The organism is Euryhalocaulis caribicus, assembly GCF_000412185.1.
In the GTDB taxonomy this organism is placed as follows: Bacteria; Pseudomonadota; Alphaproteobacteria; order Caulobacterales; family Maricaulaceae; genus Euryhalocaulis; species Euryhalocaulis caribicus.
Map to the genome: position 1 here is coordinate 165,803 of NZ_ASJA01000001.1, position 56,445 is coordinate 222,247.

General features: G+C 65.9%; 51 protein-coding genes and 1 other RNA gene (2 of these 52 only partly in view). 30 read left to right on the forward strand and 22 right to left on the reverse strand.

Annotated elements, in window-relative coordinates; all coding sequences use genetic code 11:
- Nucleotides 1-3,416 carry the 5' portion of a hydantoinase B/oxoprolinase family protein gene (locus L338_RS00840; RefSeq protein ID WP_022696459.1) on the reverse strand. It extends 178 nt beyond the left edge of the window, so the window shows 3,416 of its 3,594 coding nt (coding positions 1-3,416); it begins with the start codon at nt 3,414-3,416; the stop codon falls past the left edge of the window.
- 48 nt (nt 3,417-3,464) lie between these two features.
- Here L338_RS00840 and L338_RS18065 point away from each other — a divergent pair, with 48 nt between their 5' ends.
- From L338_RS18065 to ftsA, 19 genes are all read left to right on the forward strand, one after another.
- Nucleotides 3,465-4,160 carry a J domain-containing protein gene (locus L338_RS18065; RefSeq protein WP_022696460.1) on the forward strand — a complete coding sequence of 232 codons (696 nt, stop codon included), beginning with the start codon at nt 3,465-3,467 and terminating at the stop codon, nt 4,158-4,160.
- A 62-nt stretch (nt 4,161-4,222) separates the two neighbouring features.
- A complete protein-coding gene (locus tag L338_RS00850) occupies nt 4,223-4,519 on the forward strand; it encodes a hypothetical protein (RefSeq protein WP_022696461.1) in 297 nt (98 codons plus the stop codon).
- Between the two features lie 13 nt (nt 4,520-4,532).
- Nucleotides 4,533-5,267, forward strand: coding sequence for an N-acetylmuramoyl-L-alanine amidase (locus L338_RS00855; protein ID WP_022696462.1), 735 nt, complete (start codon nt 4,533-4,535; stop codon nt 5,265-5,267).
- 34 nt (nt 5,268-5,301) lie between these two features.
- Nucleotides 5,302-5,664, forward strand: an RNA gene (gene rnpB, locus L338_RS16200) — RNase P RNA component class A.
- Nucleotides 5,665-5,851: 187 nt separating this feature from the next.
- Nucleotides 5,852-6,322 carry a division/cell wall cluster transcriptional repressor MraZ gene (locus tag L338_RS00860; protein ID WP_022696463.1) on the forward strand — a complete coding sequence of 157 codons (471 nt, stop codon included), beginning with the start codon at nt 5,852-5,854 and terminating at the stop codon, nt 6,320-6,322.
- Nucleotides 6,319-7,320, forward strand: coding sequence for a 16S rRNA (cytosine(1402)-N(4))-methyltransferase RsmH (gene rsmH / locus L338_RS00865; protein ID WP_022696464.1), 1,002 nt, complete (start codon nt 6,319-6,321; stop codon nt 7,318-7,320). Before L338_RS00860 ends, rsmH begins: the two co-directional genes overlap by 4 nt.
- Nucleotides 7,317-7,676 carry a cell division protein FtsL gene (ftsL, locus tag L338_RS16115; protein WP_022696465.1) on the forward strand — a complete coding sequence of 120 codons (360 nt, stop codon included), beginning with the start codon at nt 7,317-7,319 and terminating at the stop codon, nt 7,674-7,676. Before rsmH ends, ftsL begins: the two co-directional genes overlap by 4 nt.
- The gene (locus tag L338_RS00875; protein WP_022696466.1) at nt 7,673-9,421 is read left to right on the forward strand and encodes a peptidoglycan D,D-transpeptidase FtsI family protein; all 1,749 of its coding nucleotides are present in this window, start codon (nt 7,673-7,675) and stop codon (nt 9,419-9,421) included. The genes ftsL and L338_RS00875 overlap by 4 nt, the downstream gene beginning before the upstream one ends.
- Before the next feature lie 7 nt (nt 9,422-9,428).
- A complete protein-coding gene (locus tag L338_RS00880) occupies nt 9,429-10,883 on the forward strand; it encodes a UDP-N-acetylmuramoyl-L-alanyl-D-glutamate--2,6-diaminopimelate ligase (protein ID WP_022696467.1) in 1,455 nt (484 codons plus the stop codon).
- The gene (locus L338_RS00885) at nt 10,876-12,246 is read left to right on the forward strand and encodes a UDP-N-acetylmuramoyl-tripeptide--D-alanyl-D-alanine ligase (RefSeq protein ID WP_027068151.1); all 1,371 of its coding nucleotides are present in this window, start codon (nt 10,876-10,878) and stop codon (nt 12,244-12,246) included. Before L338_RS00880 ends, L338_RS00885 begins: the two co-directional genes overlap by 8 nt.
- On the forward strand, nt 12,246-13,349 hold the full coding sequence (mraY, locus tag L338_RS00890; RefSeq protein WP_022696469.1) for a phospho-N-acetylmuramoyl-pentapeptide-transferase: 1,104 nt from the start codon (nt 12,246-12,248) through the stop codon (nt 13,347-13,349). The genes L338_RS00885 and mraY overlap by 1 nt, the downstream gene beginning before the upstream one ends.
- Nucleotide 13,350: 1 nt before the next feature.
- Nucleotides 13,351-14,775 (forward strand): UDP-N-acetylmuramoyl-L-alanine--D-glutamate ligase, encoded by a 1,425-nt coding sequence (gene murD / locus L338_RS00895; RefSeq protein ID WP_022696470.1) that lies wholly within the window; start codon nt 13,351-13,353, stop codon nt 14,773-14,775.
- The gene (gene ftsW / locus L338_RS00900; protein ID WP_022696471.1) at nt 14,772-15,902 is read left to right on the forward strand and encodes a putative lipid II flippase FtsW; all 1,131 of its coding nucleotides are present in this window, start codon (nt 14,772-14,774) and stop codon (nt 15,900-15,902) included. The genes murD and ftsW overlap by 4 nt, the downstream gene beginning before the upstream one ends.
- On the forward strand, nt 15,899-17,011 hold the full coding sequence (gene murG / locus L338_RS00905) for an undecaprenyldiphospho-muramoylpentapeptide beta-N-acetylglucosaminyltransferase (RefSeq protein WP_022696472.1): 1,113 nt from the start codon (nt 15,899-15,901) through the stop codon (nt 17,009-17,011). The genes ftsW and murG overlap by 4 nt, the downstream gene beginning before the upstream one ends.
- A complete protein-coding gene (murC, locus tag L338_RS00910) occupies nt 17,008-18,426 on the forward strand; it encodes a UDP-N-acetylmuramate--L-alanine ligase (RefSeq protein ID WP_022696473.1) in 1,419 nt (472 codons plus the stop codon). The genes murG and murC overlap by 4 nt, the downstream gene beginning before the upstream one ends.
- Nucleotides 18,423-19,340 carry a UDP-N-acetylmuramate dehydrogenase gene (gene murB, locus L338_RS00915; RefSeq protein ID WP_022696474.1) on the forward strand — a complete coding sequence of 306 codons (918 nt, stop codon included), beginning with the start codon at nt 18,423-18,425 and terminating at the stop codon, nt 19,338-19,340. Before murC ends, murB begins: the two co-directional genes overlap by 4 nt.
- Nucleotides 19,337-20,248: a D-alanine--D-alanine ligase gene (locus L338_RS00920; protein WP_022696475.1), complete on the forward strand. Its 912-nt coding sequence runs from the start codon at nt 19,337-19,339 to the stop codon at nt 20,246-20,248. The genes murB and L338_RS00920 overlap by 4 nt, the downstream gene beginning before the upstream one ends.
- Nucleotides 20,236-21,129 (forward strand): cell division protein FtsQ/DivIB, encoded by an 894-nt coding sequence (locus tag L338_RS00925; protein ID WP_081639411.1) that lies wholly within the window; start codon nt 20,236-20,238, stop codon nt 21,127-21,129. Before L338_RS00920 ends, L338_RS00925 begins: the two co-directional genes overlap by 13 nt.
- Entirely contained in the window at nt 21,126-22,442 is a 1,317-nt protein-coding gene (gene ftsA / locus L338_RS00930; RefSeq protein ID WP_081639412.1) for a cell division protein FtsA, read from the forward strand. Before L338_RS00925 ends, ftsA begins: the two co-directional genes overlap by 4 nt.
- Here ftsA and murI read toward each other — a convergent pair.
- On the reverse strand, nt 22,439-23,236 hold the full coding sequence (gene murI / locus L338_RS00935) for a glutamate racemase (protein ID WP_022696478.1): 798 nt from the start codon (nt 23,234-23,236) through the stop codon (nt 22,439-22,441). The genes ftsA and murI overlap by 4 nt on opposite strands.
- 131 nt (nt 23,237-23,367) lie before the next feature.
- Here murI and ftsZ point away from each other — a divergent pair, with 131 nt between their 5' ends.
- The 7 genes from ftsZ to L338_RS00970 all read left to right on the forward strand — a co-directional run bounded on the left by ftsZ (nt 23,368) and on the right by L338_RS00970 (nt 32,219).
- Nucleotides 23,368-24,933 (forward strand): cell division protein FtsZ, encoded by a 1,566-nt coding sequence (ftsZ, locus tag L338_RS00940; RefSeq protein ID WP_022696479.1) that lies wholly within the window; start codon nt 23,368-23,370, stop codon nt 24,931-24,933.
- 171 nt (nt 24,934-25,104) lie between these two features.
- Nucleotides 25,105-26,025 (forward strand): UDP-3-O-acyl-N-acetylglucosamine deacetylase, encoded by a 921-nt coding sequence (gene lpxC, locus L338_RS00945; protein WP_241762219.1) that lies wholly within the window; start codon nt 25,105-25,107, stop codon nt 26,023-26,025.
- 112 nt (nt 26,026-26,137) lie between these two features.
- On the forward strand, nt 26,138-26,968 hold the full coding sequence (locus L338_RS00950; protein WP_022696482.1) for an outer membrane protein assembly factor BamD: 831 nt from the start codon (nt 26,138-26,140) through the stop codon (nt 26,966-26,968).
- Nucleotides 26,969-27,011: 43 nt separating this feature from the next.
- On the forward strand, nt 27,012-28,703 hold the full coding sequence (recN, locus tag L338_RS00955; protein ID WP_022696483.1) for a DNA repair protein RecN: 1,692 nt from the start codon (nt 27,012-27,014) through the stop codon (nt 28,701-28,703).
- Nucleotides 28,704-28,705: 2 nt separating this feature from the next.
- On the forward strand, nt 28,706-31,021 hold the full coding sequence (gene ligA, locus L338_RS00960) for an NAD-dependent DNA ligase LigA (RefSeq protein WP_422110941.1): 2,316 nt from the start codon (nt 28,706-28,708) through the stop codon (nt 31,019-31,021).
- Nucleotides 31,018-31,638: an FMN-binding negative transcriptional regulator gene (locus L338_RS00965; RefSeq protein ID WP_022696485.1), complete on the forward strand. Its 621-nt coding sequence runs from the start codon at nt 31,018-31,020 to the stop codon at nt 31,636-31,638. Before ligA ends, L338_RS00965 begins: the two co-directional genes overlap by 4 nt.
- A gap of 56 nt (nt 31,639-31,694) precedes the next feature.
- Nucleotides 31,695-32,219, forward strand: coding sequence for a class I SAM-dependent methyltransferase (locus tag L338_RS00970; RefSeq protein ID WP_206740761.1), 525 nt, complete (start codon nt 31,695-31,697; stop codon nt 32,217-32,219).
- Between the two features lie 113 nt (nt 32,220-32,332).
- On the opposite strand, the gene L338_RS00975 is transcribed toward L338_RS00970, so the two are convergent.
- Together L338_RS00975 and L338_RS00980 are read right to left on the reverse strand one after the other, a co-directional pair.
- Nucleotides 32,333-32,854 (reverse strand): hypothetical protein, encoded by a 522-nt coding sequence (locus tag L338_RS00975; RefSeq protein WP_152485774.1) that lies wholly within the window; start codon nt 32,852-32,854, stop codon nt 32,333-32,335.
- Nucleotides 32,824-34,638 (reverse strand): aminopeptidase P family protein, encoded by a 1,815-nt coding sequence (locus tag L338_RS00980; RefSeq protein WP_022696488.1) that lies wholly within the window; start codon nt 34,636-34,638, stop codon nt 32,824-32,826. The genes L338_RS00975 and L338_RS00980 overlap by 31 nt, the downstream gene beginning before the upstream one ends.
- Before the next feature lie 183 nt (nt 34,639-34,821).
- Between L338_RS00980 and L338_RS18070 the strand changes: the two genes are divergently transcribed.
- Nucleotides 34,822-34,947 (forward strand): hypothetical protein, encoded by a 126-nt coding sequence (locus tag L338_RS18070; protein WP_277813407.1) that lies wholly within the window; start codon nt 34,822-34,824, stop codon nt 34,945-34,947.
- Between the two features lie 73 nt (nt 34,948-35,020).
- Here the strand turns inward: L338_RS18070 and L338_RS00985 are convergent, their stop codons facing one another.
- The 6 genes from L338_RS00985 to L338_RS01010 are packed head-to-tail and all read right to left on the reverse strand — an operon-like array spanning nt 35,021 to nt 41,252.
- Nucleotides 35,021-35,905: a 50S ribosomal protein L11 methyltransferase gene (locus tag L338_RS00985; protein WP_022696490.1), complete on the reverse strand. Its 885-nt coding sequence runs from the start codon at nt 35,903-35,905 to the stop codon at nt 35,021-35,023.
- A complete protein-coding gene (locus L338_RS00990) occupies nt 35,902-36,297 on the reverse strand; it encodes a hypothetical protein (RefSeq protein ID WP_161624585.1) in 396 nt (131 codons plus the stop codon). Before L338_RS00990 ends, L338_RS00985 begins: the two co-directional genes overlap by 4 nt.
- Nucleotides 36,298-36,302: 5 nt before the next feature.
- Nucleotides 36,303-36,893 carry a glutathione S-transferase family protein gene (locus tag L338_RS00995; RefSeq protein WP_022696492.1) on the reverse strand — a complete coding sequence of 197 codons (591 nt, stop codon included), beginning with the start codon at nt 36,891-36,893 and terminating at the stop codon, nt 36,303-36,305.
- Between the two features lie 57 nt (nt 36,894-36,950).
- On the reverse strand, nt 36,951-38,033 hold the full coding sequence (locus L338_RS01000; protein ID WP_022696493.1) for a hypothetical protein: 1,083 nt from the start codon (nt 38,031-38,033) through the stop codon (nt 36,951-36,953).
- Nucleotides 38,033-38,992: an alpha/beta hydrolase gene (locus L338_RS01005; protein WP_022696494.1), complete on the reverse strand. Its 960-nt coding sequence runs from the start codon at nt 38,990-38,992 to the stop codon at nt 38,033-38,035. The genes L338_RS01000 and L338_RS01005 overlap by 1 nt, the downstream gene beginning before the upstream one ends.
- A 31-nt stretch (nt 38,993-39,023) precedes the next feature.
- Complete coding sequence (locus L338_RS01010; RefSeq protein ID WP_081639425.1) at nt 39,024-41,252, reverse strand: ATP-dependent helicase; 2,229 nt, start codon at nt 41,250-41,252, stop codon at nt 39,024-39,026.
- Between the two features lie 435 nt (nt 41,253-41,687).
- Between L338_RS01010 and L338_RS01015 the strand changes: the two genes are divergently transcribed.
- Nucleotides 41,688-43,889, forward strand: a complete 2,202-nt coding sequence (locus L338_RS01015; RefSeq protein WP_022696496.1) for an acyl-CoA dehydrogenase — start codon at nt 41,688-41,690, stop codon at nt 43,887-43,889.
- Nucleotides 43,890-43,895: 6 nt separating this feature from the next.
- Here the strand turns inward: L338_RS01015 and L338_RS01020 are convergent, their stop codons facing one another.
- The 5 genes from L338_RS01020 to L338_RS01040 all read right to left on the reverse strand — a co-directional run bounded on the left by L338_RS01020 (nt 43,896) and on the right by L338_RS01040 (nt 49,535).
- The gene (locus L338_RS01020; protein WP_022696497.1) at nt 43,896-44,420 is read right to left on the reverse strand and encodes a hypothetical protein; all 525 of its coding nucleotides are present in this window, start codon (nt 44,418-44,420) and stop codon (nt 43,896-43,898) included.
- 39 nt (nt 44,421-44,459) lie between these two features.
- Entirely contained in the window at nt 44,460-46,184 is a 1,725-nt protein-coding gene (locus L338_RS01025) for a chloride channel protein (RefSeq protein ID WP_051122664.1), read from the reverse strand.
- A gap of 34 nt (nt 46,185-46,218) precedes the next feature.
- Nucleotides 46,219-48,165 carry a transglycosylase domain-containing protein gene (locus L338_RS01030; protein WP_022696498.1) on the reverse strand — a complete coding sequence of 649 codons (1,947 nt, stop codon included), beginning with the start codon at nt 48,163-48,165 and terminating at the stop codon, nt 46,219-46,221.
- Between the two features lie 340 nt (nt 48,166-48,505).
- Nucleotides 48,506-49,300: a PAN domain-containing protein gene (locus L338_RS01035; RefSeq protein WP_022696499.1), complete on the reverse strand. Its 795-nt coding sequence runs from the start codon at nt 49,298-49,300 to the stop codon at nt 48,506-48,508.
- Nucleotides 49,287-49,535 (reverse strand): FliM/FliN family flagellar motor switch protein, encoded by a 249-nt coding sequence (locus tag L338_RS01040; protein ID WP_022696500.1) that lies wholly within the window; start codon nt 49,533-49,535, stop codon nt 49,287-49,289. The genes L338_RS01035 and L338_RS01040 overlap by 14 nt, the downstream gene beginning before the upstream one ends.
- Nucleotides 49,536-49,614: 79 nt before the next feature.
- Between L338_RS01040 and lipB the strand changes: the two genes are divergently transcribed.
- Complete coding sequence (gene lipB, locus L338_RS01045; protein WP_022696501.1) at nt 49,615-50,301, forward strand: lipoyl(octanoyl) transferase LipB; 687 nt, start codon at nt 49,615-49,617, stop codon at nt 50,299-50,301.
- A gap of 61 nt (nt 50,302-50,362) precedes the next feature.
- On the opposite strand, the gene L338_RS01050 is transcribed toward lipB, so the two are convergent.
- From L338_RS01050 to L338_RS01065, 4 genes are all read right to left on the reverse strand, one after another.
- On the reverse strand, nt 50,363-50,890 hold the full coding sequence (locus L338_RS01050) for a DUF805 domain-containing protein (RefSeq protein ID WP_022696502.1): 528 nt from the start codon (nt 50,888-50,890) through the stop codon (nt 50,363-50,365).
- A 134-nt stretch (nt 50,891-51,024) separates the two neighbouring features.
- A complete protein-coding gene (locus L338_RS01055) occupies nt 51,025-51,453 on the reverse strand; it encodes a hypothetical protein (RefSeq protein WP_022696503.1) in 429 nt (142 codons plus the stop codon).
- 2 nt (nt 51,454-51,455) lie between these two features.
- Nucleotides 51,456-51,872, reverse strand: a complete 417-nt coding sequence (locus L338_RS16120; RefSeq protein ID WP_022696504.1) for an OmpA family protein — start codon at nt 51,870-51,872, stop codon at nt 51,456-51,458.
- Between the two features lie 48 nt (nt 51,873-51,920).
- Nucleotides 51,921-53,906: an acetyl-CoA carboxylase biotin carboxylase subunit gene (locus tag L338_RS01065; protein ID WP_022696505.1), complete on the reverse strand. Its 1,986-nt coding sequence runs from the start codon at nt 53,904-53,906 to the stop codon at nt 51,921-51,923.
- Nucleotides 53,907-53,991: 85 nt separating this feature from the next.
- Here L338_RS01065 and L338_RS01070 point away from each other — a divergent pair, with 85 nt between their 5' ends.
- The gene (locus tag L338_RS01070; protein WP_022696506.1) at nt 53,992-55,008 is read left to right on the forward strand and encodes a glycoside hydrolase family 5 protein; all 1,017 of its coding nucleotides are present in this window, start codon (nt 53,992-53,994) and stop codon (nt 55,006-55,008) included.
- Here L338_RS01070 and L338_RS01075 read toward each other — a convergent pair.
- The 3 genes in view from L338_RS01075 to fumC are tightly spaced (at most 5 nt apart) and all read right to left on the reverse strand, a layout consistent with a single transcriptional unit that may run on beyond the window.
- Nucleotides 55,005-55,208 (reverse strand): ribbon-helix-helix domain-containing protein, encoded by a 204-nt coding sequence (locus L338_RS01075; RefSeq protein ID WP_022696507.1) that lies wholly within the window; start codon nt 55,206-55,208, stop codon nt 55,005-55,007. The genes L338_RS01070 and L338_RS01075 overlap by 4 nt on opposite strands.
- Before the next feature lie 5 nt (nt 55,209-55,213).
- Nucleotides 55,214-55,837 (reverse strand): NADPH-dependent F420 reductase, encoded by a 624-nt coding sequence (locus L338_RS01080; RefSeq protein ID WP_022696508.1) that lies wholly within the window; start codon nt 55,835-55,837, stop codon nt 55,214-55,216.
- Nucleotides 55,838-55,841: 4 nt separating this feature from the next.
- Nucleotides 55,842-56,445, reverse strand: partial view of a class II fumarate hydratase gene (fumC, locus tag L338_RS01085; RefSeq protein ID WP_022696509.1) — the 3' end only. It continues 788 nt past the right edge of the window; only the last 604 of its 1,392 coding nucleotides appear in the window; its start codon lies off the right edge, out of view; its stop codon occupies nt 55,842-55,844.

The window sequence follows — 56,445 nt, forward strand, 5'->3', positions numbered from 1 at the left end:
TGCGAGGAGATCAGGGAAACGGTCATGTCCGCGCCGAATTCGATCTCCCGAACCGATCCGTCGCCGCCGCTCTGACGCCCTTGGCCGCCGGAGCCTCCACGCACGGCGTGGCGGACCAGGCGAACGGGGAAGCGGCGCTCGATCACTTCGGGGTCGGTCAGGCGGGAATTGGTCATGTGGGTGTGGACCGCGCTGGCGCCGTCGAAATCGGCCCCCGCGCCCGCGCCGCCGCAGATCGTCTCGTAATACTGCATACGGCCATCGCCGAAGGTCAGGTTGTTCATCGTGCCCTGGCTGCCGGCCAGCGCCCGCGTGGCGCCGAACAGGGCGTCCACGATCATCTGGCTGGTCTCCACATTCCCGGCCACCACGGCGGCGGGCGGGTTGGGATTGATCATGGACCCGTCCGGAATGCGGATATCCAGCGGCACGAGGCAGCCCTCGTTCAACGGAATGCCGCCGCCCGCCAGGCATCGGAAGACATAGAGGACAGCCGCCCGCGCCACGGATGCCGGGGCGTTGAAATTGTCGCCGCGCTGCGGGCTGGTTCCGGTGAAATCGATGACGGCGGAGCGGGAGTCCTGATCCACCGTGATGGCGACGCGGATCATGTCGCCATCATCCAGCCTGATCTCGAATTCGCCGTTTTCCAGCGCGCCCAGGGTCTGGCGCACCGCTTCCTCCGCATTGTCGCGGACATGGCGCATATAGGCTTTGACCACGTCCTTGCCGCGGTCGGCGATCAGGCGGTTCAGGGCCTGTTCGCCCCGGGCGCAGGCGGCCAGCTGGGCGCGGATATCGGCCATGTTGCGGTCCGGGTTGCGGGCCGGATGCGGGCCGCCGCCGAGGATTTCTCGAATCCGGTCCTCCAGCAGCTCGCCGCCGCGCCGGATCAGGACATTGTCGAAACTGACCCCTTCCTCGTCGATCGTCTTGGAGAAGGCGGGCATGGAGCCCGGCGTGATGCCGCCGATATCGGCGTGGTGGCCGCGGCTGGCCACGAAGAACAGGCGCTCGCCCGTGTCCGGGTCGTGAACGGGCGAGACGAGGGTGACGTCGGGTAGATGCGTGCCGCCCTGATAGGGCGCGTTCACGGCCACGGCATCGCCCGGCCCGATATCCGGGTTGGCTTCCAGCGCCGATTGCACGCTGGCGGACATGGAGCCCAGATGCACCGGCATGTGCGGGGCGTTGGCGACCAGAGAGCCGTCCGCGTCGAACACGGCGCAGGAGAAGTCCAGCCGCTCCTTGATGTTCACGCTGGAAGCCGTGCGCTCCAGCACCACGCCCATTTCCTCGGCTACCGACATGAAGCGGCGGTTGAACAGCTCCAGATCGACCGGGTTGGCGATGGTGGGGTCGCTCTCGCCCGCGGCCATTGCCTCGACATGCTCCAACGCCAGCATGCCGTCGGGCAGGCGTTTGGCGCGCCAGCCGGCGTTCAGGAAGACCTGCGTCTGGTCTGAGACGATCAGGGCGGGGCCGGCCGCCGGGCCGCCCGTTCCGAATTTCTCCAGCCGGTAGACCGGGATGTCGGTCCATTCGCCGTCCAGCCAGGCGCAGCTGGTATCGGCCTGTTCGGGTTCTCCCTCCGGCGGGGCCGGGGGATTGGCGGCACCCGCGCCGGGCGGATCGCCCACGGCGTAGGCGGCCACGGACTCGATCTCCACCGTGCGGCCATGCTCGGAAAAGCCGAACAAGCGCTGGTGGTCCGCTTCAAAACGCTCGCGGATCGGGGCAACGCCTTCGCCTTCGGTGAAGGAGACGGGCAGGGCGGTATCCGAGCCTTCCATGCGCAGGCGCAGCTCGAAACGGGTTCCCACGCTGTCGGCGTCGGCGCGCTGGTCGATGACGGAGGTCCTTGCGGCCTCCGCGAGGTCACGGGCGCGCCCGACCGCCGTCTTCAGCCCGTCATCGTCCAGTGCAATCTCAAGCGCGGCTTCCCGCGCCGCCTCGATCTGAGCCAGGCCAATGCCATAGGCGGAAAGGACGCTGCCGAACGGGTGGATCAGCACGGTTTCCATGGCCAGCGCCTCGGCCACGCGGCAGACGACCTGTCCGGCCGCGCCGCCGAATCCAGCCAGCGCATAGTCAGAGGGCTTCACGCCCTGCGCCAGCGAGACGTGCTTGATCGCCTGCGCCATGTTCTCCACGGCGACGGCGAGGAAGCCCTCGGCGGCCGCTTCCGGCCCGTCCGCTTCCATTTTCGCGGCAAGGTCTGCCAGCGCCTTGCGGGAGGCGTCGGCGTCAAAGGGCTGGTCCTCGTTCGGCCCGAAAACATTGGGGAAGAAGCGCGGCTCGATCCGGCCCAGCGCCGCGTTGGCGTCGGTGACGGTCGCCGGGCCGCCGCGGCCATAGGCGGCGGGGCCGGGGTCCGCGCCCGCGCTTTCCGGGCCGGCCAGCGCGCGGCCCTTGTCATAGGTCAGGATGGAGCCGCCGCCGGCGGCGACCGTGTGCACCGCCATCATCGGCGCGCGAATGGCGTATCCCTCGATATCGGTCTGGAAGCGGCGGTCGAATGTCTCGCCATCGAAGCGCGAGACGTCGGAGGAGGTGCCCCCCATGTCGAAGCCGATCACTTTGGGGTAACCGGCGCGCTTTGCGGTCATCGCCATGCCGACCACGCCTCCGGCCGGGCCGGAGAGAAGGGCGTCGCGGCCGCGGAACGTCTCGGCGGCGGCAAGGCCGCCCGAGGAGGTGAGAAAATAGAGCGGCGCGCCCTGAAGCGAGTGCGCGACCGCATCCACGCGTTCGGCCAGAACGGGGGAAAGATAGGCGTCGGTAACGGTAGTGGAGGCGCGCGGGACGAATTTCACCAGCGGGTCGACGTCGGAAGAGCGGGAGACGTGCTCGAAGCCCAGCTCGGCCGCCAGCGCGGCCAGTTTTTCTTCCTCTTCGGCCGCCCAGTCATAGGCGTGCATCAAGCAGATGGCGGCGGAGCGAGCGCCTTCATCCTTGGCCGCCTGAAGTGCGGATTTTGCTGCCTCCAGATCCAGCGGGCGCAGGACGGCGCCGTCCGAAAGGCGGCGCGTATCCAGCTCCGCCACGCTGGAATGCAGCGGGGCGGGCTTGTCGATTCGCAGGGCGAAGATGTCGGGTCTTGTCTGGTCGCCGATTTTCAGGGCGTCGCCGAAGCCTTCATTGGTGATGAAACAGGTGGGCCGCCCCTTGCGCTCCAGCAGGGCGTTGGTGGCGACGGTCGTGCCCATTTTTACCGCCGCGATGCGGTCCGCCGGGATCGCTTCGCCGTCGCGCAATCCCAGCAAACGGCGCACGCCTTCGGAGGCGCTGTCCGTATAGCGGTCGCTCTGGGACAGCAGCTTCTGCGTCTTCATTTCGCCGTCGGGGGCGCGGGCCACGAAGTCCGTGAACGTCCCCCCGCGGTCGATCCAGATTTCCCAGCGACCGTTTGTCATCTGCGCTCCGTCTTGATCTGCAGGCCAGTCGGGGCGATCAAGGCAGCTATGTCGGTGCGAAGCAAGCTCTCCGATGCGATACGGCAGATCCGCGCCATGTTCGGCCCGGAAACGCCCGAAGACATCCCCGGACAGACGGTCCGGGAGGGCGACATCGCAGCCGCCCTGATCGCGCTTGGCGCCAAGATGGCGAAGGCGGACGGGCAGGTGACTCCCGACGAGATCGAGGCGTTCTCCGAGGTCTTTCACGCTAATCGCCGGGCGCAGCCGGGCGTGGCGCGCCTGTTCAACCTGTTCCGCCGCACCACGCTGGGCTTTGAGGCCTATGCCGGCCGCGTGGCGCATCGCTGGCGCGCCTATCCAGCAGTGCTGGAAGACGTGCTGGACGGGCTGTTCCATATCGCCAAGGCGGACGGAGCGATCACCGGCGACGAAATCGAGTATCTTGAGCGGGTGTCGGAGATTTTCGGCCTGTCGGAGCGGGAATTTCGCCGCATCCGGGCGGGGCACGATCCGCTGGCGGCGGGCGACCCCTATCTGATACTGGGCGTTGATCCGGATATCTCTGACAGCGATCTCGTCCGCGCCTATCGCCGGGCGGCGGCGCAGAACCATCCGGACGCGCTGATCGCGCGCGGCGCCCCGGCGGAGCTGCAGCGCCTGGCGGTCGAGAAGATGGCCGCCATCAACGAGGCCTATGACCAGATCCGGGCCGAGCGCGGCGATTCCAGCGCAAAAGATTGACGCCGCGCCCTTCGCACCCGACATTACAAAGCGTGGTGGGGCTCGAAGACGGATAGAAACTGATGCAAAGATTCATCTCTTCAAGCCGTGAAGGCGTCCTGAAGTCCGGCGCGCGCCGTCTGGCGGCGGCCGTGATCATGGGCGGCCTGATGATCGTGGCGCTGGGCGCCGCGGCGCTGCTGACCGTCGCCGCGTTTGCGGTGGCCGCCGTGCTGATGACGCTGGGCGCGCTGATCTATCTGTTCGCGTGGCTGAAACGCGGCCGCAAGGACGGCGGCGATGACGAGTCGGGCGTTCTGGACGCCCGCAAGGGCCCCTCGGGCTGGACCGTCGACACCGCCGGACGCTTCGGCCACTAGCGGGATCAAGACATTGCCGCTGACCATCGCGGACGCGCCGTCGCCGAATTTCGACGAGCGGAACGGCGCGCCGATAGATATTCTTGTCCTGCATTATACCGGCATGGAAACCGGCGAGGCTTCCATGACGCGGATGCGCGACCCGGAGGCCAAGGTCGCGGCGCATTATTTCGTCGATGAAGACGGCGCGATCTCCCAGCTGGTGCCCGAGGAAAAGCGCGCCTGGCACGCGGGCGTGGGCTGCTGGAAAGGCGAGCGGGACGTGAACGCCCGCTCCATCGGCATCGAAATTCAAAATGGCGGGCATGATTTCGGCCTGCCGGACTTCGCCGAACCGCAGATCGTCGCCGTGATCGCGCTCTGCAAGGAAATCCTGAAACGCCACCCGATCCCGGCCAGCCACGTCATCGGCCATTCGGACCTGGCCCCCGCCCGCAAGCAGGACCCGGGGGAGAAATTCCCATGGGCGCGGCTGGCGGAGGAGGGGATCGGACTGTGGCCGGGCGAGCAGGGCGTCACCGGCGGCCTGCTGGGCCTTGGCGACGAGGGCGAGATGGTGGCCGAGTACCAGATGGACCTGGCCACGTACGGATATTGCCCGCCCGGGCACGGTGAGTTTGACGGCGAGACCGCAGACCTGACCCGCGCCTTCCAGCGCCATTTCTATCCCCAGGCCGTGACCGGCGCGGCGGACGCGGAAACGCGCGCGCGGCTTAAGACGCTCCTCACCCTGTCGCTAACCGCTTGACGCGGAAGCCCTTCGCGCCGACATAGGCTCCCGGTCAGACGGCCGGACGGTCGCTCCGCAGCTTGCTGCGGGGAGGAAAGTCCGGGCTCCACGGATGCGGGGCGCCGGGTAACGCCCGGCGGGAGCAATCCCAGGGAAAGCGCCGCAGAGAGCAGACCGCCGCGGATTCGTTCGCGGCAAGGGTGAAAGGGTGCGGTAAGAGCGCACCGCGCCCCTGGCAACAGGGGCGGCATGGCAAGCCACGCCTGGAGCAAGACCAAGTAGGGACGGCGGGCCTTGAGTGGCCGGGCGAGCATCCGCGCCGCTGTCCGGGTAGGTCGCGCGAGGCGCGCCGCGAGGCGCGTCCCAGATGAATGATCGTCCTCGACAGAACCCGGCTTACAGGCCGTCTGACCGCTTCTCTCTCAAATGTTCATCTAATGTTCTGCAGACCTGTGCACAAATTATCAACAGGTTGCTGTGAACATGTGCCTAGATTCAGTCTGTTAATACTTAAAAACTTGTATTCCCATAATTTCCCATGTTATCCCATTAGATGACAGAAGGGTGCCGAACTGCGCCCGGTCACGGGGATTTTCAAGGGCATGTTCCTTTCAACGGCGGAGACAGGGCTGGACGCCAAGAACCGGGTTTCGGTCCCGGCGGATTTCCGCGCCCAGCTTTCCACCGATCCCCAGGCCGCGATTTACACGTTCCCGCATTTCCACGGGCCGTATCTGGAAGGCGGCGGGCAGGCCTTCATTGACCGCTACGCCAGGGATATCCGCCGGCTGAAGCGGTTCGATCCCATGCGCCGCACGATGGAGGTTGCTGTGCTGGGCGCGACGAAGCGTCTGGACTTCGACGCCAATGGCCGCGTCACCCTGCCCAAGGACTTCATCGAGCATGCCGGCATCGACAAGCGCGTGATGTTTGTCGGCTGCGGCACGCGTTTCGAGATCTGGAGCGCCGAGGCGCACGAGAAGCGGATGGGCGAGGCGCGCGACCGCGCGGCCTCCCTGATCGACGATCCGGAAATGGCGGCGATGTTCGGCGGCGAGGAGGACGACGAATGAGTCACGCCCCCGTCATGCTTACCGAGGTTCTGGAGGCGCTGGAGCTGCGCGACGGCGGCGTCTATGTGGACGGCACATTCGGCGCGGGCGGCTATTCGCGCGGCATTCTGGGTGGCGCGGACTGCAAGGTTATCGCCTTCGACCGCGACCCGAGCGTTTCAAAACACGGCGACCTGCTGGCCGAGGCTTTTCCCGGCAAGTTCCAGCTTTTCATCGCCCCGTTCTCCGCCATGGACGAATTGCTGACCCGAGCCGGGTCGCAGGGCGTGGACGGCGTGGCGCTGGATCTGGGCGTCTCATCCATGCAGATCGACCAGGCCGAGCGCGGCTTCTCCTTCCGCTTCGACGGTCCGCTGGACATGCGCATGAGCGATGAAGGGCCGACCGCCGCGGACGTGGTGGCCGAACTGGACGCCCGCGCTCTGACAGCGATCTTCCGCGCCTATGGCGAGGAGAAGAAGGCCCGCCGCGCCGCCGAGGCGATCAAGCGCGAACAGGCCCAGGCGCCGATCACCACGACCGGGCGCCTGGCCGACATCGTGCGCGATGCGGTCGGCAAGAACCCGAAATCCAAGATCGACCCGGCCACGCGCGTTTTTCAGGCGCTGCGCATCTATGTGAATGACGAGCTGGGCGAGCTGCTGGCCGGCTTGCAGGCGGCCGAGCGCATTCTCAACCCCGCCGGACGGCTGGCCGTGGTCAGCTTTCACTCTCTGGAAGACCGCATCGTCAAGCGCTTCCTGCGCAACCGCTCCGGCGGCGACGCCCGCGTGTCCCGTCATGCCCCGATGCCGGACGCGGACGGCCCGGCGCCGTCCTTCAACCTGCTCTATCGCGGCGCGGAAGAGGCCGGCGAACGCGAGACGGATGAAAATCCGCGCGCACGGTCCGCCAAGCTGCGCGCCGCGATCCGCACCGACGCTCCCGCCTGGGAGGCCGACGATTCCGCATTCCTGCCGCGCGCGCCGCGCGTGTTTGAACTGGGAGGCGCGTCATGATCCGCGCGCTCAACACCATTGCGCTGGTTTTCGCCTGCGTGCTCGCCGTCGCGCTCTATCGCGCCAAGACCGAAGCCCAGGATGCGAGAGAGCGCGTGGAAATGCTGCAGGTCGAAATCATGGAAGAGCGGCGGGCCACCGCCGTTCTTCGCGCGGAGATCGCCTATCTGGAGCGCCCGGAGCGGCTGCGCGCGCTGGCGCGCAAATATCTGGGCCTGGAAACGCTGGGCCCGGAGCAGGAAGTCGATCTGGAGACCGTTCTGATGAAATTGCAGCCGGAGGCTGAAAGCCAGTCTCATCCTGTGGAGCCGAGTCTGCGCCCGGACGTGCGTCTGGCCGGAGGGCGCGGCGAATGATCGGCGGGTCGCGAGTCCGCCTGCTGCGGCGCGAGGACGCCCCGGCCCCGCTGACCGAGCGGACCGCGGTGCACACGGCGCGCCGGGTGGCGCTGCGGGACGAGGAAAAGACCGCCATCGAGGCCGGGCGCGGGCGCATCGCCGCCGTGGGCCTCGCCTTTGCGCTGGGTTTCGTGATGCTGGGCCTTCGCGCCGCCGACCTGGCGCTGCTGGACAAACCGGCGCAGGCGGTTGCGGCCGTGGCGGAGGCCGAAAGCGCCAAGCGCGGCGGCCGCGCCGATATTGTCGACCGGAACGGCGAAATCCTCGCCACCACGCTGGATACGCACTCTCTTTACGCCGATCCCCGCAAGGTCTGGGACGCCGGTGAAACCGCCAAGGCGCTGGTCACCGTGCTGCCCGAGCTGAACGAGGCGCGCACCGCCGAGCGGCTGCGAGAGCGCCGGGCGTTCGTCTGGATCGCCCGTAATCTCACCCCGACCCAGCGTCAGGCGGTGTTCTCTCTCGGCCTGCCGGGCGTTGGCTTCATACGTGAGCCCAAGCGCGTCTATCCGCGCACCCGGCTGGCCTCCCATGTTCTGGGTTTCACCGATATTGACGGCGAAGGCTCGTCCGGGCTGGAGCTGGGGCTGGAAAGCGATTTGCGTGAATATGGCGAGCGCGGACGCCCGATGCCGGTTTCCATCGACATGCGCGTGCAATTCGCGCTGGCCGATGAGCTGCGCGCCGCGCAGGCGGAGTTTTCCGCGCTGGCCGCGGCCGGCGTGGTGATGGACGTGAAAACCGGCGAAGTGCTGGCCATGGCCTCCCTGCCGGACTTTGACCCGAACCGGCCCACCGATTCCGATCCTGACGCCCGCCGCAACCGGGCCGCCAGTTCGCTTTACGAAATGGGCTCGACCTTCAAGGCGTTCACCGTGGCGATGGCGCTGGAAGACGGCGTGGCGGACCTTGAAAGCGGCTATGACGCGAGCAAGCCGATCAAGGTCGGCAATCACGTGATCCACGATTATCACGCCGAAAACCGCTGGCTGACCGTCTCGGAGATCTTCACTCATTCCTCGAATATCGGCTCTTCCAAGATGGCGCTGGAAGTCGGCGCCGACCGTCAGCGCGCCTTTCTGGAGGGGCTGGGCCTGCTGACCCGTCCGGCGGGCGAGTTGCCGGAAATCGCGGACCCGCTGGTGCCGCAGCACTGGGGCGAGGCGACCACCGCGACCGTATCCTTCGGCCATGGCGTGGCCGTGACGCCGCTGGCCACCGCCTCCGCGTTTGCCTCCATCGCCAATGGTGGGAAATATGTGCAGCCGACCTTCAAGGTGCATCCGCCGGGCCGTGAACTGCCCGAGGGCAAGCGCATCATGTCCGCGACCACGTCGCAGAATGTGCTCGACCTGATGCGCCAGGTCGTGACCGAGGGCACGGGCCGCAAGGCCGAGGCGCCGGGCTATCAGGTGGCGGGCAAGACCGGCACCGCCGAGAAGCCAAAGAACGGCGGATATTCCAGAAAAGACCTGATTTCTTCATTCGCCGCCATATTCCCGCACGACGAACCCCGCTATGTGGTGTTGGTGCTGCTCGACGAGCCCCGGGGCACGCCCGAGACCTTTGGCTATGCGACCGCCGGCTGGACCGCCGCGCCGACCGCAGGAAAGGTCGTCAGCCGTATCGCGCCCATGCTGGGCGTGGATCGCGCGAACCCGGACTCCGAACCGCAGCTGATCGCCGCGAACACGGGAGGTTAGGCGGGTTATGAAGCTGGGAGATCTGGTCGCGCCGGAAAGCGCGCCCGATGGCGCCGATTCCATTGAAATCACAGGCGTGACCGAAGACAGCCGGGATGTACGGAACGGATTTCTGTTCGCCGCCGTTCAGGGCCTGAAGCATGATGGCCGGGATTTTATTCCCGCTGCGAAAGAGGCCGGAGCCGCTGCCATTCTGGTCGATCCGGGTTCGCCCGATTTCGGCTTGCCGGCGGTGGAAACGCCCAATGTCCGCGCCGCGCTCTCCCGCGCCGCCGCGCGCCTGTATCCCGGGCAGCCGGAGACAGTCGCCGCGCTGACCGGCACCAACGGTAAAAGCTCCACGGCCGAATTCCTGCGTCAGCTCTGGACGCTGGCCGGGCATGAGACCGCGACGCTGGGAACGCTGGGCGTTCAGGGCGGCAAGGCCGCCGATCCGCTCAGTCACACCACGCCGGGCGCAGTGAAACTGCATCAGTCATTACAGAAGCTGGAACAGGGCGGCGTCACCCATCTCGCGATGGAGGCCTCCAGCCACGGCCTGAAACAGCATCGTCTGGACGGGGTGAAGCTGAGCGCGGTGGCCTTCACCAACCTGACTCAGGACCATTTCGACTATCACCCCAATTTCGAAGATTACTACGCCGCCAAGCGCCGCCTGTTCGATGAACTGGCGCCGCAGGGCGCGCCCGCCATCATCAATGTGGATGGCGAGTGGGGGCGGCGCATGGCCGAGGCCGCACGTCAGGCGGGACTGGATGTCCGCACCATCGGCTGGTCCGGCGAATCCCTGAAAATCGAGGAAATCCAGCCCAAGCCGGACCACCAGATCCTCACGCTCCGCCACGAGCACGACGACTACAAGGTGAACCTGCCGCTGGTCGGTGAGTTTCAGGCCCTGAACGCGGTCATGGCTGCGGCGCTGGCCATCGCCACGGGCGGCGGCGTTGCCGAGACGATTGCCAACCTGAAAGACCTGACAGGGGTGCGCGGCCGCATGGAAAACGCGGTTGCGACGCCGGAGGGCGCGCAGATTTTCGTCGATTACGCCCACACGCCGGACGGTCTGGACAAGCTGCTGCGGGCGCTGCGCCCGCATACGCGCCGCCATATCTGGCTGGTGTTCGGCGCGGGCGGCGATCGCGATCCGTCCAAGCGCGAAAAGATGGGCCTGGTCGGGGCGCGTCTGGCCGATCATGTCATCGTCACCGACGACAATCCCCGCAGCGAGGTTCCCGAGACCATCCGCGAGGCGGTTCTGAAGGGCGCGCCGCGCGCAGAGGAGATTGGCGACCGGCGCGAGGCTATCCGCTCCGCCGTTTCCCGCCTGCAGGAAGGCGATGCGCTGGTCATCGCCGGCAAGGGGCATGAGACCTATCAGATCTACGGCCCCGACACGCGTTCCTTCGACGATGTCGAGGAAGCGCGCGCCGCCGTCGCCGCGCTGGAACACGCCGATGACTGACCCGCTCTGGCGCGCCGAGGATGCAGCCGCCGCCACCGGCGGACGGCTGACCGGCGGGCCGTGGGTGGCAAACGGCGTCTCCATCGATACGCGGGAGATCAAGGCGGATGATCTGTTCGTGGCGCTGAAAGACCAGCGTGACGGGCATGAGTTCGTCGCCAGCGCGTTTGGAAATGGCGCCTCCGCGGCGCTGGTCGAGCGCGAAAGCGGCGCCGGGCCGGAGCTTGTCGTCGATGACACGCTGCAGGCGCTGCGTAATCTGGGCGCCGCGGCGCGCGAACGCTCTGACGCACGGCGCGTTGCGGTCACCGGAAGCGTTGGCAAGACCAGCGTGAAAGAGGCGCTGGCCGCGGTTTTCGCGAAGGCGGGCCGCGCGCACGCCTCCGCGCGCTCGTTCAATAATCACTGGGGCGCGCCCCTGACGCTGGCCCGCATGCCCGCTGACACCCGGCGCGCCGTGTTCGAGCTGGGGATGAACCACGCCGGCGAACTGACCGACCTTTCAGGTCTGGTGAAACCTCACATCGCGGCCATCACCCGCATTGGCGAGGCGCATATCGGCTTTTTCAAATCCATCGAGGCCATCGCCGACGCCAAGGCGGAGATTTTCTCCGGGCTTGAAGCGGACGGCGTCGCCGTCATCAATGCCGATGACCCGCAATCCGGCCGCCTGCGCGCCGCCGCCGGGGACCGGCGCATCGTCACGTTCGGCCGCGCGGCGGACGCCGATGCGCGCATTCTGGATTACAGCAGCGGCGATACAGGCGGGGAGGGCGAGATCGCCGTCTTTGGCGAGACGGTGAAGTTTCAGATTCCCATTCCGGGCGCGCACTGGGCCGAGAACGCGGCCTGCGTTTTCGCCTGCGCCGCCATGGCGGACATAGACGCGCGGACGACGGCGGCGGCCCTGTCGGCGTTTCAGGCCCCGGCCGGGCGCGGCGGGGTGATTCAGGCCAGCGCGGACGGCAAGTCATTCACCCTGATCGACGATTCCTACAACGCCAATCCGGTCTCCATGCGCGCCGCGCTGGCCGCGCTTGGCGGCCGTCAGCCGGAAGGCGAGGGGCGGCGTATCGCGGTTCTGGGCGAGATGCTGGAGCTGGGCGATGACGCCGCCGATTACCACGCCCGTTTGGCCGGCCCGATTGCGGCGGCGGGGGTGGACCTTGTCTTCGTTTCGGGCGAGTTGATGGGGGCGCTCTGGGATGCGCTGCCGGCCTCCGCCAGGGGCGGGCGCTATGCAAGCGGCGGCGAGGTTTCGGACGCGCTCCGGGGGGCGATCCGCCCCGGCGACGTGGTGCTTGTGAAGGGATCGAACGCGTCGGGCATGAGCCGTGTGGCCGCGGCGCTCAAGGGGGGCTGATGCTTTACGAATTTCTATTTCCGCTGGCGGACCAGTTCCCGCTTTTCAATGTCTTCCAGTACATCACCTTCCGCTCCGGCGGGGCGCTGATGACCGCGCTTCTGGTCGCGTTCCTGTTTGGCAAGCCGCTGATCGGCTTTCTGCGGATGCGGCAGGGCAAGGGGCAGCCGATCCGGCTGGACGGGCCGGAGGGACATATCGTCGCCAAGGCGGGCACGCCGACCATGGGCGGTTTCCTGATCCTGCTGGCGCTGTCGGTGTCCGTCATCCTCTGGGGCGACCTGCATAACCCCTATGTCTGGGTGGTCTTCATGGTCACGCTGGGCTTCGGCCTGGTCGGCTTCATCGATGACTACCGCAAGGTCACCAAACAGACGAGCGAGGGGCTGGGCGGCAAGTTGAAGCTTCTGGCGGAGTTTATTATCGCCGCCATCGCCGTTTACGTGCTGACCCAGATTGGCGGGGCGGAGGACGCGCCGGCCAATTTCGGCACCTCGCTGGCGCTGCCCTTCTTCAAGGATGTTCTGATCAATCTCGGGCCGTTCTTTATCGTCTTCGGCATGCTGGTGATCGTGTTCACCGGCAATGCGGTGAACCTGACGGACGGGCTGGATGGTCTGGCCATCGTGCCGGTGATGATCGCCGCGACCTCGTTCGCCTTCATCGCCTATCTCAGCGGCAACGCCATCTTCGCCGATTATCTGAACATTCACCTGACTCCCGGCACCGGTGAGCTGGCGGTTCTTCTGGGCGCGCTTCTGGGCGCGGGGCTGGGCTTCCTGTGGTGGAACGCCCCGCCTGCGATGGTCTTCATGGGCGATACCGGCTCGCTGGCGCTCGGCGGCATGCTGGGCGCGACGGCTGTGGCCGTGAAGCACGAGATCGTGCTGGGCGTCATTGGCGGGCTGTTCTTCCTGGAGGCGCTGTCGGTCATGGTGCAGGTCGCCAGCTATCGCCTCACCGGAAAGCGCGTGTTCCGCATGGCGCCGATCCACCACCATTTCGAGAAGCTGGGCTGGCAGGAGCCGACCATCGTGATCCGTTTCTGGATCATCGCGGTGGTGCTGGCGCTGATCGGCCTCGCCACGCTGAAACTCCGCTAGAATGATCCCCGTCGCCGCATATCGAGACCAGACGGTCGCGGTTATCGGCCTGGCCCGTTCGGGCCTGACGGCGGCCCGCGCGCTGCAGGCCGGCGGCGCGAGCGTGATCTGCTGGGACGACAATGAGGAAGCGCAGGCCCGGGCGAAGGCCGAAGGCCTGACGGTGACGGATCTGAACGCCCGCGACTGGTCGGATCTGGCCGCTGTTGTGCTCTCCCCCGGTTTTCCCCTGACCCATCCGGAGCCGCACCGCTATGTGAAAATGGCGGAGTCGGTGGACGTGCCGGTGATCGGGGATATCGAGCTGTTCGCGCTGGCCGTGAACGCCCTGCCGGAGAACCAGCGCCCGCGCGTCATCGGCATTACCGGCACCAATGGCAAATCCACCACCACGGCCCTGCTGGGCCATCTTTTCCACCATGCCGGGCTGGACGCGCAGGTCGGCGGCAATATCGGCCGCGGTGTTCTGGATCTCGACCCGCCGCATTCCGGGGCGGTCTATGTGCTGGAGCTCAGCTCCTACCAGCTGGACCTTGCCCATTCGCTGCGCTGTGACGCAGCCCTGCTGCTGAATGTCTCGCCCGATCATCTGGACCGTCATGGCGGGATGGAGGGCTATGTCCGCGCCAAGACCCGCATTTTCCAGAACCAGCGGCCCACGGACGCCGCCATTATCGGCGTCGATGACGAACATACGCGCAGGATCGCCACGGGCTGGCTGGCGAAGGGCGAGCGCAATGTGATCCCGGTCTCCTCCGGCCGCGCGCTCAGCCGCGGCGTCTATGCGCTGGGCGGCGCGCTTTATGACGCTACGGGAACCAGCGTGCGGCAGGTGGCCGAGCTGGACGCGGTGGAAACGCTGCCCGGCCGTCATAATCACCAGAACATTGCCGCCGCCTTCGCCGCCGCGCGCGCGGCGGGCCTCAGCGCCGACGCCATCCGCGACGGACTGAAAAGCTTTCCCGGCCTCGCGCACCGGCTGGAGAAGATCGCGGAAATCGACGGCGTCGCCTTCGTCAATGACTCCAAGGCGACCAATTTTGACGCCGTGCGTCAGGCGCTGGCGGTTTACGGCAATATCTACTGGATTGCCGGCGGGCGCGCGAAGGACGAGTCCCTGAAATCCCTCAGCGACCTGTTTCCCCGCATTTCCAAGGCCTACCTGATCGGCGAGGCGCAGGACGGTTTCGCCCGCGGTCTCAAGGACGTCATGCCGGTCGACAAGTCCGGCGACATGGAAACCGCCGTGGCGCGGGCGCTGGCCGATGCGCGGGCCAGCGGCGCCCCGGACCCGGTTGTCCTGCTGTCTCCCGGCTGCGCCTCTTTCGACCAGTTTAAGGATTTCGAAGATCGCGGCGATACATTCCGGCGAATCGTTGAGCGAATCACTCGTGATTCCGCGTCGATTCAGGGAGCCAGCGCATGATCGCCATTTCACGCACCGACCGGTCCGCCTTCGCCGAATGGTGGTGGAGCGTCGACCGCGTGCTGCTGGGCACGTTCGGCCTGCTGATCGCGATCGGTTTCCTGCTGTCGCTGGCGGCCAGCCCGGCCGCCGCGGATCGCCTGTCGATCACCGACCCGTTCCATTTCCTCTATCGCCACGGCTTCTATGCCGGCATCGGCGCGGCGGTGATGCTGGCGCTTTCCAGCCTTGATCCGCGCGGCGCCCGCCGCGTGGCGGCGCTGATCCTGCTGGGGGCGATGGCGCTGACCGCCGCCACGCTGGTCATGGGCGTGGAGGTGAAGGGCGCGACGCGGTGGCTGCGCTTTGCCGGGTTCTCGCTGCAGCCCTCGGAATTTCTCAAGCCCGCCCTGATCGTCATCGCGGGCTGGCTGTTCGCCGAACAGAGGCGCGGCACAGCCGCCCCCGCCGCGATCATCGCGTTCGTTCTTTATCTGGCCTGCGTCACGCTGCTTCTGCTTCAGCCCGATTTCGGCCAGACCGTGCTGCTGACCACCGCGTTCGGCGCGCTGTTCTTCCTCGCCGGCATGCCGTGGATATGGACCGCCGCGCTGGGCGCGATGGCGCTGATGGGATCGGCGGCGGCCTATTTCGTCTTCCCCCATGTCGCCAGCCGCGTGGACCGTTTCCTGAACCCGGAAAGCGGCGACACGTATCAGATCGACCGCGCGCTGGAGGCGGTGGGCCGCGGCGGCCTGTTCGGGCGCGGACCGGGCGAGGGCGAAGTGAAACATTTCCTGCCCGACGCCCACACCGATTTCATTTTTGCGGTCGCGGCGGAGGAATTCGGCCTTCTGGCGTGCCTGTTGATTACCGGCCTGTTCGGCGTCGTCATCTGGCGCGGCCTGCGTTCGGCCCTGCGCCTGAACGAGCCCTTCATGCAACTGGCCGCCGCCGGGCTGACCCTGCTTCTGGGCCTGCAGGCCTTCATCAATATCGCCGTGAACCTGCATCTTGTGCCGCCAAAGGGCATGACGCTGCCCTTCATCTCCTATGGCGGGTCGTCGATGCTGGCCACGTCCGTCACGGCGGGTTTGCTGCTGGCCATGACGCGGCGGCGCCCGGGCGTCTATGAACGCTCTTCATGACCGCGCGCCGCGCCGTTCTGGCCGCCGGGGGCACCGGCGGACATATGTTTCCGGCGCAGGCGCTGGCGGAAACGCTTAAAGCGCGCGGCTGGGCCATTTCGCTGCTCACCGATGCGCGCGGCATGCGCCATGCGGACGGAATTCCCGCCGATGACCGGCGCACGCTGAGCGCGGCTTCCATCATCAAGTCGAAGCCCTGGACCTGGCCGACGGCCAGTCTCGCCATCTGGCGCGGCTACCGGCAGGCCCGGCGCCTGATGAAAGAGCAGCGCCCCGATATCCTGATCGGCTTTGGCGGCTATCCGGCCTTCCCCGCCATGATGGCCGCCAAGTCGCTGAACATTCCGATCATCATCCATGAGCAAAACGCCGTTCTGGGCCGTGTAAACCGCGTGCGCGCCGGAACGGCGGCGGTGGTCGCCAGCGGCTTCGACCGGCTGGCGCGGCTTCCCGACAAGGCCCGCGACTGCTGGCAGGTGACAGGCAATCCGCTGCGCGCCCCGATCCTGAAAGCGGCCGGCGCGCCCTATGAAGCGCCGGGCGACCATCTCCGCTTGGTCGTGCTGGGCGGCAGCCTGGGCGCGCGCATCCTCAGCGAGACGGTTCCGGCGGCGGTGGCCCGCCTGCCGCAGGATATCCGCAGCCGGCTGGAGGTCGTGCAGCAGACGCGCGAGGAAAATCTGGACGCCGCGCGCGAGACCTATCGCGAGGCGGGCGTCGTCGCAGTTTGCGAACCGTTTTTCCGCGACGTGGCGGGTCATCTGCGCGGCGCGCATCTGGTGATTGCCCGCGCCGGTGCGTCCACGGTCTCGGAACTGGCGGCGGTAGGGCGGCCCGCCATTCTGATCCCCCTCAAAATCGCCATGGACGACCACCAGACTGAAAATGCGCGCAGCCTTTCCGATGTTGGCGCTGCAGATGTGGTCCCCGAGGATGAATTGAGCATTGAGGGACTGGCCGCACTGTTGCAAACCCGCCTCGGCGATAGCGAAGATCTGGCGCGCCGGGCGGCGGCGGCGAAAACCGCCGGCCGGCCGGACGCCACCGAACGCCTCGCCGCGCTGGCTGAAGCCGTCGCGGATCCCGGGGCCCCAGAGGAGCAGGAATGAAGAAGACGGACCCGGTCCCCTACGAGGTCGGCCCCATACATTTTGTCGGCATTGGCGGCATCGGCATGAGCGGCATCGCCGAGGTGATGCTCAATCTCGGCTATGAGGTTCACGGCTCGGACATCAAGGAAAACGCCAATGTGGAGCGCCTGAGAAAACTCGGCGCGACGATCCATATCGGCCACGCGGAAAGCAATGTCTCCGGCGCCGGCGCGGTGGTGGTCTCCACCGCCGTCAAGCCGGATAACCCGGAAGTCGTCGCCGCCCGCGAGCACAAGATTCCCGTGGTCCGCCGCGCCGAAATGCTGGCCGAGCTGATGCGCCTGCGCCACACCGTTGCGGTCGCCGGGACACATGGCAAGACGACGACCACCTCCATGGTCGCCGCGCTGATGGACGTGGCCGGGTTCGACCCCACCGTCATCAATGGCGGCATCATCAATGCCTATGGCGCCAACGCCAAGCTGGGCGAGGGCGACTGGATGGTGGTGGAGGCGGACGAGTCCGACGGCTCCTTCCTGCGCCTGCGCGGCACGGTGGCCATCGTCACCAATATCGATCCGGAGCACATGGACCACTATGGCAGCTTCGACAATCTGCGCGCCGCCTTCGACCGTTTCGTAGAGACGATCCCGTTCTATGGCTTTGCCGTGGTTTGTGTGGACCATCCGGAGGTCCAGAACCTCGCCAGCCGGGTCGAAAACCGCCGGCTGGTCACTTACGGTTTCAACCCGCAGGCCCAGGCCCGCATCGTGAACATGACCCCGCAGGGCGGCGTGACGGTATTCGACCTCGTTTTCCATGACGCCGACGGAGAGGTCGAGGAAACCTGGAAGGGGCTGCGCCTGCCCATGGCCGGGCGCCATAATGTCCAGAACGCTACTGCCGCCGCGACCGCGGTGCGCGGGCTGGGCGGTACGGAAGACCATGTGCGGGACGCCCTGAACGGGTTTGCCGGCGTGAAACGCCGCTTCACCGATGTTGGCGGCTGGAACGGCGCGCGCGTCATCGACGATTACGGGCACCATCCGGTGGAAATCTCCGCTGTCCTGAAGGCGGCGCGCGACGTGGCCGACGGCAAGGTGATCGCTGTCGTGCAGCCGCACCGTTATTCCCGTCTGCACGATCTGTTCGACCAGTTCTGCAACTGCTTCAACGACGCCGACGCGGTGCTGGTCGCCCCGGTCTATGAAGCGGGCGAAAAGCCGATCGAGGGCGCGGACCGGGACTCTCTGGTCAAGGGGCTGCGCAAGCACGGCCACCGCAAGGCGATGGGCGTCACGCGTGAGTCACTGGCCGAAGATGTCGCGAAACTGGCGGGCGAGGGCGACCTCGTCGTTTGCCTCGGCGCCGGAGACATCACCTATTGGGCCGCGGCGCTGCCCGGCGAGCTGAAGGCGCTGGACGCAAAGTGAGCCTGATCGATCGCCTCCCTGAAGTTCGCGGCGTTCTGAAAGCGGGCGAGACGCTGGCGCCGTTCACCTGGTTCCGTGTCGGCGGACCGGCGGAAGTTCTGTTTCTGCCGAAGGACGAGGCGGACCTTTCCCATTTCCTCGCCGAAACGCCGGAGGATGTTCCGGTGTTCGTCATGGGAGTGGGGTCGAATCTGCTGGTGCGCGATGGCGGCATTCCGGGCGTTGTCATTCGGCTTGGCCCGGCCTTCGGCAAGATCGCGCCGGAGGGTGATAACCGCCTGCGCGTGGGCGCGGCGGCGCTGGACAAGATGGCGGCGAAGCAGGCCGCCAGGGCCGGGGTGTCCGGGCTGGAGTTTTTCGTCGGCGTGCCGGGCTCCATTGGCGGGGCGCTGCGCATGAACGCGGGCTGCTATGGCCATGAGACCAAAGACGTGCTGGTCGAGGCGGTGGCGATTGACCGGCTGGGCCGCCGCATCGTCGCCCCGCTGGAGGAGCTGGGCTACAGCTACCGCCACTCCGAAGCGCCGGACGACTGGATCTTCGTTGAAGCCCTGTTCCAGGGGCAGGCCGGCGCGCCGGAAGAGATCGAGGCGCGCATGGCGGAGATTACCGCCCAGCGCGAATCCACCCAGCCGATCCGCGAAAAGACCGGCGGCTCCACCTTCGCCAACCCGGATCCGCCGGGCACGGAAAACCAGCGCCGCTCCTGGCAACTGATCGACGCCGCAGGCGGCCGCGGCCGCCGCGTGGGCGGCGCGCAGATGAGCGAGCAGCACTGCAACTTCATGATCAATACGGGCGATGCGACGGCCGCTGACATCGAAAATCTCGGCGAAGGCATCCGCGCCGACGTGAAGGCCCAATCCGGCGTCGACCTGCGCTGGGAGATCAGACGGGTGGGGGAAAAGGCATGACCAAGCGCGTCGCGGTTCTTCTTGGCGGTCCGTCGTCCGAGCGCGAGGTCAGCCTGGTGTCGGGCGCGGCTTGCGCGAAGGCGCTGCGCGAGGGCGCCTATGAAGTCGTCGAGATCGATCCGGGCGAGGCGCTGATGCAGCGTCTGGCCGAGGCCGATCCGGATATCGTGTTCAACGCCCTTCATGGGCCGTGGGGCGAGGACGGGCGCGTGCAGGGTCTGCTGGAATGGTTCGGCCGGCCCTACACCCACTCCGGCGTTCTGGCCTCCGCCCTGGCGATGGACAAGCAGCGCGCGAAAGCGGTTTTTGAGGCGGCGGGCATCGATTGTCCGAAAGGCGCGGTTCTGGACCGCAAGACAATTGCGGACGCGCATCCGATGGAGCCGCCCTACGTCATCAAGCCCGTAAACGAGGGGTCCAGCGTCGGCGTCTACATCATTCGCCCCGGCGACAATCGCCCGCCCGCCGATATCGGCTCCGACCAGTGGAAGCTGGGCGAGGACGTGCTGGTGGAGGAGTTCATCCCGGGGCGGGAGCTGACCGTCGCCGTGCTGGGCGATGAGCCGCTGGCCGTCACGGAAATTCTGCCGAAATCCGATTTCTACGATTTCGAGGCGAAATACGCCGCTGGCGGTTCGGCGCATGAGGTGCCGGCCCGCATTCCGCCCGAGATTGAAAAACGCTGCATGGAGGCCGCCGTGGCGGCGCATGAGGCCGTGGGCGCCAGAGGGTTAACGCGGTCGGACTTTCGCTATGACATGCATAACGATCGGTTAGCCTTACTCGAAATTAACACTCAGCCGGGCATGACTCCTACTTCGCTGGCGCCAGAACAGGCCGCCTACCGGGGGCGCGATTTCAAGGCCTTATGCGCCTGGATCGCTGAGGATGCTTCATGTCTAAGGTGAAGAAGACAGCACGGAAAACCAAAAAACGGCATTCGTCCGGCCGTCCGACCGTCTTCACGCGCATTCGCAATCATTTCGCCGCCCGCCTGCGCGGCGCGAAATACCGCGCCGGCGCCGCCGTGCGGCTGGCGACTGTCGCCATTACCGCCGTGATGCTTCTGGGCGTCGCCGTCCTGTGGGGCGGCGGCTGGCTGGCGGGCGCGGCCGGGGGCGCGGCGCAGTCCACGGACAAAGCCTTGGCCGGCGCCGGGTTCACTGTGCGCCATGTCGATATCATCGGCGCCGACCGGGCTGAGGCTGACGCCATCCATGCCGCGCTCGGCGATCTTGGCCCCAATTCCATTTTCACGCTGGACGCCGCCTCCGCGCGTCAGCGCGTGGAGTCGCTGGGCTGGGTGGACGAGGCCGTGGTCGCGCGCCTGCTGCCCAACCGCATCTCGGTCACCGTGACCGAGCGCCGCCCAGCCGCCGTCTGGCAGAATGACGGCGCGTTCTTCGTGGTGGATTCCGATGGCGGCGTGATCGATGGCGCCGATCCGGCGGAATATACGGCCCTGCCGGTGGTCGTCGGCGCCCGCGCGGACGAGGCCGCGCCGGAACTGCTGGACGCCTATCGCCAATTCCCCTCTGTCGCGGAGCGCGTGGAAGCGGCGCAGCGCGTGGGAGAGCGCCGGTGGACGCTGTGGATCGACAGCGGCATGAAGGTTCACCTGCCCGAGGATGAGGGCGCGGCCGCGCTGGCCATTCTCAATGATTTGCAGACGCGGCGTCATATTCTTGACGCGCCGGCCAGCTTGATTGACCTGCGGGATACGACCCGCATCGTGATCCGCCCGATGGAGGGTCACGATTCCATAGAATTGAAAGGGCGCGAGGCATGAGCGCTATGCCCCTCTTCGGGCGCAAGGGCGAGGATGGCGGCGAGGGACGCAAGCCCCAGACGCTGGCCGTTCTGGATATTGGCTCCTCCAAGGTCGCTTGTTTCATCGGCCGTTCCGAACCGGGCGGCGGCGTCCGCGTGACCGGCGTCGGGCATCAGTCCAGCCGCGGCGTGCGCTGCGGCTCCGTCGTGGATCTGGACGAGGCCGAAACCGCCGTCCGCGCCGCCGTCGAGCAGGCCGAACGCATGGCGGGCGAGGCGGTCAGCCGCGTCACCGTCAATCTCAGCGCCGCGCAGCCGCGCAGCCACCGCATCGCCGTGGAAGGCCCGCTCTCCGACCGCGAGGTCTCCGACCGCGACCTTCGACGGCTGCTCTCCGCCGCCCTCGACGAATTTCATGAGCCCGAGCGCGTCGTCGTCCACGCCATCCCGCTGACCTGGACGGTCGATGACAGCCGCGGCGTGCGCGATCCGCGCGGCATGTATGGCCGCACGCTGGCCGTTGAGATGCACCTTGTCACTGCCGCCTCCGGGCCGTTGCGCAATCTCGCCATTTGTGTGGAGCGTTGCCGCCTGGACATGAGCGCGGTGGTCGCCACGCCCTACGCCTCCGGCCTCTCGGCGCTGGTCGAGGACGAACAGGAGTTGGGCGGCCTGCTGATCGATATGGGCGGGGGCACCACCTCCGTCGCAGCTTTCGCCGAAGGCGCGCTGGCCTATGTCGACGTGATCCCGGTCGGCGGACAGCACGTCACCGCCGACGTCGCCCGCGGCCTGTCCACGCCCGTCGCTTCGGCCGAGCGGATCAAGACGGTCTATGGCTCCGTTTTGGAAAGCCCGGACGACGATCAGGACCTGATCATGACGCCGCAGATTGGCGAGGACGGCCAGAGCTCGATGAACCAGGTGCCGCGTTCGCTGCTGACCCAGATCATCAAGCCGCGCCTGGAAGAGACGTTCGAGATCGTCCGGGAGCGCCTGATGACCGCTGGCGTGGACAAGGCCTCGGGCCGCCGCGCCGTTCTGGTCGGCGGCGCGTGTCAGTTGCCCGGCGTGCGCGAACTGGCCGCGAAGATTCTGGAAAAACAGGTGCGCATCGCCCGCCCCGCCGGGGTCGTTGGTCTGGCTGACGCTGTCAGCGGTCCGGGCTTCACCGCCGCCGCCGGCATGCTGATCCATGCCGCGCAAGGTCCGCGCGAAGCCATCAGCGGTCCGCCGCGCATTACGGAAAAAGGCGCCGCGCGCCGCCGCAAGGAGGCCGTGGAGGCCGGCGGCATTGGCGGCGCGTGGTCCTGGCTGCGCGAGAATTTCTAGAGGCTGATCTTTTCGACCGTCTCGAAGCCGCGCGCCTGCAAGGCCGGGCGCATGGCGGCGTCGGCGTTCCCCGTGACATAGACCGCGACCGGCTCCAGCGCCCCGCCGCCTTCCTCCAGTTGCAGCAATCCGCCCGCGCGGCGCGCGATGGCTTCACCGGAATCGATCCATTTCAACCCGGCGGGGGAGGCGGCCTCGATCTCGGGCCGCAGCAGCGGGAAATGCGTACAGGCCAGCACCGCGACATCCATCCGGTCGGCGTGTTCCAGCGCGAAGAGCGGCGCCAGGGCCGTCTCGATGGCTTCGGGGCTGACGGCCTCGCCCGCCATCTTGCGTTCGGCCAGCGCCACAAGGCGCGAACTGCCAAAGCGCAGCACGCTGCGGTCTCCCGCGAATTCGGCGATCAGGCCGTCGCTATATTCCCTCTCAACCGTGCCCGGCGTGCCCAGGAATCCGATCACGCCGGTGCGGGTCAGGCTGGCCGCGGGCTTGATGGCCGGCACGGTTCCGACAATCGGGGTTTGCACCGCCTTGCGCGTCTCGTTCAGCGCCACCGTGGAGGCGGTGTTGCAGGCCATGACAAAAAGCTGCGGCGCGAATCTTTTTTCCAGCAGTGAAAAAAGCGCCGGCACGCGCTGTTTCAGCTCGGCCTCGCTGCGCAGTCCATAGGGCAGGAATGCGGTGTCGGCCGCGTAAATTGCCTTGGCGGCAAAGCCTTTCCGGGCCAGTTCGTCAAACACGGAAAGACCGCCGACGCCCGAATCGAACACGATGACCAGGGGCTTTTCACGCATGCTTTTTCCATTCTCCGGGCGCCTGTTCACATTTGTTGATCAGTAAGCTTAACCCTCAATTAAATGGTAAAGACGACATTTACCCCGAATCCTCGGATAATCCGTCGATTGTCGTATCTGGAGACCATTTCATGCCCCTGTCCCTTTCCGCCCCGGAAACCCCTGAGCTTCAGCCCCGCATTGTCGTGATCGGCGTCGGCGGCGCCGGTGGAAACGCGGTCAACAACATGATCGCCAAGGAGCTGGAAGGCGTTGAATTCATCGCCGCGAACACCGATGCGCAGGCTCTGGCGCGTTCGAAGGCCGAACGCCGCATCCAGATGGGCAGCGACGTGACGCTGGGTCTTGGCGCCGGCGCCCGCCCGGAAGTGGGCGAACAGGCGGCCGGCGAGTCGATGGAAGACATCCTCCAGCATCTCGAAGGCGCGAACATGGTGTTCGTGACTGCGGGCATGGGCGGCGGCACGGGCACCGGGGCGGCCCCTGTCATCGCGCAGGCCGCGCGGGAGCAGGGCATCCTGACGGTTGGCGTTGTCACCAAGCCGTTCCAGTTTGAAGGTCCGCGCCGCATGCGTCTGGCCGACGCCGGCGTCGAGGAGCTTGAGAAGAATGTCGATACGCTGATCGTCATTCCGAACCAGAATCTTTTCCGCGTCGCGACCGAAGCCACCAGCTTCGCCGACGCCTTCGTCATGGCCGACGATGTTCTCTATTCCGGCGTCCGCGCCATCACCGACCTGATCGTGCGTCCGGGCATCGTGAACCGCGACTTCGCGGACGTGCGCACAACGATGAGCGAGATGGGCCGCGCCATGATCGGCATGGGCGAGGCCGAAGGCGACCGCCGCGCCGCTGAGGCCGCCGAAGCCGCGATCAACAACCCGCTGCTGGACGACACCGCCATGAAGGGCGCCCAGCGCGTGCTGATCAGCTTCACCCACGGCCCGGACTTCACGCTGCACGAAATCGATGAAGCCGCGAACATCATCGCCCAGGAAGCGGACGAGGACGCCCAGATCAACTGGGGCTCGACGCTGGACGAGACGATGGAAGGCAAGCTGCGTCTGTCCGTGATCGCCACGGGCATCGGCGAGGGCGAGCGGGACCGCCGCCGCCCGGAACAGCCGGTCGCCCGCGCGCCGATCGCCCGCCCGGCCAAGCCGGCCGCGCAGCCGCAATCGGCCGCCATGCCCTGGCGCAGCGAGACCCCGGCCAAGCCGGTCGAGCCTTCCGTGCGTCCGGCGGGAAACGCCAAGACGGCTGAGCAGATCCGCGCGGAGATGCAACGCCGTGAGCGCGCCAAGCTGGAAGAGATCGCCGACGACGTGGAAGATGAGCTGGAAACCGCTTCCCCGGAAACGGCCGAAGACGAAACCATCGAAACCGCCAACGACTATCAGGGCGAAACCGCCCCGGAGCCGGAAGTGCGCCGCCTCGCCGAACGCGTGCAAGAACAGGCCCCGGCGATTCGCCGTCCGGCCGCCGACCAGCCGTCGGAAGAGAAGAAGTCCGGCGGATTCTCCCTGTTCGGCCTGCGCAAGCCGGCGGAGCAGGATTCCCGCGAGAAGCCGGAGCAGGAACAACAGCCGCAACAAACCCAGCGCCCCAATGTGCGCGTGGCCAGCGGCGACCTGTTCAACGGCATGGACGATGATGACCTTGAAATTCCGGCTTTCTTGCGCCGTCAGGCCAACTGATCGCCGGCGACAGGATCACAGCGTTGAAAGCCCGGGCCCTCGCGCCCGGGCTTTTGCATGTCCGGAGCGGTTAAGCGGGCGTAACAATGCGCAACCAAGCTTTATTTGATGGTCTGGCGCCCCGCGGCTAGGTCCAGCGTTGTAGATGTGCGCGTTTTGCGCGCATTCGCCATGAGCCGCATGAGGTCGCACGCCATCATGATGTGGGAAAACACAATCGCTTCTCCGGCCATGATCGCCGGGCGCGGTCTGCATGACGGCGCGCCGGTGCGCATGACGCTGAAGCCCGCCGATCCGGGCACCGGGATCGTGTTTGTCCGCCGCGACCTTGGCGGCGACAACCGCATCGCCGTGCGGGCCGAAGCGGTGGGCGCGACCAATCTGGGCACGGTTCTGGAAAATGCGGACGGCGCATCGGTCAGCACGGTCGAACACCTGATGGCCGCGCTCAGCGGTCTGTCCATCGACAATATCGTGATCGAGCTGGACAATCCGGAAGTGCCGTCTGTGGACGGATCCTCCGCGCCGTTCGTCTCGCTGCTTCAGCGCGCCGGCCTGCGCCGTCAGGGAACGCCGCGCCGCTATATCGAAGTGCGCAAGGAAATCGCCGTTGAACAGGACGGCAAGCGCGCGGTTCTCTCTCCCTGCGACCGGTTCGTGGTGGAAGTGGAGATCGAGTTCGATACCGACGCCATCGGCCGCCAGCGCGTGGTTTTCGATTCCGGCAAGCATCAGTTCGCCGACATGCTGGCCTCCGCCCGCACCTTCGGCTTCCTGCATGAGGTCGAGGCCCTGCACGCGGCAGGCCGGGCGCAGGGCGCCTCGCTGGAAAACAGCGTCGTGATCGACGGCGACCGCATCGTGAACGAGGACGGGCTTCGCTATGCCGATGAATTCGTTCGTCACAAGGCGCTGGACGCCATTGGCGATCTTTATCTGGCCGGCGCGCCGATTCTGGGCCGGTTCTCCGGCTTCAAGACGGGCCACGGCATGAATAACAAGGTTCTGCGCGCGCTTCTGGCCGACAAAACGGCCTGGCGCTGGCGTGAACTGGCGGCTGAAAACGCCACAGCGCGCGATAAAGCTGTCTAATTGATCGCGTGAATGCGGCTCAGCGCTTTCTCCTTGCCGATCATTTGGCTACAAACCTGTTTCGCGAAATGGATTTGACGCCCGCCATATGAACACGCAGGACTCACCGCGTATGACGCTCTACCGCAGATTCGCCGCCCTCTTTGCCCTTGTGACGCTCGCTGCGTGCGCTTCGGACGATCCCGAAATCGCCTATGTGGAGCGTCCGGTGGAGACGCTCTATCTGGAGGCGCACGATACGCTGGAGGAACGCCGCTACGACGAAGCCGCCGCGCGGTTCGACGAAGTGGAGCGTCAGCATCCCTATTCGGAATGGGCGCGCCGTTCGATGCTCATGGCCGCTTTCGCCAATTATCAGGCAAACCGGTACAATGAAGCCATCGCCGATGCGGAGCGTTTCATCAATCTGCACCCGGGCAACCAGTCCGCGCCCTACGCCTATTACCTGATCGCCCAGTGCCATTTTGAGCGCATCCTTGATGTCGGGCGGGATCAGGGCCACACCCAGCGCGCGCTGGACGCCCTGCAACAGGTCGTGCGTCGCTACCCGGACAGCGACTATGCCCGCGACGCCCGCCTGAAGATCGACATGACGCGCGATCAGCTGGCCGGCAAGGAAATGTCGATCGGCCGCTTTTATCTCAAGAACGGCCAGACGCTGGCCGCGATCAACCGCTTCAAGGCCGTGATCAATGATTACGAGACCACGACCCATACGCCGGAAGCCATGCACCGCCTGGTGGAATCCTATGTCAGCCTCGGCGTGAACGAGGAAGCGCGTCAGGTCGCCTCGGTGCTCGGCTATAACTATCCGGGCAGTCCCTGGTATGAAGACAGCTACGAGCTGCTGACCGATCGCGGCATCGCTGCGCCGGACGCCAATGCGCCGGACGGCGAGCGGGACGGGAATTTCCTGACCCGCGCTTTCGGGCGAATCTTCTAGTAAGCTTGCCGGCCTTTTCACCAGTGAGGGGCGGCGGTCGCAAATGCTGACCTCGCTTTCCATAAGAAACATCGTGCTGATCGACCGCGCGGACATAGAGTTCGACGCCGGTCTGGGCGCCCTGACGGGCGAAACCGGCGCGGGCAAATCCATCATTCTGGATGCGCTGGGCCTGGCGACCGGCCAGCGCGCCGACAAGGCGCTGGTCCGCGGCGATGACACCGCGACGGCGACCGCCATGTTCGCTCTGGCCGATGATCACCCCGCCCGCGCCATTCTGGACGAAGGCGGTTTCGCCCTGGATGGCGGCGAACTGATCCTGCGCCGCACCCTCAACGCCGATGGCCGCAGCCGCGCCTTCGTCAATGACGAACCGGCCAGCGTCGGCCTGCTCAAACAGATCGGCGAGTCGCTGGTGGAGGTTCACGGCCAGCATGACGGTCGCGGCCTGCTCGACCCCCGGACCCACCGGGGTCTGCTGGACGCCTATGGCGGCCATGACAAACAGATCGGGGCCGTGCGCGCCGCCTATGACACGCTGGCGGACGCCCGGAAGAAGGCGGAGGCGCTGGAGGAGTCGCGCGGCCGCGCCGAAGCCGAGCGCGACTATCTCGAACACGCCGCGGCGGAACTGGACCGGCTGGACCCGCAAACGGGTGAGGAGCAGAAGCTGGCGGACGAGCGCGCCTTTCTGGGCGCCGCCGAGAAATCGCTCAGCGACCTGCAGGAAGCCTCCGAGGCGCTGACCGGCGGGCAGGGCATGGAAGACCGCCTCAACCACGCTCTCGCTAGTCTGGAGCGCATTGTCGCCAAGCTTCCGGAGGGCGAAGAGGATGAAACCGGCCCCGGCGCCGCCATCCGCCGCGCCACGGCCGCGCTGGAGCGCGCGGTGATCGAGGCGGGCGAGGCGCGAAACGCCGTCGAAGACGCCGCCCGCACCTTTGAATTCGAGCCCGACCGTCTGGAAAAGGTGGAGGAACGTCTGTTCGCCCTGCGCGCCGCCGCGCGAAAGCATCAGGTGGAAGTCGACGACCTGCCGTCCCTGCGCAAGGACATCACCGAAAAACTGGCCCTGATCGAGGATTCCGGCGCTGCCGCCGCCAATGCGGAGAAGGCTCTGAAAGAAGCCGCCGAACGTTATGACGCCACCGCGGCCGCCCTGACCAGGGCGCGCGAGGCTGCGGCAAAAAAGCTGGACAAGGCTGTGGCGAAGGAACTGCCCCCGCTGAAGCTGGACAAGGCCACGTTCGCCACCCGTATCGACCCGGCGGAGCGGGATGGCGCGGACGGCCGCGACCGGATCCGGTTCGAGGCCTCGACCAATCCCGGCTCGAAACCCGGCCCGCTGGACCAGATCGCCTCGGGCGGCGAACTTTCCCGTTTTTCCCTCGCCATCAAGGCCGCGCTGGCCGAGACCAACGCTATCGCCACGATGATCTTTGACGAGGTGGACCAGGGCGTTGGCGGCGCCGTGGCGGACGCGGTGGGCCGCCGCCTGAAGGCGCTGTCGGAGACCGGTCAGGTGATCGTCGTCACCCATTCGCCGCAGGTCGCCGCCCGCGCCGATCATCACTGGCGGATCGAGAAGAAGGACGCGAAAGGCGCCACGCTCACCTCAGTCACCCCGCTGGATGACGCCGAGCGTGATGAGGAAGTCGCCCGCATGCTCGCCGGCGCCGAGATCACGGACGAGGCCCGCGCCGCCGCCCGCAAGCTGAGGGCCGCCGACGCATGAGCGTGGAAGACAAACCCGCCGGGGACCTGACCCCGCAGGAGGCGGAAGCCGAACTCAAACGGCTGACCGATGAAATCGCCGCCCATGACCGCGCCTATTACCAGAAAGACGCGCCCACCGTTTCCGACGCCGAGTACGACGCCTTGCGCCAGCGGAACGAGGCGATCGAGGCGCGCTTCCCGGACCTCGTCCGCCCCGACAGCCCGTCGCAAAAGGTCGGCGCCGCGCCGGCCAGCGGCTTCGCGGAGGCGAAACACCTCCAGCAGATGTATTCGCTCGGCAACGCCTTCAGCGAGGATGATCTGTTCGAGTTCGCGGCCCGCGTCCGCCGCTTCCTCGGCATGGAGGAGGGCGCGAAGCTGGACCTCACCGCCGAACCCAAGATCGACGGACTTTCGGCCAATCTCCGTTATCGCAACGGCAAGCTGGAGCTGGGCGCCACGCGCGGCGATGGCCGGGTGGGCGAGAACGTCACCGCCAATCTGAAAACGCTGGATGACATTCCTGAAACGCTCTCCGGCAAGGGCTGGCCGGACCTGATCGAGGTTCGCGGCGAAATCTATCTCAGCCACGCCGATTTCGCCGCTCTCAATGAGCGGCAGGAGAAAGCGGGCAAACAGATCTACGCCAATCCGCGCAACGCCGCCGCCGGCTCCCTGCGCCAGATCGACCCCGAAAAGACCGCCGGGCGCCCCTTGCGCTTCTTCGCCTATGGCTGGGGCGAGGTCAGCGAGGCTGTGGCGGGAACCCAGTTCGACGGCGTGGCGAAGCTGAAAGACTGGGGCTTCCCGGTGAACCGCGACATGCGCCGCGTCTCCACGCCGGAAGAGATGGTCGCCATCTATCGCGACCTTGAGGAGCAGCGCGCCGGTCTCGGCTATGACATTGACGGCGTGGTCTACAAGGTGGACGACCTCGCCCTGCAGGACCGCCTCGGCTATGTCAGCCGCGCCCCGCGCTGGGCGGTCGCCATGAAATTCCCGCCCGAACAGGCCACAACCGAGCTGGAGCGGATCGAGATTCAGGTCGGCCGCACCGGCGCGCTCACCCCTGTCGCCAAGCTGAAGCCTGTCACGGTCGGCGGCGTCGTGGTTTCGAACGCCACGCTTCACAATGAAGACGAGATCGCCCGCAAGGACGTACGCGAGGGCGACACGGTGATCGTCCAGCGCGCCGGCGACGTGATCCCGCAGGTCGTCCGCGTCACCAATCCGGACCGCAAGGGCCGCTCAAAGCCCTACAAGTTTCCCGACAAATGCCCGGTCTGCGACAGCCACGCCGTGCGCGAGGAGGGCGAAGCCGTCCGCCGCTGCACCGGCGGCCTGGTCTGCCGCGCGCAGGCGCTGGAGCGGCTGAAGCATTTCGTCTCGCGTCAGGCTTTCGATATCGAGGGGCTGGGCGCGAAACAGATCGAGGCGTTCTTCGACGAAGGCTGGGTGCGCGAACCGGCCGATATTTACCGTCTGCCGGAGCACAAGGGCGATCTGGAAGAGCGCGAGGGCTATGGCGAGACCTCCGTCCGCAATCTTATGCGCGCGGTGGAGGAGGCAAAGACCATCCAGCTTGCGCGCCTGATCTACGCTCTCGGCGTCCGCCATGTCGGCGAGGTGACAGCCCAGAAGCTGGCCGGCTACGCGGAGAGCTGGGACGCCTTCCACAAGGCCGTCAACGCCGCCGCCAAGGCCCGTCCCGGCAAGGCTTATATGGAAGTTCTGACGGTTGATCGCGTGGGTGAAATTACTGCCAACAAGCTGCTGGCCGCCTTCAAGGACGGCGCGCCGGAGCGTCCGGAGACCATCGGCGAACTGGATCAGGAAATCGCCGCCCTGCGTCTCAATATTTCCCAGCCTGCCCGCGCGGCGCTGGCCGCCCATTACGGCGCTTGGGACGCCTTCGCCGCCGCCATGACCGAGGCCGCCGCCCAGACGCCGGGCGAGGCCTTCCGCGAACTCGCCGATATCGACTCCGTCGGCCCGGTCGCCGTCGAGGCGCTGATCGAGTTTTTCACCGAACCGCGCAACGCCGATGCGGTGGAGCGCCTGCTCGATCACCTGACCGTGGAGGCCGCCGAGCGTCCGGCAGAGGATTCGCCCGTCGCCGGCAAGACGGTCGTTTTCACAGGCAGCCTTGAGCGTATGACGCGGGATGAGGCCAAGGCCCGGGCGCAGGCGCTGGGCGCGAAGGTCTCCGGCTCCGTCTCGAAGAAGACCGACATCCTCGTCGCCGGTCCGGGCGCAGGCTCCAAGCTGACCAAGGCCAAGGATCTGGGCGTCGAGGTGATGGACGAGGACGCCTGGCTGGCGCTGATCGGCGGGTGACCGCGCACCCGTATCCGCCGCCCAAACATGTCTCCGAAGATCGGGACGCAATGATCGATGTCGTCCGCCGCTTCCCTTTCGCGACGCTGGCGAGCGCGGGCGATCCGCCCGCCGTCGCCCACTTGCCCGTAATCTGGGCGCCGGACGGGGAGGGGCGCACCCTCTGGACGCATCTCGACCGCGCCAACCCGCAAACGCCGCTGCTGGACGACAAGCCGGTCACCGTCATGGTCCGCGGCCCTGACGCCTATATGTCGCCGGAGCTGTTCGAGGGCGATTATTTCCCGACCTGGAATTACGTGATCGTGGAGTGCGCAGGAACCGCGCGCCTGCTGCAGGACGACGCGCAGCAGCGCGCGATCCTGGACGCCATGGCGGCGGCGTTCGAAGGGCTCTACGGGAAGACTTTCTCCCTTGCCGGGAAAGAGAAAGCGGTGGCCCGCCTGCTGCCGCTTATCACGGGCGTCGAAATCACGGTCGAGCGGATGACCGGGCGTTTCAAGCTGTTGCAGGATCGCCCGGAATCCGAACGCGAAACCGCGCTGGCCGCCTTTGAGCGCCGTCCCGGACTGGATGCGGCCTTCCGCGAACAACTCCGCAAGCTGTCGGGCCTGTAAAGAGCGGCCTTTCGGCACCGATTGCTGAAGACCTGGTCCCGGCATAAATTCATGCCATGACGTCGCCCTCTGACGACATTATCGGCCTGTATGAACGAAACGCGGCGTCGTGGGATGCGGATCGGCGGCGCGCTCGCCCGCAGGGAGAGGCGGGCTGGATTCGTCGTTTCATGCGCTTGGCCGAGCACGGATCGCAATTGCTTGATCTGGGATGCGGCGCCGGAGAGCCAATCGTTCCCGATCTTCTCGCCGGCGGATATTCGGTTACAGGCATCGATTCATCGCCTTCGCTGATTGCGTTGTGCAAACAGCGTTTTCCGGATCAGAACTGGCTTGCCGCAGACATGCGCCAACTGGATCTTGAAGGCCGTTTTGGCGGGCTTCTCGCGTGGCACAGCCTGTTCCGCCTGACGCCTCTGGATCAGCAGAAGATGTTTCCGGTGTTCGCCAGACTGGCCGCGCCTGGCGCGCCCCTGATGTTCACGAGCGGGGACCGGCGGAATGTCAGCGTCGGAAATTTGGCGCGGCGAGGCGCTCTATCACGCCAGTCTGGATGCCGGAGAATACCAGCTTCTCCTTAAGGACAACGGCTTCGAGCTGGTTGAGCACAGGTTTGATGACCCCCGATGCGGCGGCGCGACTGTCTGGCTGGCCCAAAAACTGGCTGCCTGAATTAAAGACGCGCCAACGGATGCTAGTCCGCCCGCCGCCATTCCAGCATCGGCGAAGACCGCTCCACCACGATTTCCAGCGCCGCTTTCAGCTGGCTGAAGCTGTTCAGAACGCATTCCCGGTCATCCATGGTCAGGCCCAGATCGGACCGTTCCGCGTCGGTCAGAACCGTGCAGTCCCCGAACCAGAACAGCGCCCCGCCGCCGCGCTGCGGCCGCATCGCCAGATACATGTAGCTGTCATCGCCTTCTTCCCAGACCTGGGCGGCGTAAAGCCCGCGCCCGATCTGTTTCAGGCGCATGAAGGACCCTTCGTCATCGGGGTCCTCGGCGATCAGGTAGTCGCCATCCCGGATGACGACGACGGCGCGGCCGTCGAATTCCGGCTCGTCGCCGTCTTCCAGTTCATATTGTTCGTAATCGCCCGCGCGAAGGGGCGCCGCCCCTTCGCCGGACAGGATCAGCGGCGCTTCGCTGACCAGACAGGCGCTGACCAGCAGCGCCGCGATGCCGGCTAGACCGGCGCGCAAACCTCTTCGAGCCATGACCGGACCTCCCCGTCCAGAAGCGGGCCGATCTCGGCGGCGACGCGCGCGTGATAGGCGTTCAGCCACGCCCGCTCGTCGTCCGAAAGCAGCGCCGGTTCGATCAGGTTACGATCAATTGGGGCCAAAGTGAGGGTCTCGAAGCCCAGCATGGGCCGGTCGCCGCCCGGAATGGTCTCCGGTTCGGTGACATATTGCAGGTTCTCGATCCGGATGCCGAACTCGCCGGCCTTGTAGTAGCCCGGCTCGTTGGAAAGGATCATGCCCGCTTTCAGCGGCACGGGGCTGGACCCCTTGGCGATGCGCTGCGGCCCTTCATGGACGCCCAGATAGGCCCCGACGCCGTGGCCGGTGCCGTGGTCATAGTCCAGGCCCGCTTCCCAGATCGGCGCCCGCGCCAGCGCGTCCAGCGCCATGCCGGACGTGCCTTCCGGGAACCGGATGACGCTCAGCGCGATATGGCCCTTAAGCACCCGCGTAAAGCGGTTGCGCATCTCGTCGGTCGGCTCGCCGACCGGCATGGTGCGGGTGATATCGGTCGTGCCGTCCGGATATTGTCCGCCGGAATCGACCAGATAAAGCGTGCCTTTTTCGATCTTCAGGTTGGACGCTTCATTGACCCGGTAATGGGGCAGGGCACCGTGCTCGCCAAAGCCGGAAATCGTCTCGAAGCTGATGTCTTTCAGCCCCTCGGCGTTCTCGCGCCGGATCTCTTCCAGCTTCTGCGCGCAGGTGATTTCGTCCAGCTGGCCCTTCGGCGCTTCATGGGCGAACCAGTGCAGGAAACGGGTGACGGCCGCGCCGTCGCGGCGATGGGCCGCTTTCGACCCCTCGATCTCCGCCTTGTTCTTGCAGGCCTTGGGCAGTGCCACCGGGTCGTCGCCGCGCACAACGGCCGCGCCGGCGTTTTCCAGCGCCGTGAAGTGCCAGGCCGAGGCCGTCGCCGGGTCGACCAGCACCTTCTTGCCTTTCAGCGTGGAAAGCGTGGTTTCGAACGCCGATTCCTCGTGAATGGAAACCTGATTGCCCAGATGCGACCGCACCTCGTCCGTCACCTTGGCCGGATTGACGAACAGATCGGTCTCGCCGTCCTTGCGGATGATGACCGTGGCCAGCGGCAGCGGCGAATGCGCCACGTCGCCGCCGCGAATGTTCAGCAGCCACGCGATGGAGGGCGGGGCGGTCAGTACGGCCGCGTCCGCGCCCTCATCGGCGATCCCTTCGCCAATGCTCTCGCGCTTCTCGGCGTGGTCCACGCCCGCCTTGTCCAGCGGCTGGACGGTAATGGTCTCCGCCGGCTGGCCCGGGCGGTCTTCCCACACCGTATCCAGCGGGTTCGTGTCCTGCGCGACCAGTTCGATATTGCGGTGGCCGGCGGCTTTCTCCAGCGTTTTCAGCCCGTCCGGCGAATGCAGCCGGGGGTCATAGCCCAGCTTCGCGCCTTCCGGGGCCTTGCGGCGCAACCAGGTCGCGATGCCGTTATTGGCCAGATCCTCGTATCCGAACAGCTCCGGATCGGTCTGTTCGCGCACCTGCAGCGTATAGCGCCCGTCTGCGAACATGACCGCGGAATCGTTCAGGATGACGGCCGCGCCGGCGGAGCCGGTAAACCCGGTCAGCCAGGCCAGCCGGTCATTGGCGGCGGGCAGATACTCATTCTGGTACTCATCCTCGTGCGGGACGATGAAACCGTCGAGATTGCGGCGCGCCAGTTCCTCTCGGAGGGCTGGCACGTTCTGGCGGCCAAACGCCGGGCCGCCTTTAACTTCAAACTTCTGAAACATGCGCGAAATCTAGTGACGGCCCCGGCGCGAAGCAATGTTTGTGGGCGGCCATCCGGATGCATGCATTTATGCATGGCTGGATTCGAAACCTGTCACTTCAAGAACAGACGAAAGCGGCGCATATCCGCGCGTGTCACGACGGTGCCACCGTTTTGAAACAAAAATGAAAAGAAAGGTCGCTCCATGTCCACGCAAGACGTCCAGTTCCATATGGCCGCCCAGTCCATGCACGAAGCCGAACAGAAACGCCTGAAAACCGCCCGCCGCCGCGGTCTGCGCCGGTCCAAGCGTATTCTCGGCGTCGGCTGATTGGCCGTGCAACGCCGCGTACAAAAAGGGCGCTCCTGACCGGGAGCGCCCTTTTTGATTCCAGGGTCGGGCCTTACGCGCCTTGCGCCGGTTTCCGCATGACCAGCGTGGCCCAGTCATCAATGGATTCGCTGGCTTCCTGCGCCAGCCCGGCGTGCTCATAGGCTTCCCGGACCTGGTCCTCCTGTTGCACCAGCAAACCGGACAGGATCACCCGCCCGCCCGGTTTCAGCGCCTGCGCCACGTGACGGGCCAGTTCCGTCAACGGTCCGGCCAGTATATTGGCGAAGATCAGGTCATAGGGGGCGCGCGCGGCAATCTCCGGCGCGTCAAACCCTTCCGCCGTAACCGCCTCGATCCGGTCTTTCAGATTGTTCAGCTCGGCGTTTTCCAGCGTCACCTCGACCGCAACCGGGTCGATATCGCTGGCCACCACCACAGCGTCCGTTGTCTCGGCCGCCGCAATGGCCAGCGTTCCCGCGCCGCAGCCCAGATCCAGTATCCGCTCGAAGCTGTCTCCGGCGGTCAGCATCTCGTCGAACGCCATCAGGCAGCCGCGCGTCGTGCCGTGATGCCCGGTTCCAAACGCTTGCCCGGCTTCAATCAGGATCGGCGTCTGGCCTTGCGGGATCTTGTCCAGGTCATGACGCCCGTGCACCGTGAAGCGTCCGGCGGAAACCGGCGGCAGCCCCTCCAGCGACATGGCGATCCAGTCCTGCTCGGGCAGGGGGCCTAACATCACGTCCGCATCGCCCTGGCTAAGCCCCGCCTCTCCCAGGAAGGCGTTCGGGTCCGGCGCGTCCTCGAAAAGGGCCTCCAGCCGCGCCGTGCCGGCCGTTTCGTCCACGACAAAAAGGCTCAGCGACAGTGCGACCGGCGGATCGATAAGGTTCAGGCGCTGGTAGGCGGCGTCCAGCCTGCGCCGGTCGCCAAGCGCCTCCAGTTTCCAGATAGTCATTGTGCTTGAACGTCTTCCAGTTGTGAAAATCCTGCGCGGGCGCACAGATTGGGGCACAGCGCGCCGCGCGGGCAAAGGGTCTGGCTGAACTCGCCCGTCGCCACAACAGGCGCGCCCTCCAGCGTTTCATGAAGGGCGTACTGCTCGGGCGTCAGGCGGATGGCGATGGCGCGGCCGCGATCGGTCAGGCAGGCCTGCCCGCCCATCATGGAAAGCGCGCCCGGAACGGAAATCAGCCGCCCCGCAAAAACGCCCGGCTCGTCCGCCAGTTCGGCCAGCGTCACCGGGTCGCCCGCGAAGTCGACTTCGCCGGCCGCGATCATGTCCGCCATGCGGTTTCGCGTCTCGGCGCAGGCGGCCATCGCCAGAACCGTCAACAGGATAAGCGCCACGCGGATCATCCGGCGTCTTTCTCTTGCGCGCGCTTCATCGCCGGGCGGTCGGTGCAGCGCGCGCCATAGGCTTCGGCCGCCGGCCACATCTCGAACAGGCCGCTCTGCGAGAGGAAAACCAGCGTCCCGCCGACCAGCAAATCGGCCGCCGTGAAGTGGTCCGTCACCAGCCAGCCTTCTTCCGGGATTTCTTTTTTCAGCGTGTTCAGCATCCGGTCAAAATCACCCCAGCCGACCATGCCCTGCCGTTCCGCTTTCCAGCCCATGGCCTTCTGGATGAAGGCCGGCTCCATCACGCCCGCCATGAAGAACATCCAGCGGTAATAGGCGCCGCGTTTGGGGTCTCCGATGGCCGGCGCCAGCTTCTTCTCCGGGAACTTGTCGGCCAGATAGGCGCAGATCGCCGCCGATTCCGTAATGACAACGCCCTCATCGACCAGCGCCGGGACCTTGCCCATCGGATTGTCTTTCAGGAAATGGGCGGGCTTTTCGCCCTCCATGATCTTCACGATCTCCATTTCGTAATCGGCGCCGCATTCTTCCAGCATCCAGACCGCGCGGCTCGAACGCGTCTGCGGGCAATGATATAGCTTCATGGGCATCTCCTCCTGACCGGCAGACTAACGCGGCAGGTCCCGGTTCGCGACCGGTTTTCAGCCTGCATCGTTCAGGATTTCACGCGCATAGGGACTGTTTCCGGCGGCGTTTTCCAGCCATTTCAGGCCCTTTCCAATCTCGTCCGCCATGGTCCGGCGCGCCTCGTCCAGCCGCTGGCGGCGCAAATCGGCCGAATAGCCGTGCTCGGTCGCCTTGGAATAGCGGTTCATGACGGGGCCATTCACCGCCTCCCGGATCGCGTTTTCGCCCGGATTCATGTCGAAATGGGCCGCGATCCGGCCCAGAATTGCTTGCGGGTCGGCCAGAAACGCCTCGAAATCGACGTCCAGAGCACGGGTTTTCAGGTCATCGCCGTGCAATAATCTCCACTGGCTTTCCCGCTCGATCAGCCAGGCCATCGCCGCCAGTTCACCGACGCTCAGGGCGTGCATGGGCGGGGTCACATCGCCGAATGCGGCAATCGTCCGCCGCACCCGGTCCGGCCCGAAGCCGCGCAGATCGATTGGCGAATTTTCTCCGGCCAGCAGCGTCGCCAGATACGGCTCTGGCTTCAGGTTCAGGCACAGCGCCTTGGACGAAGCCCTTGATTTCAGAAGGTCTTCGCCGATCCGCCCGGCATGGCTGGTCGCCTTCACCACGGGCTGTTGACCGTCGCGCCAGCGCCGCGCCCAGACGCCCATCATCGCGTCCCGGATGCGTCCGTACTCCGCCTCGGAGACCAGCGAGTCCGGCTTGCCCACCTTGTCGTATAGCTCGGCCAGCGTCAGCAGCGCCCAGGGTTCGCGCAGGCCAAACCCGCCCACTTCGTCCAGCAAGCGGGAGATCAGGGTGGAGCCGGTATGCCCCTGGTGGATGATGAAATGAACGGGGCGGGTTTCCCCGGCGTTTTCAACCGCTTCCAGAACCCGGAACAGCGGGATCGGCGCGCCGAGGCGTTCGGGCGTGGCCAGCGCCTCGGTCAGGAAGCTGGCGTCTCGATAATCCGCCTCGCTCATCCCGATCACCACGGCGGCTTCGCGATACGGGTCCAGCTGCAGGACATGCAGCTCCGGGCTGGCCGCGAAATTCGGGAAGGCGGCGCGCAAATATTGCTGGCTCTGAAGGTCGCCGACCGCCATCAGCGAGCCTCGTCCGGGTCCAGTTCTTCCAGAATGATCGCCCTTATATCCGCCCATGCGGGGGACAACGGATCGATCAGTTCGAAATGCCCGGCGCCGCCCATCACCTCGCTGGTCACGGGGTCACCCGCGCCGTCCGCCGCCGCGCCGTATCCGTCGCCGAACGGGCTTGGAACGATGGGGTCCAGCGCGCCGGAAACGATCACCTGTTCCACCCCGATGGGCAGCATCTCCGCCGGGGACGTGTCGCCATAGCGCCCGCCCACCAGCTCATCCACGGTCTCCGGCTCGCCGCAGCGCCCCGGCCCGTCTTCGCGATAGGCGTTCAGATCATTGATCCCGGCCAGCGTCACCACCGCGTCCGGGACCAGCGGGTCTTCCGCATGCAGCGGGCTGTCATCCCCGATTCCGCCGCGCGCCGCCGCCCACAGCGCCAGGTGCCCGCCGGCCGAATGGCCAGCGAACACAAGCCGGTCGAGGTCGAGCGGATAATCTTCGGCTACCCCGCGCAGCGCGTCGACCGCCGCGGCGGTGTCCAGAAACGTCCCCGGAAACCCGCCGCCCTCATGGCCCAGCCGCCTGTACTCGATATTCCACACCGCTACGCCGTGATCGCGCAGGTCCGCGGCGACATAGTCCATCAGGATCGTGCCCGGAATCTCGGCCAGCCAGCAGCCGCCATGCACCATCATCACAGTGGGAAAGGGACCTTCGCCCTCCGGCAGCCACAGCTCACCGAACTGTTGCTCGCCCTCGCCATAGGCGATCTTTGCGTCCGCCTCCTCCCGTGGCCGGTCCAGCAACTGATCCCAGCTTATGGGGCGCTCGCCCGCATGCGGGTCTTCCGGCGCAGCGGTTTCTGCCTGCGCCGGCGCGGGTTCAGAGGGAGCAGGGGCGGGGGGCGCGTCCTGACAGGCGGTCAGGGCAAGAGCGGCCAAGGCGGCGAGTCGCAGGGTCATGCCGCCCAGCCTCACGCCCGGCGGCCAAAAATCAAGCCGCTTCCACGAAGCTGGCGATGACTTTCTTGCGGCCCGTATGGTCGAAATTCACGTCCAGCTTCGCGCCGTCCACCGACACCACGTCGCCATAGCCGAACTTGTCGTGGAAAACGCGCGTGCCCGGCCGAAAGCGCGCCTCGCCGGGGTCGGAGGACGCCATCAGCGTCGCTTCCGCCTCGATGGTCGGCGGCTTGGCGCGGTCGCGGCCCTTGGCGGCCTGCATGCGGCGCCAGCCCGGGCTGGAATAGCTGGAATCGAACGTCTCCACATTCTCCTTCAGCCCGCCGAAGCCGGGGCCGGAGTCGAAATAATTGGTCTGGCTTTCCGCGTCGACATGTTCGGGGGGCAACTCGTCGATGAAGCGGGACGGGATCACCGCCTGCCAACGGCCATAGATCTGCCGGTTCGCGGCGAACCAGATCATCGCCCGCTCCCGCGCCCGGGTGATGCCGACATAGGCGAGGCGCCGCTCTTCCTCCAGCGCGCTCATCCCGCCCTCGTCCAGCGAGCGCTGGGACGGGAACACGCCTTCTTCCCAGCCCGGCAGCATGACCAGCGGGAACTCCAGCCCCTTGGCGCTGTGCAGCGTCATCAGGGAGACCTCGTCTTCCTCCTCCTGCCGGTCCGCGTCGGTCAGTAGGGAGACGTGTTCCAGATAGGCTTCCAGCGTGTCATACTCGCCCATGGAGCGGACGAGTTCTTTCAGATTGTCCAGCCGCCCCGCCGCCTGCGGGCTCTTGTCCTCGCGCCACATCGCCGTGTAGCCGGACTCGTCCAGCACCGTCTCGGCCAGCTCGTCATGCTTGGCCGTCTCGACCAGCACGCGCCAGCGGTCGACGTCCTTCAGCAAGGCCGAAAGCCCGCCCCGCGCCGGGCCCCTGATCTCGTCGGTCTGGAGGAGAAGGCGTGTCGCCTCGGCCAGCGGGACGCGCATTTCCCGCGCCGTGCGTTGCAGCTTCTGAACTGTCGTCGCGCCGACGCCGCGCTTGGGCGTATTGACGATCCGCTCAAACGCCAGATCGTCCTCGTCCTGCCGCACCAGCCTTAAGTAAGCGTGCGCGTCGCGGATCTCCGCACGTTCGAAGAAGCGCGGGCCGCCCACCACGCGATAGGGCAGGCCGGTCATGATGAAGCGGTCCTCGAACGCCCGCATCTGCCAGGAAGCGCGGACCAGAACCGCCACGTCGCTATAGGGCCGCTTGTGGCTGACCCAGTTCTCGATCTCCTCGGCGATGGCGCGGGCCTCGGCCTCGCCGTCCCACACGCCGCGCACCTGCACCTTCTCGCCGCCCTGATCGTCGGTCCACAGCTCCTTGCCCAGCCGCGACTTGTTGGAGGCGATCAGACCCGACGCGGCGGACAATATATGCTGGGTGGAGCGGTAATTGCGCTCCAGCCGGATCACTTTCGCGCCCGGAAAATCTTTCTCGAAGCGCAGGATGTTATCCACCTCCGCCCCGCGCCAGCCATAGATGGACTGGTCGTCATCGCCCACCACGCAGAGATTCTTCGACCCCTGCGCCAGAAAGCGCAGCCACAGATACTGGGCGACGTTGGTGTCCTGATACTCGTCCACCAGCAGGTAGCGGAACCTGGCGTGATAATCTTTCAGGACATCCGGATTGTTCTGGAAGATCGTCAGATTGTGCAGCAGCAGGTCGCCGAAATCGGCGGCGTTCAGCACGCCCAGACGGTCCTGATAGATCTTGTAGAGGTCCTTGCCGCGCCCGTTGGCGAAGGCATAGGCGTCTTCCTCGCTCACGCGGTCCGGCGTCAGCCCGCGGTTCTTCCAGCCATCGACCAGCGAGGCGAAATAGCGGGGCGTCCAGCGTTTCTCGTCGATATTTTCCGCTTGCAGGATCTGCTTGATCAGGCGGATCTGGTCGTCGGTGTCCAGAATGGTGAAGCTGGGCTTCAAATCCACCAGCTCCGCATGCCGGCGCAATATCTGCGCGGCGATGGAATGGAAGGTGCCCAGCCAGGGCAGTCCCTCGACCGCCTCGCCGATCAGTTCGCCCACCCGGGCGCGCATCTCCCGCGCCGCCTTGTTGGTGAAGGTGACCGACAGAATCTCCCACGGCCGCGCGCGCCCGGTGTTGAGGATATGCGCCAGCCGCGTGGTCAGCGCCCGCGTCTTGCCCGTGCCCGCGCCCGCCAGCAGCAGCACCGGCCCGTCCAGCGCCTCCACGGCCTCCCGCTGCTCCGGGTTCAGCCCGTTCATATAGGGCGGCGCGGCGCTGGCCCGCTGTGAAATGGAAAGTGAATTCGTCACGACGCGTCATCATGTAGCGACTCGCACGAAACGTGAACAGTGAAGCGTGCAGGGATAAGCGGGGCAGTTTGCGGAGGAAGTTGCGTCAGGGTGGAGTTCGCCTTCGAGACGCTGCTCCGCAGCTCCTCAGGCTAAGGGTGGGGGAGGTGAAGCTCTGTTTTTTCTCGCGCTTCTATGACCCTTCCCCTGAGGAGCCGCGCCCATGGCGCGGCGTCTCGAAGGGCGGGGAAGGGGGACCAACCGGACTTTATCAGACCGGGTTCTCATTCAGGCCATACTCTCCGGCGCTCGTCATAGAAAACCGGAAATCATTGCCGCAGGGCCGGAACAGGCCCATCTTCAAAGGCGTTCAAGAGTTTAACTCTGACTGACAGGTGACACGCCATGCCCAACCCGATCACCAAATCCCTCTACAAGTTCGCTCGCAACGCGCTGCCCGAGATTTCCGAGACGGAACAGGCGGCGCTGGAGGCTGGCGGCCTGTGGTTCGACGCCGAGATTTTTTCCGGCAATCCGGACTGGAGCGTGCTGCGCGAAGCGCCCGGTTACACGCTGACCGAAGCCGAGCAGGCCTTCATCGACGGCCCCGTCGAGGAGCTGTGCAATATGCTCGACCCGTGGGAGATCGAGTACGAGCGCAAGGACCTGCCGCCGGAAGTCTGGGATTTCATTCGCCAGAACAAATTTTTCGGGATGATCATTCCGGAGGAATATGGCGGGCTGGGCTTTTCCGCGCTCTGTCATTCGGAGGTGATCCGCAAGCTGTCCTCGCGCAGCGGCACGGGCGCGGTCAGCGTCATGGTTCCGAACTCGCTCGGCCCGGGCGAACTGCTTATGCATTTCGGTACGGACGAGCAGAAGAATTACTGGCTGCCGCGGTTGGCGAAGGGCGAGGAAATCCCCTGTTTCGGCCTGACCGAAACCGCCGCCGGCTCCGACGCCGGGGCCATGGAATCGGTCGGCGTTGTCGAGAAAGCAACGGTGGACGGCAAGGAAACGCTGGGCATCCGTCTGAATTTCAACAAGCGCTATATCACGCTCGGCCCCATCGCGACCGTCATGGGCGTCGCCTTCAAGCTGGAGGACCCGGACGGCCTGCTGGGTGACCAGAAAGATATCGGCATCACGCTTGCCCTGATCCCCTCCGACACGCCGGGCGTCACGCACGGCAAGCGGCATTACGCCTCTCGTCAGGCGTTTCAGAACGGACCGCTGGAGGGCAAGGACGTCTTCGTGCCGCTGGACTGGATTATCGGCGGCCAGGAATATGCCGGACAGGGCTGGATGATGCTGATGTCGGCGCTGTCCGTCGGCCGCGGCATCTCGCTGCCGTCGCAATCGGCCGCCGGGGCCAGCCTGGCGCTTATGACCACCGGCGCCTATGCGCGCTGCCGTCATCAATTCAATATTTCCATCGCGGAATTCGAGGGGATTCAGGAGCGGATTGCCGCGCTGGCCGCGCACGCCTACCAGCTGGACGCCGCACGCCGCGTCACCGCCCGCGCGGTGGACGAGGGTCATGCGCCTTCCGTTCTCTCCGCCATCGTCAAGGCGCACGCCACCTATCGCCTGCGCGAGGCGACCAATGACGCGATGGACGTTCACGCCGGCAAGGCGGTGATCGATGGCCCGAAGAACTATCTGGGCGACCTTTACCGCGCCGTGCCGGTGGCTATCACGGTCGAAGGCGCGAACATCCTGACCCGCAACCTGATGATCTTCGGTCAGGGCGCGATCCGCGCGCACCCTTACCTGCTGGACGAGATTATGGCCGCCAGCGATGAGGATGAGGAAGCCGGTCTGGAGAAGTTCAGCCAGACCATCTGGAAACATGCAGGCCATCAGGCCGCGACCTTCTTCCGGGCGTTTGCGCGCTCCTGGACGGGCGGGGCCAGCGCGCCTTATCCGGATGGCGCGGACGATCTGAAGCACCATTACAAGCAGCTCGGCCGCTATTCCTCCGTACTGGCTTTCGTCAGTGAAATTGCGTTGGTGCATCTGGGCGGCGCGCTGAAGCGCAAGGAGTTCATCTCCGCCCGTCTCGGCGACATTCTCAGCGAGGTTTACCTGCTCTCCTGCGCCCTCAAACGGTTCGAGGAAGACGGCAAGCCGCGCGAGGACCGGCCGGTTCTCGGTTATGTCATGCAGGCCGGTTATCAGCGGATCGAGCAACGCCTGACCGAGGTGATCGACAACTATCCCTCGCGTCCGCTGGCGGCCCTCATGCGTTTCACCGCGCCGTCTTCGGGCAAGAATGGCCGCGCGCCGGACGACCAGCTGGCGCAGCGCGTCTCCGATCTGGTGACGACTGATACCGAAACGCGCACCCGCCTGATGCAGGGTCTCTATATCGGTTCGGTCGAATCCTCAGAGGTCGCGCGGCTGGAGCGCGCCTTCAAGGCGGTTACCGCCGCCGAGCCGCTTTATCGCAAGCGCCGTCATGACGAGGCGCTGACAGAAGCAGAGACCCGCCAGCTGGAGGAGGCGGAGAGCTTCGTCCGCGAGATTGTCGAGGTGGATTCTTTCGATCCGGAGGTGTTGACCGGCATTTCTGGCGCGCCCGCCGCGAAACACGCGGCGGAGTAGGCGGCTTCAAGCTATCGGCGTTTCGGCGCGGCAGGCCTCGATAAAGGCTTCGCCGTGCTGGCCCGGGGCCGGATACCATTTCAGCTCGCCCGCCGCGTTCACGCGCACCGGGTCAGCGGAAGTCATCAGTGCTTTAAAGGTTTCGCCTTTCGCGGTCGCTTCGGTCACGCAATCAGGTCCGATCTGGGCGTCTTCGCACTGTATGCGGCCGCCAATATCGGCCCGACCAGCTTCGCCCGACAGCCGGATCGGGCTTTTCGCCCCGTCCGTTTCGTTTTCAGCGTTGAAATAGGTGAAGTCATATTCGCCCGGCTGCTCCGCGCAGGTCAGCAGGATGATAATCCAGTCGGTATTCTCCATGCCGAACGCCAGCCGCTTGGGCGGCGCGTCCGCATCGGTCACCGCGACCCAGCCAAAGCCTTCCTCGACCCAGGCGAGGTCCGGCTGTAGCTCGGCGCCGCCAGGCGTGGTCTGAGCGCACGCAGTCAGGCCCAGAAGGGCGGCGGAAAGAGAGATGACGGATGATTTCATGACAGTCCCCCAGGATTGGACATGAGGGATAACGCGGAACTAGCGCGTTCGTTCGATATGCGCGTCGACCAGCGCCTTGTTATAGGCCAGCAGGGCGTCGGTGCGGCTGATATGCCCGGTCACAGGCTCCGCCCCGCCGCGGCGCTTCACGGCGGCGGAATCGATGTCCTCTGCTTCCATAAGGGCCAGCGCCCGGCCCAGCGAGTCATCCTCGTAAAGATGCGCGCCTTCGGAGCTTTTCTCCGCCTCGTTGCGGGAGACGGGATTCATCACCTCCCGCACGCGCACGGTCTGGAGAATGATCCGCTGCGGCCCTTCGGCCAGCTTGTAGCCGTGATTTTCGATCTGTTTCTGGAACACCGATCCGCCCATCACTGACTGCACGATCACCGTGGCGATGGAGACCGCGACCAGCATCGCGGCCCCGGCCTCGTAGGACTGCGTCAGTTCAAACACGATCAGCGTTGTCGATATCGGCGCGCCCAGAACCGCGCCCGCCACCGCGCCCATTCCGATGACGGCGAAGAAGGTCTCGCCCGCCGTCGCCAGCGGCGTCTGGTCGACAATGCCGCCAAAGGCCGCGCCGACCATCGCCCCGATGAAAATGGAAGGCGAGAACACGCCGCCGCCGAAGCGAAAGCCCAGCGTGATCGTGGTGGCGATCAGCTTGGCGGCAATCAGGGCCAGCAGGAAGCCGATGGAAAACTCGCCCGCGATGGCCTCCGTCGTCGCTTCGTACCCGACGCCAAGGATGTCCGGCATCCATATGCCCATCAGGCCGATCAGAACGCCGCCAAATGGCGGCAGCGCCCACAAAGGCAATGCCAGCCTGTCGGCGGTTCCGGAAAGCCAGGCCGGGACGGCCAGCGTCAGCCGCATGAAGGCCATGGCCGCGAGCGCGGCCAGAAAACCCAAAAGCGCGGCCAGCGGAAAATCGGTCAGCATGGTTTCCGGCAAGGGCGGGATGGAAAACGTGACCTGGTCGCTCAGATGCGCCCGCGTGGCGACGGAGGCGGCGAGTGAGGAAATCGCCACCGGCGCGATCACCCGCAGCGCGTAATGGCCCAGCACGACCTCCAGCGCGAACAGGACGCCGGCGATGGGCGCGTCGAACGAGGCGGCGATCGCCGCGGACACGCCGCAGGCCAGCAGGGTGCGCGCCGCGCGCGGCGGCAGGCCCAGACCTTCGGCCACCAGCGCGCCCAGACCGCCGCCAATATGCACGGCAGGGCCTTCACGCCCGGCGCTGGCGCCGCCGCCAAGCGAGACCGCGGCGATTACGGCGGACAGCATGGTGGTGCGCACGCCGATATGGCCGCCATGAACGGCCCGCGCCTCGATCACATCGGCGACGTTTTCAGCGCGGGTTTCCGGCAGCCAGTTGAATTCGCGGCCCAGATAAAGAAGGCCGGACACGACGATGCCGGCCATGATCGGCGCGACCAGAACCGTATGCCAGGGCAGGCCCTGCGCGGCATGGGCCAGATGTTCGTTGAACGCGCCATAGCCAAGGAACTGGATCGACTCGATGGCCAGCCGGAAACCGAGGATCGCGTAGGCCGCCACGATGCCGATCATCAGGCCCCAGAACCACACCGCGCCGTCGCCGCGCGTCCAGACCCGGTCAAAGAACTCGGCGGAGACCGCGCCGACGGGGCGAAGCAGGGCGCGGATGCGGCGGCCCGCCTGCCGCGTATCCTCGCGGGCGCGCTGGTCTTCAGCCTCTTGCTGTTGTTCGGAGCTGTCCGCCGCAGTCTGGGTCATCGGTTGCAGGACAAACGCCGATGCGCGCGCGAAATCAACCCTCGTCCGGCGCCGATTGCGCTTCGAACGCGCCGGCGAGTTCCGAATAGAAGGCGGCAAGGCGCTCTTCGTAGGGCGATCTGTCGGGCGGGGGCGGCGCGTTCAGGTTTTCGACGGGCAGGCCTTCATGCGCCGCTTCCATGAAACGCCGCCAGATTTCGGCGGGAAGGCCGCCGCCGGTGACGTTCTTCATCGGGCTGTCATCGTCATTGCCGACCCATACGCCCGCCGCCAGCTGCGCCGTATAACCGACGAACCACGCATCGCGGCTGGCCTGGCTGGTGCCTGTCTTGCCCGCCGCGGGACGCTTGCCCAGCGCGGCGCGCGCGCCGGTGCCGCCGACCACGACTTCCTGCATCATGCCGGTCATCGCCTCGGCATTTTCGGGATCATAGACTACCCGGCCGCGCGCGGATTTGTGCTCGTAAAGCGTCTGGCCGCGCGTATTGGCGATGGTCTGGATGAACCACGGCTCGATATATGCGCCGTCCCGCGCAAAGACGGCATAGGCGGCTGTCAGCTCGGCCAGCGTCACCTCGGAAGAGCCCAGAGCCAGGGAGGGATGCGGACGCAGCGGGGACTGGATGCCGAAGCGCTGGCCCAGCTGCGCGATATTCTCCGGCCCGACCTGCTCGCCCAGCTGCACGGCGACCGTATTGATCGAACGTTTGAAGGCGTCCCGCAGCGTCACCCAACCGCGATAATTGCCCCCGAAATTCTCCGGCGACCAGCCTTCCAGCTCCAGCGGCTGGTCCTCCCGCACCGTGGCGGGGGAGAGGCCGGACTCCAGCGCCGCGCCATAGACGAATGGCTTGAAGGCGGAGCCGGGCTGGCGGCGGGCCTGGACAGCGCGGTTGAACTGGCTTTCGGCATAGTCGCGCCCGCCGACCATGGCGCGCACTGCGCCGGAATAATCGATGGCGAACAGCGCGCCCTGTCCGGCGCGGCTGGCCGCGCCGGATTCATCCAGCACGGCGTCCAGCGCGGTTTCCGCCTTGCGCTGGATTTCCGGATCCAGCGTGACGGTGACCACCAGATCGGGCGCGTTTTCCGGCGCAAGCTGGCGGGCGTGTTTCTCGACAAGGTCCAGCGTGTAGCCCCAGTCCAGAGCGGACGCCTGCGCCGTTTCCGCGGCGATGTCCGGCGCCGCGCTGGCCGCCCCGGCCGCCTTTTCGGCGGTGATGAAGCCGTATTCCGTCATGCGGTCCAGCACCTCGCGGGCGCGGCTTTCAGCGGCGTCGAAATTCTCCACCAGCGACAGGCGGGAGGGCGCCTTGGGCAGGGCGGCGAGAAGAGCAGATTCGGCAAGGTTCACGTCCCGCGCCGACTTGCCGAAATAGCGTTGCGCGGCAGCTTCAACCCCGTAGGCGCGTTCGCCCAGATAGACGCGGTTGAGATAGAGATTGAGGATTTCCCGCTTGGTCAGCCGCCGCTCCAGCGCCATGGACAGGCGGATCTCCTGCGCCTTGCGGCGCAGCGTCTGATCCGGCGTCAGGACCAGATTCTTGACCAGCTGCTGGGTCAGGGTGGAGCCGCCCTGCCGCGTCTCCCCGGCGCGGGAATTCACCCAGGCGGCGCGCGCCAGCGCCTGAAGGTCGACGCCGGAATGGGAATAGAAACGGTGATCCTCCGCCGCCAGGAAGGCCATCACCAGATGATCGGGCAGATCATCGGCGGAAACGGAGCGCCCATAGAGCGGGCCGCGCGTGGCGATCAGCGAACCATCGCTGGCCCGCACCTCAATCGAAGGCTCGCGGTCCACCACCCACAGCTCGGCCGTAGGCGGCAGGGCGGGCATGTCGTGGAACAGACCGCGCCAGACGAGGCCGGCCGCGACCGCCGCGATCAGCACCACGGCGGCGATGGAGCCGGCAATGATCAGGCGGCGCGTGCGCGTCTGTTGTTCGCGGCGGATTTCGAGGTCTGCGCGATATGAATTCATGGCCGCAAGCCCTTGGCCGGAAAATATGGCCGCCGCAAGACCGGAACGGGCGCGCCGTTCACGTCAAAGTTGACTGAATCACAATGAATTGTTTGCACTTTTCCCTGAAACTCTATTTGCTGCGGCGCGTTAGAAGATGCAGCTGAACAAAAGGCGTGGGAACGCCGGAAACATTAATAGTTGGTAACAGGTAAGGAGTCATGGGCGAGCATAGCGCATATCATTTCTTGAAAGGCCTAGGTAAAGGCCTGGATGAGCGCTTGGCGTCGGACTCCAAGTCTACGCAGGAAGAGTTTGGCGACCTGCTGGACAAGCTCGGCCACATGAAATCGAACGAAGTTCAGTCTCGCTCATCAGACGCCTCTTCCTGAGGCGTGGCGGCCTGCGCGGTCGCCTGAGGGGCCATATATTCCCGTTGAACCGAATAGAGCGGGGCGCTTGAGCGCTCCGCTTTTCTTATGGCGGGCTGCACCGGCGCGGTTTCGATGGCTTTCGGCGCTTCTGTTTCATCCGCGGCGGGGCCGGCGTCGGCGTCCGCGGCTTCAGACTCACCGCTTGCCTGCCGGTTTTCTTCACCGGCTTCTTCAGTCTCCCCATCGCGCGCTGTCGGGTCGAAGTTCAGGCTGACCGCTTCAGCGTTCGAGGGGGACTGAGCGCGCCGCATTGCGGAGGAAACATAGGGTTGGGGCGCGGCCTGATAGGGCGCCGCCACAGGTTCGGGCTGCAGTGGAACGGGGCGGGGCTTGGTGCGCGCTTGTGCAGGAGCGCCTTCCAGGACCCGCGTCGGGGCGGAACTCATGCGCTGCTGCGGCGCCGGCGTTGATGCGGCCATGCGCACAGGCTCGCCGCCGGCGCGCGAAAGGCCGGAGATGCAGCACGTGTCGGTGCGCGTTTCGCCCGCATCGCTTTGCAGGCGGCAGACCGGAGAGGCAGATTCCACGCCCGGACGGACCCATGACCAGGCTTCGCATTGCCCGTCGAGATCACAGGCGGCGCGGCAGGCCAGCGCCGATGGCGTGCTGATCTCCTGCAGGACCGGTCCCTGCCGGATCATGTCTCTCTGGAAGAACTGTTGCGCGGAAGCCGGCGTGACGAGAAGCAGCAGTGCGGCGAGTATGAGGTCAGGACGCGGCATTGAATTCGTGAACATCCGCGACGCTGGTCACGGTGATCGCCACTTTTTCGCCCTGAATCAGGATTTCGCCGCGGGCGATGGGGTAGTTGTTCGCCAGGATCCAGACTTCGTCGTTTTCCGTCGCATCAAGCGGTATAACGGCGCCCCGGCCCATCCGCAGGAATTGCGAGATCGGCATCTTGGACCGGCCAAGAACCACTGAAATTTCGACTTCAACCGCGTTGAGCTGGTTCATTTCGCTGACAGACGCCGCTTGGCTTGTGATGCTTCGGACCCCATCTTCGCGCAATTCCAGTTACGCGGCCCTTAACGCCATGACACACAAAGCACCGGTCCAGTGGGCCGTTTCCAACAACCTGATTGGCTATGAAGCCGCCGTTTCGGCGATGGAGGCGCGTGCGGCGTCCATTGCAGCCGGGGAAGCGGGTGAATTGATCTGGCTGCTGGAACACCCGCCGCTCTATACAGCGGGGACCAGCGCAAAGGACGCGGATTTACGCGATGCGGACCGTTTTCCCGTTTACCGGACAGGGCGGGGCGGTGAATTCACCTATCACGGCCCCGGTCAGCGCGTGGCCTATGCGATGCTGGATCTGAAGGCGCGGGGACGCGACGTGCGCGCCTATGTGCAGGACCTTGAGCGCTGGATTATCGGCGCGCTGGATGCGTTCGGGATCGACGGAGAAATTCGTGACGGCCGCGTGGGCGTCTGGGTGGACCGGTCAAGGCCGGGGGCGCCGCGCGAAGACAAGATTGCGGCGATTGGCGTGCGCATCCGCAAATGGGTCAGTTTTCACGGCATCGCGCTGAACGTGGAGCCGGACCTGACACATTTCACTGGCATCACGCCCTGTGGCATCAGCGACCCCAATCTGGGCGTGACCAGCCTTGTGGATATGGGCCGCCCGGTCACGCTGCCCGAAGCGGACGCGGCGTTGCGCGCCGCTTTTGAAGACGTTTTCGGACGATCCACGGAGACGGCGGAGCCGCCAATCCTCTAGCGGAATAAAAAAGCCCCGGCGCGTGCGGGCGCGCCGGGGCTTTTCGTTGAAAGACGAACCCTTATGCCGCAGGCGGCGGGGTGTCGGCCGGCGGACGGGATTCGCCGTCCGGTCCCGGCGGCGGACCATATTGATTGGGGTTGGGGTCGCTTTTCAGGAGCATATTCGCCACATAAACAAAAGCGAAAGCGATCAGAGCGCTGATAATCGCGCTGGGCAGCGCAGTGGCGCGGCTGGCCGCTGTCATCGATTGCATCATGGATGAGAAATCACCGCCAGACGTGACGGCCGCGCCGCCGAAAACGCCCACGACGATCATGCCCGCGATCCAGCCGACGACCAGCCAGGCGACCAGAACGGCCAGGAAGAGCCAACCGGTCTTGTTGGCGTCATGAAGGCGTTTCACCCAGATACAGACCCAGGGATAGATAAGAAGAATGCCAAGGGCGCTCAGCGCCGTAAGCGCAAAACTGATCACGGGAAGAAGGTTTAGAACGAGACCGATGACGATCAGGATCAGAGCGGCTTTCTGGAAAGCCGCCGGGCCGAGCCGTCCCTGCGGATTAAAGAGAACGCTTCCGAGATTCATGTTTGTCCCTCCTGTTTGGTTTCGCGCGAGCTTCTTCCAGTCCAGAGCCGGCCGCGATCAGGTGACAAGCGTGTGCCCGCGCCTTTCTCTGTGTCAATCATGATCGCGAAAACGAAGGAATTTTCTGTGGACGCTCAGGCGCGCGCCCAGAAACGGGTCCAGTAGGCCGCGGCGGCAAAGAGGGCGGCGGAAATCAGGATGTTGGGGATCAGCGCCGCGCGCGCCAGGCGGCCGGGATCGAAGAGTTCGGGATTGGCGCCGGTCAGGAAGGCCGGCACGAAGAATGCCGATAAAAGCAGGTGGACGGTGAACAGGGCGAAGGCCGTCGCCACGCCCAGCCAGACGGAGCGCCCGACCGCCCGCGCGCGATTGGCGAACAGGCAGACGGCCGGATAAATCAGCCCGATCCAGAACAGCAACCATAGCCCGGCCAGGGCCAGTGGCGTGAAGGCCTGAGCCAGATGCAGCAGGACAGCCGCGACCGCCAGCGCGGCGGCGCCGCGATAAAGATCACGCGGCCCGGCGGAGGCGCCGGGATCGAAAAGCGCCGCGGCGACCGTCATGCTTAAGGAATGAACCGGACCTCGACCCGGCGGCGCATCGGCACGGTTTCGCCGTCCGCGGTCTTGGCGCCGGCTTCGCCAACGGGGGTGAGCTTGATCTGTTGCGGCTGCACGCCGCGCGCGGTCAGCCCGTCCAGCACCGCCTGCGCGCGTTCGCCTGCGATCCGCTGATTCAGCGTCTCGTTCCCGACCGCGTCCGTATAACCCACGACTTCCAGCGATCCGCCCGCGCAACCGGAAAGGCGTTCCGCCGCCACGTCCAGAAGTTCCTGCGCCGGGGCGCTGAGCCCTTTCTCGTCACGGGCAAAATAGACCGGGAAGGTTTCCGCCAGACAGGCGCTGACCTCATCGCCGCTGTCAGGCGCGGTGGCGCAGGCGGAGAGGATCAAGGCCGCGGCCGGAAAGAGAAAACGCTTCATAAATGCCCCCACATTCTTCGCCGTAAAATTGCGGCGGTTGACCCGAGCCTACTCCATTTCGGCCAGCGCGTCGTCCGCCGCCACGGTGTCGCCCGCTTTCACCGGTATTGACTTGATCACGCCATCGGCTTCAGCGCGAATAACATTTTCCATTTTCATCGCCTCGACGATGGCGATGGGCTCGCCCGCCTTCACTTCCTGACCTTCCTCGACCTCCAGAGAGACCACCAGGCCCGGCATCGGGCAAAGGACGGTCTTGGCGAGGTCGCCGGCGTCGGGTTCTGGCAGGATGGCGTGCAGCTCGGCCATGCGCGGCGAACAGACCAGCGCGCGGCCTTTCACGCCGCCAAGGCGCAGGACATATCCTTCCGCGCGGTCGTGCATCTCCACGCTGAAGGCTTCGCCGTCCAGCCTGCCCTCGAACAGGACATGACCGGGGATCCAGCCGGTTTCCAGCGTGGCGGACCGGTCCTCGATCGTCAGATCGGCGCCGGCATCTGTCAGGTCGATACGAACCGGAATCTGGTGCTCGCCGAACAGCACGACCCAGTCCTTGCGCTTCGCGACATGTTTGCCATTGATCCGGCCGGTGGCCTGCGCCGCGCGGCGGGTGAAGATGGCGTGAGCGTAGGCGGCGACGGCTGAAAGCAGGCGAACCTGAGCGGGATCGGGCGAGAGCCCCTGAAACCCGTCGGGAAATTCTTCCTCGATATATTTTGTGGTCAGGCGCCCCTCGCGGAAACGGTCCTGAGACAGCACGGCGGCGACGAAGGGAATATTCGTCTGCACGCCCTCGATCAGGTAGCGGTCCAGCGCGGCGGCCAGCGTATCGATGGAGTCGATGCGGGTCGGGCCATAGCCGATCAGCTTGGCGACCATCGGATCGTAGAACAGCGAAATCTCGTCTCCCTCACGCACGCCGGTATCGAGACGCACGCCGTCGCCTTCTTCCGGCGGCTGGCAGCGCGCCAGGCGGCCGATGCTGGGCAGGAAGCTGCGATAGGGATCCTCGGCATAGACGCGGGCTTCCATGGCCCAGCCGTCCAGCTTCAGCTCGTCCTGCTTGATGGGCAGCTCCTTGCCATCGGCCACGCGGATCATCTGCTCGACCAGATCCAGGCCGGTGATCAGCTCGGTCACCGGATGCTCCACCTGCAGACGGGTGTTCATTTCCAGGAAATAGAAGGATTTGTCCGGACCGGCGACGAATTCCACCGTGCCGGCGCTGTCATAGCCCACGGCCTCGGCGAGCGCGACGGCCTGCGCGCCCATTTTCGCGCGCGTTTCCTCGTCGATGAACGGGGAGGGGGCCTCCTCGATGACTTTCTGATTGCGGCGCTGGATGGAACATTCGCGCTCGCCCAGATGGATCACATGGCCGTGCTTGTCGCCGAGAACCTGAATTTCGATATGGCGCGGCTGTTCGATGAATTTCTCGATCAGGATGCGGTCGTCGCCGAAGGAGGATTTCGCTTCGTTGCGGGCGGACTTGAAGCTGTCGGCGAGGTCCTTGGGATCATGCACGATGCGCATGCCCTTGCCGCCGCCGCCGGCGGACGCCTTGACCATGACCGGGTAGCCGATCTTGTCAGCGGCGGTCTTCGCGTCTTCGGCGTTCTCGATCTCTCCGGGCGCGCCGGGGATCGTGCTGACGCCCGCTTCGCCGGCCAGCCGCTTGGATTCGATCTTGTCGCCCATGGCGCGGATGGCGTGCGCGTTGGGGCCGATCCAGATCAGGCCCTCTTTTTCCACGCGCTCCGCAAATCCGGCATTTTCCGACAGGAAGCCGAAGCCCGGATGGATGGCGTCCGCGCCGGTCTCTTTCGCGGCCGCGATGACCTTGTCGGCGTCCAGATAGGATTCGGCGGCGGGCGGCGGCCCGATGAATACGGCCTCGTCAGCCTGCTCAACGGCGAGGCTCGCCGCATCGGCTTCGGAGTAGACGACGACCGTTTTTACGCCGAGGCGCTTGCAGGTCTTGATAACGCGGCAGGCGATTTCGCCCCGGTTGGCAATAAGAATCTTCGAAATCATGGCATAGGTCTAGCATGTCAGGATGGCGTCGCGAGTCCGTCTTAATCACAAGCGCGGCGGCGGTGGAAGGGCAGGGAGGTCTCGCATGCGCTGGATGACTGGAATGGCGGCTCTTGCCGTGGCGGCCTGCGGCGCGGAATTCGCCCCGGATGTCAGCGAAGCGCCTGTCGCGCCCACGGCGTCCCGCGCGGAATTCCCGGTGCAGCGCTGCGTCAATCTGGCGAACGCCCTGAACGCGCCGGTGGAGGGCGACTGGGGCTATGCGATCACGCAGGGGGACCTGCAAACCATCGCCGACGGCGGGTTCGACACGGTGCGCGTCCTGATCGACTGGCACAGTCATGCGCTGGAGGCCGCGCCCTACACAGTGGATCCGGAGCGGTTTGCACGGATCGACGAGGTGATCGCTCAGGCGTTCGAGGCCGATCTGAATGTCATCATCGACATGCATTCCTATACGGACATGAAAGACCGTCCGGATTTTCATGCCCCGCGCGTCCTCGCCATCTGGCGGCAGATCGGCGAGCGATACCGGGATTACCCGGACAGCCTGATCTTCGAGCCGGTGAACGAGCCGATCCGGAAACTGTCAGGCGAGAAGTGGTTCGCGTTGGCGGAGGAACTGGTCGATGCGATCCGCGAGACCAATCCGGCCCGGACAATCATTCTGGGCGGGGACGACTGGTCGAGCGTCGAGGGGCTGATGCGGCTGCGCCTGCCGGATGACCCGTACCTGGTCGCAACTTTCCATTATTACGAACCTTTCGATTTCACCCACCAGGGGGCGAGCTGGTTCAAGAATGCGCCGCCTGTGGGGACGGGTTTTGGCGCCAGTCACGAAATCGAGGCGGTTCAACACGATATCGCCAAGGCGCAGGACTGGGCGGAGCGGAACCGGACGCCGGTTTTTCTGGGCGAGTTCGGGCCGATCCGGCACGGCGAAACAGCGGACCGGGCGGTATGGACGAAAACCGTGCGCGAGGCGGCGGAGGCCGGCGGCATGGGCTGGTGCTATTTCGATTTCACCGCCGGTTTCGACATTTATGACAGTGATGCCGGAGACTGGGTCGCGCCCGTTCACGCCGCGCTGATGGAAGACTAGCGGCAGGCCCGTTCGAGCAGCCAGACGCGCACGGCGCTGGCGAGGCCCTGTTCGGGATCACGGCCCTTGTCGATTTCGGTGATCAGGCCCGCCATGGAGCGGCCGTCCGCAGCTGCGGCGCTATCCAGCGCCGCCCAGAATTCCGGCTCAAGCGCAATGGAGGTGCGGTGACCGGCGATGGAGAGGGAGCGCTTCTCCACCGTGGTCAGCGCCGAAGAAGAGCGAACGTGAAATCGCTCCGGTCGCCATAGATCGTGGAAATCTCGATCCAGTGCCAGGCAAGGCGCTCTGTCGTGCGGGCGGCGGCCAGAGGGCCGGCGTCATACGGATCGAATCCAATGTCCCGGGCCAGCTTGAAGATGGTCTCCTTGGCCGCCTGATCGCCGCCGGCGACGGCCAGCGCGGCGCGCTGATCGCCATAGACCGGATTGGCCATGGCCTCGACGCCCACCGTGTTGAACGCCTTGATGACCTGCGCCTTGGGGATCAGTTCGGCGATAGTCTCGCCGCCCGAATGCTGGCTGGCGTGATCGACGTCCAGAAAGTCCTCGCCGATAGGGTTGGTGGCGTCGATGATCAGACGCCCGGGCAGTCCACCCAGCTTGCCGACAACGTCCGCTGCGACAGCCCAGGGCACGGCGAGCAGGACGATTTCAACCTCCTCGACCGCTTCTTCGGCCGAATATACGGCGCAACCGAGATCGCGCAGCGGGTCGTATTTCTCCAGCTCCGGCCGCGGAGCGCCGAACGTTACCTCGTGTCCGGCCTCCACGAAGCGCCGTCCCAGCGTCGCCCCGACTTTTCCCGGCCCGATGACGGCGATTTTCATGGCGTCAGCCCGGTTTCACCATCTTCGCCGGGTCGACGATTTCGTCGAACTCGGCCTCGGTGACGTAGCCGAGGGCGAGGGCGGATTCCTTGAGGGTCGTGCCCTCCTTGTGCGCTTTCTTGGCGACCTCGGTGGCCTTGTCATAGCCGATCTTGGGGTTCAGCGCGGTGACCAGCATGAGAGAGCGGTTCACCAGTTCCTCGATCCGGTCCTCGTTGGCGGTGATGCCCTCGACGCAGCGCTCTGCGAAGCTGTCGGCGGCGTCGGCCAGCAGGCGGATGGACTGCATCATGTTGTAGGCCATGACCGGCTTGAAGACGTTCAGCTCGAAATGGCCCTGGCTGCCGGCCATGCCCATGGCGGCGTTATTGCCCATGACCTGGGTGCAAACCATGGTCATGGCCTCGCATTGGGTCGGGTTCACCTTGCCGGGCATGATTGATGAGCCAGGCTCGTTTTCCGGCAGGCTGATCTCCGATATGCCGGAGCGCGGACCGGAGCCGAGCAGGCGGATATCGTTGGCGATCTTGAACAGGGACGCGGCGACCGTGTTCAGCGCGCCGTGAGCGAAGACATAGGCGTCATGCGCAGCCAGCGCCTCGAACTTG

Excerpts from the sequence above, each read along its gene's own strand:
- L338_RS18065 (WP_022696460.1), top strand. The coding sequence starts at position 3,465 with ATGTCGGTGCGAAGCAAGCTCTCCGATGCGATACGGCAGATCCGCGCC.
- L338_RS00850 (WP_022696461.1), top strand. The coding sequence starts at position 4,223 with ATGCAAAGATTCATCTCTTCAAGCCGTGAAGGCGTCCTGAAGTCCGGC.
- L338_RS00860 (WP_022696463.1), top strand. The coding sequence starts at position 5,852 with ATGTTCCTTTCAACGGCGGAGACAGGGCTGGACGCCAAGAACCGGGTT.
- rsmH (WP_022696464.1), top strand. The coding sequence starts at position 6,319 with ATGAGTCACGCCCCCGTCATGCTTACCGAGGTTCTGGAGGCGCTGGAG.
- ftsL (WP_022696465.1), top strand. The coding sequence starts at position 7,317 with ATGATCCGCGCGCTCAACACCATTGCGCTGGTTTTCGCCTGCGTGCTC.
- L338_RS00875 (WP_022696466.1), top strand. The coding sequence starts at position 7,673 with ATGATCGGCGGGTCGCGAGTCCGCCTGCTGCGGCGCGAGGACGCCCCG.
- L338_RS00880 (WP_022696467.1), top strand. The coding sequence starts at position 9,429 with ATGAAGCTGGGAGATCTGGTCGCGCCGGAAAGCGCGCCCGATGGCGCC.
- L338_RS00885 (WP_027068151.1), top strand. The coding sequence starts at position 10,876 with ATGACTGACCCGCTCTGGCGCGCCGAGGATGCAGCCGCCGCCACCGGC.
- mraY (WP_022696469.1), top strand. The coding sequence starts at position 12,246 with ATGCTTTACGAATTTCTATTTCCGCTGGCGGACCAGTTCCCGCTTTTC.
- murD (WP_022696470.1), top strand. The coding sequence starts at position 13,351 with ATGATCCCCGTCGCCGCATATCGAGACCAGACGGTCGCGGTTATCGGC.
- ftsW (WP_022696471.1), top strand. The coding sequence starts at position 14,772 with ATGATCGCCATTTCACGCACCGACCGGTCCGCCTTCGCCGAATGGTGG.
- murG (WP_022696472.1), top strand. The coding sequence starts at position 15,899 with ATGACCGCGCGCCGCGCCGTTCTGGCCGCCGGGGGCACCGGCGGACAT.
- murC (WP_022696473.1), top strand. The coding sequence starts at position 17,008 with ATGAAGAAGACGGACCCGGTCCCCTACGAGGTCGGCCCCATACATTTT.
- L338_RS00920 (WP_022696475.1), top strand. The coding sequence starts at position 19,337 with ATGACCAAGCGCGTCGCGGTTCTTCTTGGCGGTCCGTCGTCCGAGCGC.
- L338_RS00925 (WP_081639411.1), top strand. The coding sequence starts at position 20,236 with ATGTCTAAGGTGAAGAAGACAGCACGGAAAACCAAAAAACGGCATTCG.
- ftsA (WP_081639412.1), top strand. The coding sequence starts at position 21,126 with ATGAGCGCTATGCCCCTCTTCGGGCGCAAGGGCGAGGATGGCGGCGAG.
- murI (WP_022696478.1), bottom strand. The coding sequence starts at position 23,236 with ATGCGTGAAAAGCCCCTGGTCATCGTGTTCGATTCGGGCGTCGGCGGT.
- ftsZ (WP_022696479.1), top strand. The coding sequence starts at position 23,368 with ATGCCCCTGTCCCTTTCCGCCCCGGAAACCCCTGAGCTTCAGCCCCGC.
- lpxC (WP_241762219.1), top strand. The coding sequence starts at position 25,105 with ATGAGCCGCATGAGGTCGCACGCCATCATGATGTGGGAAAACACAATC.
- L338_RS00950 (WP_022696482.1), top strand. The coding sequence starts at position 26,138 with ATGACGCTCTACCGCAGATTCGCCGCCCTCTTTGCCCTTGTGACGCTC.
- recN (WP_022696483.1), top strand. The coding sequence starts at position 27,012 with ATGCTGACCTCGCTTTCCATAAGAAACATCGTGCTGATCGACCGCGCG.
- L338_RS00970 (WP_206740761.1), top strand. The coding sequence starts at position 31,695 with ATGACGTCGCCCTCTGACGACATTATCGGCCTGTATGAACGAAACGCG.
- L338_RS00975 (WP_152485774.1), bottom strand. The coding sequence starts at position 32,854 with ATGGCTCGAAGAGGTTTGCGCGCCGGTCTAGCCGGCATCGCGGCGCTG.
- L338_RS00980 (WP_022696488.1), bottom strand. The coding sequence starts at position 34,638 with ATGTTTCAGAAGTTTGAAGTTAAAGGCGGCCCGGCGTTTGGCCGCCAG.
- L338_RS18070 (WP_277813407.1), top strand. The coding sequence starts at position 34,822 with ATGTCCACGCAAGACGTCCAGTTCCATATGGCCGCCCAGTCCATGCAC.
- L338_RS00985 (WP_022696490.1), bottom strand. The coding sequence starts at position 35,905 with ATGACTATCTGGAAACTGGAGGCGCTTGGCGACCGGCGCAGGCTGGAC.
- L338_RS00995 (WP_022696492.1), bottom strand. The coding sequence starts at position 36,893 with ATGAAGCTATATCATTGCCCGCAGACGCGTTCGAGCCGCGCGGTCTGG.
- L338_RS01000 (WP_022696493.1), bottom strand. The coding sequence starts at position 38,033 with ATGGCGGTCGGCGACCTTCAGAGCCAGCAATATTTGCGCGCCGCCTTC.
- L338_RS01005 (WP_022696494.1), bottom strand. The coding sequence starts at position 38,992 with ATGACCCTGCGACTCGCCGCCTTGGCCGCTCTTGCCCTGACCGCCTGT.
- L338_RS01010 (WP_081639425.1), bottom strand. The coding sequence starts at position 41,252 with ATGAACGGGCTGAACCCGGAGCAGCGGGAGGCCGTGGAGGCGCTGGAC.
- L338_RS01015 (WP_022696496.1), top strand. The coding sequence starts at position 41,688 with ATGCCCAACCCGATCACCAAATCCCTCTACAAGTTCGCTCGCAACGCG.
- L338_RS01020 (WP_022696497.1), bottom strand. The coding sequence starts at position 44,420 with ATGAAATCATCCGTCATCTCTCTTTCCGCCGCCCTTCTGGGCCTGACT.
- L338_RS01025 (WP_051122664.1), bottom strand. The coding sequence starts at position 46,184 with ATGACCCAGACTGCGGCGGACAGCTCCGAACAACAGCAAGAGGCTGAA.
- L338_RS01030 (WP_022696498.1), bottom strand. The coding sequence starts at position 48,165 with ATGAATTCATATCGCGCAGACCTCGAAATCCGCCGCGAACAACAGACG.
- L338_RS01035 (WP_022696499.1), bottom strand. The coding sequence starts at position 49,300 with ATGCCGCGTCCTGACCTCATACTCGCCGCACTGCTGCTTCTCGTCACG.
- L338_RS01040 (WP_022696500.1), bottom strand. The coding sequence starts at position 49,535 with ATGAACCAGCTCAACGCGGTTGAAGTCGAAATTTCAGTGGTTCTTGGC.
- lipB (WP_022696501.1), top strand. The coding sequence starts at position 49,615 with ATGACACACAAAGCACCGGTCCAGTGGGCCGTTTCCAACAACCTGATT.
- L338_RS01050 (WP_022696502.1), bottom strand. The coding sequence starts at position 50,890 with ATGAATCTCGGAAGCGTTCTCTTTAATCCGCAGGGACGGCTCGGCCCG.
- L338_RS01055 (WP_022696503.1), bottom strand. The coding sequence starts at position 51,453 with ATGACGGTCGCCGCGGCGCTTTTCGATCCCGGCGCCTCCGCCGGGCCG.
- L338_RS16120 (WP_022696504.1), bottom strand. The coding sequence starts at position 51,872 with ATGAAGCGTTTTCTCTTTCCGGCCGCGGCCTTGATCCTCTCCGCCTGC.
- L338_RS01065 (WP_022696505.1), bottom strand. The coding sequence starts at position 53,906 with ATGATTTCGAAGATTCTTATTGCCAACCGGGGCGAAATCGCCTGCCGC.
- L338_RS01070 (WP_022696506.1), top strand. The coding sequence starts at position 53,992 with ATGCGCTGGATGACTGGAATGGCGGCTCTTGCCGTGGCGGCCTGCGGC.
- L338_RS01080 (WP_022696508.1), bottom strand. The coding sequence starts at position 55,837 with ATGAAAATCGCCGTCATCGGGCCGGGAAAAGTCGGGGCGACGCTGGGA.